Genomic DNA, 57,443 nt, shown 5'->3' on the forward strand with positions numbered 1-57,443 from the left:
ATTAATCCCTTAACTCGGGGACTGGCTTATTCCCTCGGTATGATTCTTTGTGCTTTTGGAGCAGTATGGGATCCTTCTATAGGAACATTATTTACTCACAGCGCCGCGGGTTTAACCCTTTTCTTTAATTGGATAGACAATGGAGCAAGTGCTGCAAAACAACAACTATTATCCTATATTGAAATCCAGCGTAGACAGTTATATCGCTGGGCCTTTGCTGATGTTAATGGAGCACTCTCTACCTCCTTAACTGATGAGCGCTATTTTTTAGATAAACCCAGTCGCTATGAGCTGGTGCCTCATCGCCAAGACAGCCATCATTGCTTGTTAAAAGCCCTACTGGAACAACCAGACCACATACCACCTCCCCCTTGTCTTGTGGCACCGCCTCATTATGACTTGTTTTCTTCACCGCCTTCTCTTGAGCACACTGAAGAGAAAATAGCTAGCTCCTCAATGAGCTATTTATAAGCCGTACACTGAGCGCCTTCATTTATTTGCGAGAAAAAACAATTAATCCTACAAAAAAAAGCTAATTCATAGTAAAAATATTTAATGTCCGCAGCAAACGCCAAAAAACTGGTGCTTTATTAAGCAATGTTGTGTATAATTAACAGAAATGGGGCAATTAGGAACACATATATGAGTACAAACCAATCTATCATCGATCGCGATTATCCCCTGGCAAACAATCCCGAAGCAGAACGCTGGTTAGACGACGCAATAAGCTCTCAACCTCTGTATTTTGCTGAACCCTCTGATAATGATTTGGATCCTAACTCCCCAATTAATTTAAGCCGTTTTGGTCTTCATGATGCAACGCAAGTGAAAGCCTTTTTATCGACATCCGCTGGAGAAACCGTAAAGGCCGAAATCAAAGCACACGTAGCCCTTGATGAAGCCATTGAAGAACAACAAATGTTCGAGCTTCGTGAGCATGAAAACTTGATGCACCGGGTCAAAGCTCATCTTCTACTGATGCTTATCGATCAAAAAAGTCATGCAGCAAGCCATCTTAGAGAGCTTATTGAAGAGCAGAATGCAAAATCCATTAATCAAAGTAAGCCAGAGACAAAGCAACCAGCTAAAGCGCCGAAAGAAGCAAAAGCAACGCCTGGATTACTACAAACTTTAAATAGCTATAATACAGCAATTAAAGAATGTGAAGAACAGCATAAATTAGTTTCTGAGGAAGAATCTAAATTAACTGAAGAGTTTGAAAACTTACATAAGCAAAAAATAATGCTAAATAGCAAGCATAACTTATTCACGAATCAAATGGCTGCTTTTGAGGAGCAAGTCGAAAGCTATGAAGCATTATCCGATGAAGAGCTCGACATCCAAATGGATGAGATTGAAGCGGAACTTCATCGCCAAGGCGATGTTATTTTAGATATCTTAGACAGTGGCGAACCAGGAAGTGAAGAGAAAGCGCGCGAACTTCTAGACCAACAAATTGCCCTCAACCTTGATTTAGCACAGCTAAAAGATATCCGCGCAAAACGCGATAAGACAAAGTCTTTTTATGACGAAAACGGCGAAGAAGTTTCCTCTGCTAAAGGTGCTGCATTTATTGTTAATAATGACAAAAAAGTAGTTAATAAAGATGGGCATTATTATCTGGTAAAGAAAGAAGACAATATCAATGAAATGACTAAAGAACAGCTTGCTCAAGCGTCTAGTGATTTCCAAAAAGCAGAACATGAGATTTCTACAGTAGGCAAAGCCGTAACCAAAACCTTAAAAATGGAAAAAGAATTTCATAATTTGGACCAACGCCTTAATGATGTAAGTGCCAAAACTCAAGAAAAACGCGACGAAAAAATGAATCTTGAGAATAAAATGGTACTTTTACAATCAGTAAAAGCTTCATTGGTACAACAAAATCCAGGTTTAGAACAAGGCAATACGCCAACACCTACACCAACACCTACACTTTCAGGTAAAGCCCAACCCGTAGCGATGCCTGCTCCGCCACAATCAGTACTTAAAATTTCTCACAAAATAATACCTTTCTTTGGTTTCTCATCGAAACGAGCGTTTGACGAAATAAATGATGACAAGACCTTAAATAAAAAAGAGAAAAAAGAAGTCACCGATTATTTTACTAAACTTTTAAAGAAATTAGGGGTAGGAAAAATCCTTTCGCTCGCGCCGTTACCCGATACAACCATGCAATCACTATTGCAACATATGGCATATTTTGGCGCGGTTCAATCCAAGCCCGGGGTAAGTGTGGAAAAAGGTCCTTTGGATTTGCAAATGGACGTGAAAATGTCTCCACCACAAGATGGACCTTTTGCAAAAGTTGGCCCTAAACCACCAACACCAAAACCTGGAAAAGCAGAACCGGAAGAGCCAGAAATGAAACCCTTTAACCCTTCACCCTTTAAAAGAACTTTATAATCAACATAGCTAGTTGCTCATAACTAATGGCACTTACTTAAGGGATTTTATAGGCTGGTGCTGAGTGCAACGAAGCCCAGCGCCGAGGCTCAATGCCACATCCATGCCGGGCTTCGCAATGCTCAGCACCAGCCTACACTTCATGCTTGGAGCTTAAGTAAGTGCCCTTAGTTGCTCATAACCTTCTCCTAAACCCGCGGCATGCTGCGGTTTAGGAGTGAGTAGTATTATAGTTCCTTATAGCGCGAAACATACTCAACACCGTAAAGATTAGGGGAATTCCCAGGCTTTACAGCCCAACCGACTCCGTTTATTATAAAAGTCTCGCTCATCATCAACAGGCAGAATTAAACATGATTTTAGATACATTATTGGGCAATCAATCCATAATCATCTCTCTAGATGTTGATAATTTTTTATTTGAGCGCTTAGAACAGATTGCTCAGGCTGGCTTTTCTCTGGTTGAAATTAATTCCACCGATACCCAACTCCTACAACAGGCAATAGCCAAATTCCCATCGATTAAAATTGGTGCCGCAGGAGTCACTGAGGTACAACACTTAGAATATTGCTATCATGCGGGAGCTCACTTTGCCACAAGTCCAGGATTTTTACCCGCAATTGCGCAAACTGCAACTGTTTATTCCATGAACTACCTCCCAGGAATTGCCACGGTTTCTGAAGCTATGGCTGCAATGAGCGTGGGCTATGTGCATGTACGTCCCTTCCCGGCTGATTTAGCTTTTTGTACCATGCTAAATAAATGCCTTCCCGGATTAAAATTATTTCCAGCCGAAATAGAATGGGAAGAGGCAGAGCATTTTTTGAATTTACCTGCGGTCGCAGCAGTTGGTATTAATAATCCGGATAGAAAACAGCTAGCAGCACTTGCAGCAAGCATTTTGGTTTAGTTTTGGAGCCTAGGCCGTGCTTCGCTCAGCGCCAGCCTACTTGAGCTCCTATTTTCGATTTATAAGCACATCTAATACAAAAAATGCAGCCCCTACGCAAATCGCACTGTCAGCAATATTAAAGGTCGCAAAATGGTGATGCTGGTAATACACATCGATAAAATCAACCACATAACCATAAAACGCGCGGTCAATTAAATTACCGACAGCGCCACCTAAAATAAGACTAATTCCAGCACATAAAAGGCGATCTTGACTGGGCGCACGAAGTAACCAAACAATTAGAACCACGCTCATGATTAAGCTAAAACCGGCAAAAAACCAGCGGTGCCAACCCCCGGCCCCATTTAAAAAACTAAAAGCCGCCCCCGTGTTGTACGCAAGAGTAAAATTGAGCATCGGAAAAACAGGCATTGGTTTATACGCAGTTAAAGAGGCTCCAGCCCAATATTTACTTGCCTGGTCACAAACAATAATTAAAATACTCAGCGCAAACCAATGCCATTTTTTCATATAAATTGCCTCATTTCGTCTTGGCCACTAATATTGCCAACACAACGTAAACACAGTTCTGGATGCTGTGCATCCTGCCCTACATCAGGTCGACGATGCCAACAACGTGCACATTTTTCATGAGCACTTGGCGCTACTAAAATAGATACACCGTATTCAGTAGCCGCTAATCCCGCTGGAGCAGCGCTCATAGGTTGTACCGTGGCACCGGAAGTAATAAGTAAGAAACGTAACTCTTCTCCTAAACGAGTCAATTTAGGTAAGGTAACATTATCCGCATATAAAGAAACTTCGGCAGCTAAAGCAGAGCCTATCTCTCCTTTTTGCCGTGTTTCTTCTAAGGCTTTATTCACTTCATCACGAATCACATGCAACTCTTCCCAATCCGCCATATTGACGCCTTCAATTGCAGGCCAAGCATCATACCAAAGCTCAGTGAAAATTGTCTCATTGGTATAGCCAGGAATAAACTTGGCAATCTCTTCTGCAGTAAATGACAGTATAGGAGCCAACCATAAAGTAAAGGCTCTAATGATGTGATACATCGCCGTTTGACAAGAACGTCGTGCCTTGCTTTGTTTTGCACAAGTATATTGACGGTCTTTAATTAAATCCAAATAAAAACTACCCATGTCCACAGCACAGAAATTATGAATTTTCTGATAAATAACATGGAATTGATAACTTTCATAAGCTGCAATAATTTCTTCCTGTAATAGCTGGCAACGTTTAATAGCCCACTTATCTAATTCTAAAAGATCTTTCGCATCAACACGATCGGTCATTGGAGCGAAATCAAACAAGTTTGCTAATAAAAAGCGCGCTGTATTACGAATTCTACGGTATGCGTCCGCATTACGTTTAATAATTTCATCAGAAATACTTACCTCATGCCGGTAATCTGTGGAGGCAACCCATAAACGTAGGATGTCCGCACCGTGCTGATTAACCATTTGATCTAAAGCTACATAATTCCCTTTGGATTTAGATAGCTTTCTACCCTCAGCATCCACAGTATAACCATGAGTTAGTACAGTTTTATAGGGAGCCACACCATACATAGCTACTGAAGTAGTTAATGATGAGTTAAACCAACCGCGATGTTGATCAGAACCCTCAAAATAAATATCCGCAGGAAAGGCCAACTCTTTATTTTGCTGTAACACACAATAATGGGTTACTCCTGAATCCAACCAAACGTCCATGGTGTCATTAATTTTATCGTAAAATGGCGCATCATCACCGAGTAATTCGGCTTTATCCATTTCAAACCAGGCATCGATTCCTGCTTCTTCAATGCGCACAGCAACCTGCTCAATAAATTCCAAAGTCTTAGGATGTAATTCACGAGTGCTACTATGTACAAATAAGGGCATTGGGGTCCCCCAAGCTCTTTGTCTTGAAATACACCAGTCAGGCCTGTTTTCAACCATGTTGCTAATACGCGCTTTACCCCAATCAGGAACCCAGTTAACGGTATCGATTTCTTTAATAATTGCCGGTCTTAACTGGTTTTTATCCATAGAAATAAACCATTGTGGCGTTGCTAAAAAGATCATCGGTGATTTATGGCGCCAGCAATGTGGGTAGCTATGTCGAATGGTTCCTTTGGCTAATAAAACCCCATTTTCAGCCAATACCTCTACAACGCGCTCATTGGCCTTCAATACATGCTGTCCTGCAAACAAGCCCACATCCTCAGCAAAACATCCATTCGCCTTAACCGGATTAATTAAAGGTAAATTATAGGCCTTACCAATTAAGTAATCATCAGGGCCATGAGCTGGTGCTGTATGTACGGCTCCAGTACCTGAGTCAGTCGTTACATGCTCACCTAAAACAATAGGAACAATACGACTATAAAAAGGATGTTGTAACTTTAAATGTTCAAAGGCTTTACCTTGCACTGAACTTTTAATAGTGTATCCACTAATTCCATACCGCTCCATTGCTGATTCAACAAGCTCTGTCGCCAGAACTAAGTAAAAACTGCCTGCATCAACTAAAGAATATTCAATCTCAGGATGCAGACATACTGCTTCGTTTGCAGGCAAAGTCCAAGGAGTGGTTGTCCAAATAGGCACGCTCAGCTTTTTGACATCAGCTTTTATATTAAAGTGATTAATAAATTCTTCAGGATTAATTGCAGTAAAGGCTACGTCAATGGATATGGAGGTTTTTTCCTCATAATCTACCTCAGCTTCTGCTAAAGCTGAACCACAATCGATACACCAATGCACCGGTTTAAACCCTTGTTGCAAATGGCCATTTTTAATCATTAAACCTAAAGCACGCACGATATTGGCTTCATAGCGAAAATCCATGGTGACATAAGGATTATACCAATCCCCTAATACGCCTAAGCGCTGGAACTCTGCGCGTTGAATATCAATTTGGCTACCGGCATATTCGCGGCATTTTGCACGGAACTCTCGAGCCGTAACTTTATCGCCTGCACGTCCTATTTTTTTCTCAACGTTCAGCTCAATAGGTAAACCATGGCAGTCCCAACCAGGAACAAAAGGGGCATCATAGCCGCTAAAGGATTTGGACTTAATAATAATGTCTTTAAGAATTTTATTTAAGGCATGACCGCAGTGCAAATGACCATTAGCATAAGGAGGGCCATCATGCAGAATAAATTTTTTACTGCCTGCACGCGCTTTACGAATTTGCTCGTAAACTTTCTTTTCCTGCCATTGAGCCAAGGCTTCCGGCTCCCGGGTTGCCAAGCTTGCCTTCATGGGAAATGAAGTATTAGGAAGGTTTAATGTATCTTTATATTCTGCCATAACTGACCACCACTTTACGAAATCGTTAGGTTTTTGACGAATGTTTTCGCCACCTTAATATCATCACGTATTTGCTCGATCAAAGCATCCACCGTAGTGAATTTAACCTCATCACGTAGCTTGTGCAAGAAAAATACTTGCACTAATTCCCCATAAATTGATTGTTCAAAATCAAATAAATGGACTTCCAAAACACACTTACTGCCATCGACTGTAGGCCGCCTTCCAATATTAGCAACCCCATATACTATTTGCTGAGATGCAAGACGCGCTTTTACCGCATAAACACCTTGTAAAGGAACAGATAAACGTCGCAGGCCAATATTTGCAGTAGGAATTCCCCACTGACGCCCGCGTTGTGCACCATGGACTACGCGCCCGCAAATACTGTAAGTTCTACCTAAGTATTTGGCTGCTGTTTCTAAATCTCCGATCTCTAATGCAGTTCTAATTTTTGTGGAGCTAATCCGGTCCTCATTAATACAAAAATCAGAATAAACTTGGACATTGCAGTCATATTCTAAACTTAGCTGTTGGAGCAAATTCACATCTCCCTCTCTGTTTTTTCCAAAGCGGAAGTCCTCGCCAACAAGAAGATGTTTTATGTTTAAAGTAGAAAATAAATAATTACGCGCAAACTCACTTGCCGTAGTTTGCGCAAATACATCATCAAACTTAATGCAATAAACATAGTCAACCTGACATTGACGCAGCACATCCAACTTCTCTCTTAAACCAGAAAGTCTTGCCGGAGCACGTTCCTTTTGGAAGTACTCTCGTGGTTGTGGCTCAAATAAAATTAAAACTAAGGGTAAATTCAAAGCATTAGCCTTGGCCCTTAACGTTTTAATTAAATTTTGGTGTCCTAAATGAACCCCATCAAAATTGCCAATGGTTGCAACCACACCCTTATCAAAAACAGAAAAATGGTGAACACCACGTAACAATCTCATTGAATCATTCAATCGGTAAACTAAAACGTCATAGTATACTTCTTTTCTTGCCTATTGGCACTTTATATGTGGCTTTTTTGTGGAAGTTACGCCTACTTAAAAGAGTCTAGCCTTGATGCATGGCCGTATAAGCAAGATTTTCCTTCACTTATGCAAAATAGTTAAAGGACCATTAATAATCTTCTTATATTGTGAATAGTACGGGCAAGCCTCTTATGGCCAAAATTTAGAATAATCCTAAGGGAAAGCCTATATATAGCTTTCCCTTATAGAGCAGGTACCTTCTATTTTTTCTCTGTAGTTTCAGAAACATTGGAGCGCACAATCAAAACGTCACATTGTGCATTGTGTAAAATTGAGTTTGCAGTGGAGCCTAATAATAAAGATAGGCCATGTTTTCCATGACTGCCGGTAACAATTAAATCTATATTACGTTCTTTTGCTACTCGTAATATTTCATTTTTTGTAGAACCAAATTCGATAAAACGATGTTGTTCATCAACCCCTAATTTATCGCCTAATTCATTGAGTTCTTTTTCTGCTTGTTCACGAATAGACAACTCCACTTCAGCAAAGCCTGCAAAACCAGGGTAAGCATAAGCAGGAATAGGTTCAACCACATGAACTAAAATCAAATCAGCCCCATTTTCATCAGCAATCTTTTTTGCCTTATGGGCTGCTAACACGCCAACCTCATCAAAGTCAGTCGCAAACAATACCCTCTTATACATCATTTTCTCCTTAAAATACTGATGTCTAACTTAAAGACTAGCAGATTTCTTATGAAATTGTAGCTTTACGCTAAATTAGCATAACCTGGTGAGAAAATTGGAATATCTTATAAAGCTTAGCTAGCATTAAATTATGCTCTTGAATTAAAAATAACGAGAAGAAACCAAGAGGAGAAAGGAATGTTCTTTAAATCTTTATTTATGGATAAATCCTCTACGCAAAAAAATAATTTTGATGCCAAGCTTGAGGAAGCAATTGAATTAATTAGAGCCAATAAATCGATCGTTGCAGCACGTGTTTTAGAAGTTCTCGATTCTCATAAGGTCACGATAAATTCTTTTTTTAATATGTCATACAAGCATTTTCAAGAAATACAAGAAGACTTATTAGAGGAGGAAAAAATTACAATTCCTTCTGATTACCCACCTTCTGACGAAACTGTAAAAATTATTGAAAAAACATATTCCGGAATTATTTACGAAGATAAGCATATCTATTTAAACTCTGAGCGCTCCGCGGAGGATATTGCCAGCACTCTGGTTCATGAAATTTGCCATTTTCTTAATAGCGATATTTTTAAACAAGAAAAGAGAAATAGTTTATCGCTGCTTTATCGATATAAAGATGAAGTACGCTCATTTACTGCAGAAAGAATCTTTGAGCGGGATGGCCATTGTGTACTGCGTAGTGATATTAAAAAAGTTCATGCTTATGTGACTGAAGCTTATCCTGAGTTTGTCGATCCTAATGAGGATATGCAGAAACTGGGGTATGTTTATTCCTGTTATGATATGCCAAGGAAGTAGTATTCAAAGCCGCCTCTTTTACGCGAACGTTGGTGCTCGTTGGGTTTTGACGTTTGCGCTATTATGCCAGGGGCCAACCCCCTACTGTTGGCTTAGCTAATGTAAATGAAGCATATTATTGGGCGAAAATACTTCGCTTCTTTTTCACTCAATCTAAATTTTTCTCTTTAAGCTTAATTTGCTCTTCCGCCTTAGCAATCGCCTTGCGGATCGACTGTGCCTCTTCTGACTGCTGTGGAGCTAATTTAAGTAAGCGTTGCCAATAAGCAATGGCATCTTCGTAAGCATGGCTTACGTATGCATTCATGGCCATCATTGCTAAAGCGTCTGGTTGATTGGGATTATTTTTTAATAAATCAGCAAATATTTCTGTAACCTGTTCGGTAAATTGTCGATTATTTAATACCCACAAACTGTGTGCGTAATTAACCGCGTATTGCTCATCCTTAGGGTCAAATTGATAAGCCTTGGCAAAAGCATCTGCTGCGTCTTGTTTTTCCTCTTGGCCAGCATATAAACGCCCTAAAAGATACCAACCCTTTGCACTTTTAGGAGTATCATCTAATTTAGCGCGTAACTTGGCGATTAACTCCTGAGGACTCTTAATCGATTTGAGCATGGCATCAGCTCTTTGCTGTTTTTCTTGGTATTGCAAATAATCCTGCCACTTAGCAAAGCCACCCCAATTAAAATAGCCAGTAAAGGCTAAAATAAAAATAATCGGGACGAGCAATAAACAGGCAAGCCAATGGCGCCTTAAAGGATAAATAATTACTGCACTTGCTAAAAGAGTTAGCGCAACAAGTAACGCTAATAACCACCATTCATTCATATTGCTGACTCACGCAGATTTTTTTTCTTGCTAAAGCAAGTTCGCCAAAAAATTAAAAAACCTAAAATTAAAAACAAAAGCGGACCAAACCACAATAAATAAGTAATTGCCTTAACTGGAGGCTTAAACAGAATAAAATCTCCATAACGTGCAGTAAGATAATCAGTAATTTCACTGTCGCTCTTACCATCTTTCACTAACTGATAAACCTGTCCCCTTAAATCCTTAGCAAGATCAGCATTCGAATCCGCTAAATCCTGGTTTTGGCATACCAGGCATCGTAAATCTTTTAACAAATGATTAAATTGCGCTTCTTTTTTTGCTGAATCTAAAGGATACATGCCATTTGCCCAAAGACATGTTGGAGCTAAAACTATCCAGAGTAAAATCCACTGCAAGCGTTTCATGCCGTCTGCTCCAATTTTTTGATTAAAGGTAGAACTTCCTTTTGCCACAACTCTTGATTCATAGCTCCAGCATGGCGATAGCGAATCACGCCTTTTTTATCGATGACAAAAGTTTCTGGTGCTCCATAAACACCTAAGTCAATTGCTGCACGCCCCTCTCTATCTTGCATTACTAATTTATAAGGATTCCCCCATTGGCTTAGCCATTGCAATGCATCTTCAGGTTTATCCTTATAATTTAATCCATAAATAGGGACCCCTTCACGCGCTAATTGCAACATAAAGACTTGTTCATCTGTACAGGCGGCACACCAACTGGCCCAAACATTTAACAAAACGACTTGATTACGGATTTGCTGGGAGCTAAAAGATGACTGCGGATGATGCAATTCCGGCAGAGTAAAATCAGGCATTAATTTACCTACTTGCACTGAGGGCAAATCACGTGGATTTAAAGAAAGCCCACGCCAAAGAAAAATACTCAATAGAACAAAAAGCACTATAGGAATTATTCGCCATCCTATTTTTCTCATGCAAGGGCTCCCGCTGTTTGTCTTTTTTGATAATAACGTCTGTCAGTCAGTGCAAAAAAACCACCGGCTAAAATCATAAATCCCCCAGCCCAAATCCAGCGGATAAAGGGTTTATAATAAAGACGGACCGACCAGGAATCCCCACTCAAAGGCTCCCCCAAAGCCACATAAATGTCGCGAAAAGGAGTCACATCAATTGCCGATTCAGTCATTGCCATTTGGCCAATGGTATAAAGTCTTTTTTCAGGATAAATCAGCTTAGTTTTATCATGGTGGCTGATTCTAAATTGCGCCTGGGTACCCTTATAATTAGGCCCATCTAAAGGTTTTTGATTTACAAACTCAATAGAGTAGCCAACCAGGTCAATTTTTTTACCGGGATGCATTTGCACATCATCTTGCACGCCATAAGCAGTGGAGACAGCAATACCTATTACAGATGCAGCAACACCAAAATGCGCCAATACCATGCCCCAATAAGCTTGACCAACTCGAGTAAAACCACCGCGCTCTTTAATGCGCTTAATCACCGCCTTGGTAGTACTTAAAATAATCCAAGTCGCTAAAACCAATCCCAGAAAAGCTGAGGCATCAAACTCATGGTGAGTTAGTAATAATAAAGCATAAGGTAATACTAGACTCAGTACCGCCACACTCCATAATTTCTTAAAAATACCCTTCCAATTATCTGAATGCCATTTTAGATGAATACCTAATCCCATTAATAACAACATGGGTATCATTAATGGGACAAATACCGCATTGAAATAAGGTGCTCCTACTGATAACTTACCTAAACCCAGCCCTTCCACGAGTAATGGATAAACGGTTCCCATAAGAACCGTGAGCATAATTACCACTAAAAATACATTATTTAAAAGTAACGCGCTCTCACGGGATAAAGGACTAGGATTATTCGTTGCATGCAACGTTTGCGCACGAAACAAAAACAATAATAGGGAGCCGCCAATAACCAATAATAAAAAGCCTAAAATGAATAAACCACGTTGTGGATCTACAGCAAAAGCATGCACTGAAGTGAGTACCCCTGAGCGCACTAAAAACGTACCAATTAAGCTTAAAGAAAAAGCAGCAATTGCTAAGAGCATGGTCCAAGCCTTAAATTGCTGACGCTGTTCGGTTACAGCTAAGGAGTGCAACAAAGCAGTTCCTACCAGCCAGGGCATAAACGAAGCATTTTCAACAGGATCCCAAAACCACCAGCCACCCCAACCTAATTCACGGTAAGCCCACCAGCTACCAAGAGTTATTCCAGCCGTCAAACAACACCAAGCCGCCAAAGTCCAGGGCCTTGTCCATTTAGACCAGCTACTTTCAACTTTTCCAGCCCATAAGGCTGCTATTGCAAAGGCAAAAGCCACAGAAAAGCCTACATAGCCCATATACAACATGGGCGGGTGGAATAAGAATCCAGGGTCTTGCAATAAAGGATTTAGATCACGACCTTGGGTATTTAATACTTGGAATTGGCGTAAAAAAGGATTTGAGGTCGTTAATAAAAAGAGGATAAAACCGATGCTTAGCCATCCTAGAACGACGAGTACGCGTGTGCGCATTTCTTTATCTAAGCCGGCACTAAAACATGCCACCATCAAGGTCCAAAAACTCAGAATCGCAACCCAGAGTAACATAGAGCCTTCATGGCCACCCCAAACCGCACATAACTTATAAAACCACGGTAAGGCGAGACTGGAATTACTCATTACATAAATAACGGAAAAGTCGTCCTTTAGAAAACAAATAGTAAGAAGAACGTAGGTTAACGCAATTAATAAAAACTGGGCAACTACATAAGTTTTTGCTGCATCCATCCATTCCGTGCGCTTTGCTTGCAATCCGATTAATGGAATTACGGCTAAAGCGATGGAGGCCATTAATGCCAGAATAAGAGAAAAAAGGCCTAACTCAGCAATCATGAATTCCCCTTCGGCGCTAATGCCGCTTTTACTTCAGGAGGCATGTACTTTTCATCATGTTTTGCCAATACCCGAGTTGCCTGAACATGTTGATTATCAATAAGTTGTCCTTCCACCACAACCCCTTGTCCTTCACGAAATAAATCAGGCAAAATACCGGTATGAACAATAGTCACCGTTTGTTGCAAATCAGTGACCCTAAATTCAACTCTTAAGCCTTCTTTAGCGCGCACCAACGAGCCTTTTTCAACCATACCGCCTACTCGAATCGCTTGTTTTGGTGGTGCTTTGCCCTCTGCAATTTGAGTCGGGGTATAAAATAAATTAATATTTTGTCTTAAAGCATATAAAACTAAGCCTGAAGCTATAGATAACACAATAAAAGCAGACAATAAAATTAAAAGCTTACGTTTACGAGCTGGATTCATAATTAGCGTTTAAACCATTGTTGTAGTTTTTGGTGCGTTTGTTTCTTTTTCCATTTCATCCCTAAAAGGTTCGCTACTAAGACGACAGAAACTAAACTATAAGCGGGCCAAACATAGATGGAGTAACCGCCCATCGTTAACCATTCAAAAAATTGACTCACTTAACCTCTCCTTCAAATTGAACCTTAACCCATGCTTGTCTTTTTTCCCTGAGTAACAGCTCTTGACGTGCTTTTTCCAAAATTATCCATAGGGCATATAAGAAAAATCCGATAATGCTCAACAAAAGTGGGTATAACATACTGGCATCTATCTTAGGCTTTGCAAATACGGATAAGGTAGACCCCTGGTGTAGCGTGTTCCACCAATAAACTGAGTAATGAATAATAGGCAAATCGATTAAACCAACTAAAGTTAAAATTGCAATAATACGATCTCCATCCTCTTTGTTTTTTACCGCTTGGTGCGTAGCTAAAATTGCGGCATACAATAGCAAAAGAATCAATTCAGAGGTTAAGCGCGCATCCCAAACCCACCAGGCACCCCACATGGGCTTACCCCAAATGCTGCCAGTAACCAATGCGAGGAAAGCCATACAGACTCCAAATTGTGCCACTTGGCTAATCAATAAACCGGCAATTTTAATGCGCCAGACTAAGAGTAAAACCGCCAGAAATCCCATCCATCCGTAGAGTGCCATAGACAAAAAAGCACTGGGAACATGAACATAAATTATACGAAATGCATCACCCTGTTGATAATCGGGAGGGGTAAAAGCAAGCCCCCAAACAATTCCTACGATTAAGATAAACAGCGCACTAAAAGATAGCCAGGGAAGCAAACGCCCAGTATATTCATAGAATGATTTTGGCGAAGCCAATTGGTATAATATTTTCCACATAGGAATAAAGGAAATCAAAAAAGACGGATTTTACCATGTAACCCAGCTTTCGCAAAGTAAGTGTTCAGCGAGTGATGCGATTAAGCGTTCCCAATATGTATCGTAAATCCTGCAGTAGACAATATGAAGCTACTCTGTATGACTAATTCGAATCACTCCAGAAATGGCATAAGGCAGAAAACCTACCGCAATCACCGACATAGCCAGCAACAGTGCTAAATAACCATTTACTGGTAAAGATTGCATGGCCACATGCAAGGTACCACTGCCAAAAATAAGCAAGGGTAAGGTTAAAGGCAATAATATCAATGCCATTAAGACACCGCGCTGATTACTTCCAGCACCAAAAGCGGCAACTAAAGCACATAAGAATAATAAAGCGGGGGTCCCACATAAAATGGTTAGGGCCAAAATCCATGTTTCCCAGGCTGTTAGAGAAAATAACAGTGCGACTAAAGGGCATAGAATTAATAAAGGCAGTAAAAGAAATAACCAATGAGCAATCACCTTAGCACAGACCATTAAAGGTAATGACTGCCCTGAAACCAACCATTGTTCAATCACTCCCTGCTCATAGTCTTGCTGAAATAAACGTTCTGCTGATAATAGCATGGATAAGAGTATCGCCATCCAGACTAATCCTGGAGCAATGGTCCTTAATAAAGCAGCTTCAGGCTTTAAGGTTAAGGGAAACATAAACAAAAAGATCAGTAAAAAAAGACAGGAATTAACCAAAAAACGAATCTGCCGTACCTGAATTAATAATTCACGTTTGCACTGTTTTCTAAATAAGGCAATCGCAAAACTCATAATCGATGTTCCTGATAGTCAACTGGGTCTAAAGGTAATTTTTGATGAGAGGTCAATAAAACAGCGCCGCCCTGCTTTCTATGCGCTTCAATTTTATTCATGATAATGTCTAAAGCGCGCTCATCTAAGGCCACCAATGGTTCATCCAATAGCCACAATTTGGCATTAGTCATCCACAAGCGTAATAAGCCTGCCTGTCGACGTTGTCCGGCCGATAATAAGGCACAGGGGTAATCTAAATGAGCCTCTAACTTGAAAATTGCTGCCAAGTCCTCAACCGGTTGCTGCTTATAGTGTAAATCGAATAAACAGTTTTCTCTTAAGGTCAAGCTCGGATTTATGCCGGCTTTATGCCCTACAAAACATATTTCACGTTGATATTGGGCTAAATCTTGATAAATATTTTTTTGGCTAAAATGTATCTCGCCTTCCAAGGGGCGATATAAACCAGCAATCAATTTAAGTAACGTGGTCTTTCCCGCACCATTTGCCCCCTGAAGATGGAGCAATCCTCCGACAGGTAAATGAAAAGCAACATTATTAAGTAAAGGCTGCTCTTGATAATCAAAGCTGAGATTAATTACATCAAGCATGGACATATGAGGCATTATTAGAAAGCATGCATGGTACTAAAACCAATGTCCGTTGACAATTCGCAGCAGTGAATCTCTAATAATAGATGAGGAGATGAAGAGAAAAGTTTCTAAATTTCAGGGTGATAGCTGTGACCTGCTTTTTTTAGAATTCCGTCTTTTTGCACTTGCGCATAGATACATTGACCGCCATAATCAGGCTTTATTTATTAGAAAAGGACTGTAATGGAATTCTTGAGTCAATATGGTTTATTCCTTTTAAAATCCATCACGGTGGTTATTGCCTTTTTGGTGGTGTTTGCCGGCTTTTTTGCTATGAGCAGAAAACCTAAAGGGAAGTTAGAAGTTACCTCGTTAAACGATCATTATGAACATTTACATTCATTGATGAGTAAGCAAATCCTGGGAAAAAAAATACCTAAAAAGAAAAATAAGAAGAAAAAGGAACCCAAGCGGCCCTCACTTTATGTTATTGACTTTCAAGGGGACATTAAAGCATCACAAGTGGAGCAGCTCCGCGATGAAATAACTGCCATTCTTTCAGTTGCGACTGCAGAGGATGAGGTTTTAGTTCGTTTGGATAGCCCAGGTGGAGTGGTCAATAGCTATGGTTTAGCAGCCTCCCAATTGCAACGTATTCGCGATAAGAAAATTCCGCTTACCGTAAGTATTGATAAAATTGCGGCCAGTGGCGGTTACTTAATGGCCTGTGTTGCTAATCACATTATTGCCGCGCCTTTTGCAATTATTGGCTCTATTGGCGTTGTGGCACAAATCCCCAATTTCCATCGCTGGCTTAAAAATCATGATGTGGATGTAGAGCTGTTAACTGCTGGAGAATATAAGCGTACCTTAACCATGTTTGGGGAAAATACGGAAAAAGGCCGCAAGAAATTTCAAGAAGATCTGGAAAAAATACATGCTGCATTTAGAAAATATGTTGCCAGTAATCGCGAACAATTAGATATGGATGAAATTGCTACGGGAGAGCATTGGCTTGCTACTGACGCTTTAGAATTAAAGCTTGTCGATAAACTGGCAACTAGTGACGACTACCTTATCGATAAATTATCCAGCTACAAAGTATTCAAATTGGCGATCCCTCCCAAGACGTCTTTGGCAAATAAATTACTTAAACCCGCCATGAGATTTATGCATCCTTGGGCATAATTTGCGCCTCAAAATCCCCGTATTACGACCTTGTCTAATACGGGCTACATTTTTATGAAATTATGGGCTCATCAGCAAATTTGTATTTAATAGTATATACTTAAAACATATATTACCTAAACCTATGTTACCTAATGGAGTGACAAGCGATGAGTGAGCCAAAATCAAAAATGCCGGATCTCAAAGAGCTGGCTTCAATGACAAGCAAATTATTCGGGGATATAAAAACGAGTGTTACCCAAATTATCCACGATTATAAAGAACAGCGAGCCCAAACAGAAGCAAGCGAAGAAGTTAAACCTGCAGAGCCTAAACCTAAAGCTGCAGATGAATTAAAATCTGAAGAAGAAGAAAAAAAATAGCTATATTAATAAAAACAATGCAGCAACTGTCTTGAAATGGAATTCAAGGCAGTTGCTGCAAGTTAGGCTTTCACTACTTATCGATAACAAACAATTAGCTTAAACGCGTCACACTGATTACCAAAACACAATTCCTGGCTACCTATGGTTTTAGTGGCACTAACTTGCGTTTCTTTAACAAAATGTTTTGCCTGCATATATCCCATTCGTCGACAAAATGAATGAGCAGCATGTAATCCACACCCTTTTTTCTTGTCATAACACCAATCTACGCGATAATGATCAAAACGCGGCACCACATAGCGTTTTTCTCGGTAGTGATAGGGTTTAGGTGGTGTATGGGAAAAATGAGTTACACAACCTATGGTCATAAATCCATTACAACGCCAGCCCTTGCATTGTGCCCTACTGGATATAAAATTAGTTAAGCCAATGTTATAGGCAATGACACTTTGGTTTGCATATTCATAACCCATCATCTGACAGTAGCGATTAGCTACAGCTTTACCACACTCTTTTCCATCAACAGTGCAATAATCTAAACGCTCCCCTTGGTAGGTAGGATGCCAGAAACTGCGAAAAGCTTTATTTTGTGCTTCTGCACCCGCATGCGATAGGAAGGAATTAAATAATAAAACAGAAAATATTAGGTACCGGAAATTGCTCATTAAAACAGCCCATTAGCGATTATGGGCACATGTTAGCTTATGCGGCTATATGGTACAAGGGGAGAATGTAAAATGAGAGGACTGATAGTGTTTCTGCAAATTGACCAAATTCGGAGGTAGAAAGTTAAACCGGATTAGCACTATCAAAAAATACATGCTCCAAATCAAAAGAAGAACTTAAATACTCACCCAAAGCCTGAATCCCGTAACGTTCTGTAGCATGATGGCCACAAGCATAATAATTAATGCCTAATTCTTGCGCTTCATAATAAGTTCGTTCAGAGACTTCTCCACTTAAGTAAGCATCAACACCTAAACGATTGGCCTCTGCAATATAATCTTGAGCCCCTCCACTACACCAAGCAATGCGCTGGATCTTACGGTTATGGCCTTCGATCATTAAAGGCTGACGTCCTAATTTTTCAGCTAAAAACTCACCAAGCTCATTATTAGTCATTGCCTTTGTTAATTGACCAGACCAAAGCAGATTATCAATATCGTCAATGCGGTGCATTTGTATTGAGTTTACTTCAAACAACTTGGCTAAACAGGCGTTATTACCCAACTCAAGGTGGCAATCAAGAGGCAAATGATAAGCGAGAAGGTTAATCTCATGGCTTAATAATTTTTGTAGCCGTTGACGTTTCATGCCCGTGATAACAGGTGATTCGCCCCGCCAAAAATAACCATGGTGGACTAATAAAGCATCTGCATTCCAGGCAATTGCCTGAGAAATCACGTCCTCAGAAGCAGTTACTGCTGTGCAGATGCGTTTAATTTGTTCTTTACCCTCAACCTGCATGCCATTAGGCGCATAATCCTTAAAACGATTACAGCTTAATAATTGCTGCAGGTGTGAGATTAATTCTTTTTGGGTAATCACCGATCAGAAACTCGCTTAATGTCCGCGCCTAATAAAGAGAGCTTTTCTTCAATACGTTCATAGCCTCTATCTACATGATAAATGCGCTCAACCGTGGTTTCACCCTCAGCAACAAGCCCTGCTAGAATCAGACTTGCAGAAGCACGTAAATCCGTTGCCATTACTGGTGCCCCCGTTAATTTTTCAACACCATTAATGATTGCGGTATTACCATTTAACTGGATTTGCGCACCCATACGTTGCAGTTCTTGAACATGCATAAAGCGATTCTCGAAAATTGTCTCCACAATCGTTGAAGAACCCTCAGCTACCGAGTTCATTGCCATAAACTGCGCTTGCATGTCTGTGGCAAAAGCAGGATAAGGTGCTGTAGAAATATTCACTGCCTGAGGACGCAAGTTATTCATGTTGAGACTTACCCAATCTTCACCAATTGTTAACTCAGCGCCTGCTTCTTCAAACTTACATAATTGGGATAATAAAGTATCAGGACGTACACGTTTTACAGTAACGTGACCTCGAGTTAAAGCGGCCGCAGCTAAATAGGTACCTGCCTCGATTCGATCAGACATTACGGAGTAAGTGCCGCCTGAAAGTGCTTCGACTCCTTCAATTTCAATGATCGAAGTTCCAGCACCGGAAATTTTTGCACCCATTTGAATTAGAAAGTTAGCTAAATCAACTACTTCTGGTTCACGAGCTGCATTTTTAATAACCGTAGTACCTTCAGCCAGAGCAGCAGCCATAAGAATGTTTTCAGTACCAGTTACCGTCACTGTATCAAACATAATGCGCTTACCTTGTAAACGCCCACGCTTACACCGTGCATTGATGTATCCATTTTTAACGGTAATATCCGCACCCATGGATTTTAATGCTTTTAAATGTAAATCGACTGGTCGAGTACCAATAGCACATCCGCCTGGTAAGGACACATCAGCTTTACCAAAACGTGCCAGCATGGGGCCTAATACTAAAATAGAGGCACGCATGGTTTTAACTAAATCGTAGGGAGCAACAAATTCATTCACCTGACCCGAATCAACCTGAACATTCATTTTTTCATCAACAATCAAATGAGCACCCAATTGACCCAATAATTCCATCATGGTGGTAATGTCTTTAAGATGAGGAACATTTGAAATCGTCACATGGTCACTGGCAAGTAAGCTGGCTGCCATAATCGGTAAAGCCGCATTTTTGGCACCGGAAATAACCACTTCACCATGTAATGCTTTACCACCATTAATTAATAGTTTATCCATGTTGTCTCCCCCATTCTTCTTGTGTCCACGTATCCATGCTAATCGCATGAAGTTTGCCAGTGGTAATTAATTCTTTTAACTGCGCGTATACCCATTGCTGCCGGGCAACTTTTGATTTATTTAAAAATACATCACTGACTACAGTTACCTTATATTGATAGCCGTCCCCGTCCACTTTAACGAAAAATACCTCGTTAGTAGATCTAAGTTTTTGTTCTATTTCTTCATTACTTACCATTAAAATTAGCTCACAAATTGGAATAAATACAGTTTTCTACCGATTAAATCTGCAGGGCCGTAAATTAGTAGAGCCTGGTTGTAAAGCAACCAGGCTCTACTGGCTGGATCCACGACTAGTCGTGGTATTCGGTGGTGATGGCTTTTCCCATATCGACTCAACAAGGAGTAGGCCTAAACGACTTCCAAAATATCTTTTACACCACAAAAGTCCGCTAAAGATTCAGTCTCAGCAGACATACCGATAATCTCGAAAGTCTTATTATTTTTTTTGCATAACTTTCTGGCTTCGATAAGCAATGCCATCCCTGCACTATCACAATGAGTCACCTCACCTAGATCAAGAACTAAGTGATTACTCGTATTATCCATTAAAGTCTTATAAAGTTGAGCTCGTACCTCAACAACTGATTTGAAGCTAAGCTCAAGGGGCTTAAAATGAACTGTTTTCACCTTAAGATGCTCTTTTTAATTGTTTTTGCTGCATTTGCTTGATCACTTCATCCATACTGGAGTTTTGCAGTACTTGAGCAAATTGCGATCTAAAGCTCTGCAATAAACTAACGCCTTCAACGCTAATGTCATAAATTTTCCATTGGCCATTTTTATCAACCAAGCTATAGGTTAAAGGAATATTTTGGCCTTCACTACGCACAATCACGCTATTAACACGCAGAAAACGTGCATTAACAGCCCCTCTGAGCGGTAAGAACTGCACCGATTCATCAGAATATTGAGCCAACGGGCTGGAATAAGTACGAATAACCAGGCGTGTAAACTCTTTTGAGAATTGATCTCGCTGTGCCGCAGTAGCTTTCATCCAAGCCTGTCTCCCTAAAACAGAACGAGACATTCCCGCGACATCAACAATAGGCAATAAATGCTTTTCTACCGCAGTGTAAATAATACCAGGATTACTTTTTAATTTTGTTTTATTTTCTTTTAAGGTCGCAATAATTTCATTTGCAGTTTGTTCCAGCATGGGCACAGGCGAATTTTGCGCCATAATTACCGGAGATAAAATTACGCCAACAACAAATAAAATATTTTTTAATATTCTCATGTCCATACCTTAATTTTATTGGAATTACTTTTTATTAATATTAAACAACAGTTGACCGATTAGATTTTCAAGAATTACTGCTTCTTGAGTCTTAGCGATCACATCCCCGTTACGTAAATAAGGATGATCGCGATTTGCATCATCATCAAAACCGGGAACGATACTAATATAATTGGAACCAAGCAAGCCTTGCGTTAAAATTCGTGCTGAAGAATCTTCGTAAGGTATCTTTTTATCGCTTTGCAAGCGCATCGTGACCTTAGCGTTAAGCTCACCTGGTTGTAATTCAATACGAGTTACCTCACCAATCTTAACTCCGGCAACCGTAACCGGTGCACGCACTTTTAAGCCACCGATGTCGGTAAAATCTGCCGTAACATTGTAACTTTTATGAGACATAAAATCAGAAATATTACTGACCTTCATTGCCATGACCAGCAGGGCCAACAAACCAAGCAACATAAATAGGCCAACACTCACATCTACATAACGTTGCTTACTCATTTACCAATCTCCAATCATCATTGCAGTCAACAAAAAATCCAGACCTAACACAGCAAGCGACGAATAAACAACCGTTTTAGTTGTCGCCTGACTAATACCTTCTGCTGTAGGCACGCACTCAAACCCCTGAAATACCGCAATCCAAGTTACAACAAAAGCAAACACCAAACTCTTAATGATACCACTGAGCACATCAATACGAAAATTTACTGCCGCCTGCATATTGGACCAAAAGCTTCCAGAGTCTACCCCTAACCAATGCACCCCAATAAAGTAGCCACCAAAAATTGCTACTGCTGAAAAAATTAATGCCAAAACGGGTAACGTAATAAAACCCGCCATAAAGCGAGGATAAATAACTCGTCCTAGAGGATCGACCCCCATCATATCCATGCTGGACAATTGCTCTGTTGCCTTCATCAAGCCAATCTCTGCAGTCAGTGCAGAGCCAGCCCGGCCGGCAAATAATAAAGCACTAATTACGGGCCCAAGCTCACGAGAAATACTTAACGCCAACAATTGACCTAATTGGGTTGCTGCACCAAATTTTTGCAACGTATTGTACCCTTGCAAGCCCACAACCATACCAATGAACAAGGCAGAAACCACAATAATCAAGCAAGATAAGACGCCTACAAAATGAATTTGGTAGCGCAACAAGGGCCATAATTTGCTGATGTTAGGTTTGCGAAATAACATCAAAAATAAAAACAAGCCGGAGCTACCTAAATTTTGTAAAATGCGCGTGCTGCGATTTCCCAAACGCACTATCATATCAAGCATCTAATAGCTCCTCTGTATAAGGGCGGGCCGGGTAATGGAATGGGACTACGCCATCAGCTTCTCCATGCATAAACTGCTTGACTTGCGGCTCTGAGGAGCGGATTAATTCCTCAGGAGTACCCTCCCCTATTATTTTTCCCCCGGCAATCAGATAAATATAATCTGCGATAGAACAGGTTTCTTCAACATCATGAGAAACAATAATGGTTGTCGTATTTAATAATTGGTTTAAACGTTTAATTAAGCGAACTAAAACACCTAATGAAATGGGATCCTGGCCTGTAAATGGCTCATCGTACATCATAAGCTCAGGGTCCAAAGCAATTGTACGAGCTAAGGCCACTCGACGTGCCATACCACCGGATAATTGTGCAGGCATTAGCTCTGCTGCACCGCGCAAGCCAACAGCTTGCAGCTTCATTAACACGATGTCTCGTACCATAGATTCGTTAAGTTGCGTATGTTCTCTTAAAGGAAATGCGACATTTTCAAATACGTTTAGATGAGTAAATAAAGCGGAACTTTGAAATAGCAAGCCCATATCTCGACGAGCATCATAGAGCGCTTTACGTGGTAATTCGTGGATGTTTTGGCCATTAACATGAATAGTCCCACTGTTAGGCGTTAATTGAGCGCCAATTAATTGCAGTAAGGTTGTTTTCCCAGAACCACTTGGCCCCATGATGGCCGTAATTTTACCTCGTTTCACGGTCATGTTAATGCCATTGAAGATGCGGCGACTCTCTCGAGTAAAGATCAGATTATTAATTTCAACCCAATTTTCAGGCATGCTTTCAAGTTCCAGTTTTGGCCAAAAATACAAGTATATACTGGTTCCTGGAAAAATGAGTCTCTTAAATTTAAAAAAAATTAAGGACTTAACAAGATATAATCATAATGATAAAATAAAATACAATTATTATGGGGCATTATAGCATCTTAGCCTTAGCTAGCTGTCCTTTTATCTCGTTCAAGCATAGCACGTTCAGATAATAGATGTGCTTTCGTACTTAAATTAAAGAGCGCCTCGCTTCTCTTACTGGTATGAGCTATCGGTTTTGCAACGACGAGCCATTATGTTAGAATGAAAACTAAACAAAAAGGAAACAAATAGTAGCCTATGAATTTTTGCACACTTGGACTTGCTGTCATCGAAACTGAGGCGCAAGCTGTCTTTGAACTAACCCAACGCATTGATGAACGATTTGCCAAGGCTTGTGAATTATTGCTTGCCTGTAGAGGGCGAATTGTTGTTACCGGAATGGGTAAATCAGGACATATTGCTAATAAAATTGCCGCAACATTAGCAAGCACCGGCAGCCCTTCGTTTTTTATGCACCCTGGGGAGGCAAGTCATGGCGATTTGGGGATGATCACTCGCCAGGACACGGTGATTGCTATTTCTAATTCCGGTAATACGACTGAACTGGTTACCCTACTCCCCTTATTAAAACGCATGGAAGTACCCTTAATTACCTTAACGGGTAATAGCGAATCGACTCTGGCGCGCACTGCTGATGTTAATTTGGATGTGAGCATCAAACAGGAAGCCTGTCCTTTAGGGCTTGCACCAACTACAAGCACTACCGTTGCTCTAGTCATGGGAGATGCCCTAGCGATTTCCTTACTACAAGCCCGTGGGTTTAGTGAAGAAGATTTTGCTTTATCACATCCCGGAGGCTCTTTAGGCAAACGTCTATTATTGCGCATTGATGATATTGCTCATCAAGGCGAGGAGCTGCCATTAATTAGCGAAAATGCTACAGTCAGCGAAGCACTAATTGAGGTAACTAATAAAAAACTTGGAATGACTTGTGTTACAGATTCCAAAGGGTATCTAGTTGGTGTCTATACCGATGGCGACATTCGTCGCACCTTAACCCGGCAATGTGATATAAATACTACGCCTCTTAAAGATGTAATGACGCGAAACGCACGTACTATTCGCCAAGGGATGCTTGCCGCAGAAGCCTTGGCTGTAATGCAAAAGCATAGTATTACGTCATTAATTGTAGCGGATGAGCATAACCGCCCTGTCGCGGTAGTCCATCTTCATGATTTGCTCAAAGCAGGTGTTTTTTAAATGAACAAATTAATTGAAAAAGCACAAAAAATTAAATGCCTTATTTGCGATATGGATGGCGTGCTCACCGATGGACTCTTATATATTGATAATCATTTTAATGAGCTTAAGACCTTTCACATTCATGATGGCGTGGGCTTAAAATTACTTATGACTGTAGGCATCGAAGTTGCAGTGATTACGGGCTCGCGTAATGCGGTTGTTGACCATCGCATGCAACAATTAGGCATCAAGCATTACTATAAAGATCAGTTAAATAAACAAGAAACCTATGAGCAATTGAAAAAAACATTAAATCTTGAAGACGAACAATTTGCCTATATTGGCGATGATCTTCCCGATATACCACTGATACAAAAAGTCGGTTTAGGGGTTACTGTTGCAAATGCCGTGCCGGCTGTTAAAGAAATTGCCGTTTGGCAGACTGAACTTCCAGGGGGTCGCGGGGCTGTTCGTGAATTATGTGACCTCATTCTCAACGCGCAAAATAAAATGGACTTAGCGAAAGAAGGTTATTTAAAATAATGAATGCCGCAAAACAAGTAATTTGGCTTTTTCTTCTGCTCGTCACCTTAGCCGGCTCAGGCTGGTATTACAGTCATTCTTCAAGCATCATGCGCTTGGATAGTGAAACTTTAGCCAATTCTGTAGACACAACTATTTCTAAAGTAAAAGTACGTCAATTTGATGAAAAAGGCGCTTTAACTACTCTTTTGGCCACACCTAAGATGCGCCACATCCAAAAAGGTGATATGTATTTTTTTCAAAAACCACATATTTTAGTAAGCCAAGAACAACAACCGCCTTGGGATATACGCTCAAAACATGCTAAGTCTTTTGCAGGTGGTGAGCGAATTGTTTTTATTGGTGATGTAGTGGTCCATCAAACTCAAGGAGATAATGTTCAGGCAAGTACCTTAAAAACTGAAGAGGTCACTTATTATCCTAAAGAGAAAAAAGCATCTACCGATTTGCTTGTAACCTACGAACAACCAGGTAATATTATTCAGTCTCAAGGAATGAACGCCTACCTAGACGAAAAAAGGGTAGAATTACTTCACCAAGCACGAGGAAGCTATGTTCCAGCAAATGGCTAAAGGTATTCTATACAGCGCTGTATTCATTTTAACATGTCCATGCTATGCCCTGCCTACCGATAGAGAACAGGTAATGCATGTGCAGGCAGACTCAGCAGATTTGAATCAACAAAATCATAAAGGTATTTATATTGGCAATGTGGAACTAATACAAGGCACAACCAATTTGCAAGCCGCGAAGGCCATTACTAAGGGTAACGAGAAAAACCAACTTGTTTTAGCAATCGCTAAAGGGGATGATGGGAAGCAAGCACATTACTGGACAACAACCGATCCGAAGAAGCCCCCTATGCATGCCTATGCCGATATTATACGTTATTATCCCTTAACTCATATTATTGAACTCATTGGAAATGCGCGCGTAGAACAAGGAAAAGATTCATTTTCAGCAGCTAAAATCCGTTATGACACCGTCAAACAGCACGTTCTGTCCAATGGGGATAAAAACCAAAGAATAACTATAATTTATCATCCTGAAAAGAAATCTCTATGAATTTATTAGAAGCGCGAAACCTAAAAAAATCATTTAAATCGCGAACCGTGGTCAATGGGGTAAGCATCCATATCAAAAAAGGTGAGTGTGTCGGCTTATTAGGTCCTAACGGCGCAGGTAAAACCACCTGCTTTTACATGATTGTCGGCTTACAATCCTGTGATGAAGGACAAATCATCATCGACAACCAAGACATTACTTCGCATGCCATGCACCAACGTGCCCGCTTGGGTATTAGCTATTTGCCGCAAGAAGCATCGGTATTTCGTAAGCTTACGGTCGCTGAAAATATTATGGCTATTTTAGAGCTTAGACCGGATTTAAATGAGCAGGCTCGGGAAGAAAAACTGGACCTGCTACTGCAAGAATTTCATATTACTCACATTAGTAATAGCATGGGTATGGCGTTATCTGGAGGCGAGCGTAGACGTGTAGAAATTGCGCGTGCATTGGCAATTGAACCCTCGTTCATTCTTCTTGATGAACCCTTTGCTGGTGTAGACCCGATTTCAGTAATTGATATTAAAAAAATTATTCAACATTTATGCAATAAAGGTATTGGCGTTTTAATTACTGATCATAATGTTCGGGAAACTCTAGATATTTGCGAGCGGGCTTATATTGTAAGCCAAGGGAAAATACTGTGTGAAGGAACCCCTGAAAAAATTCTAGCCAATCAACAAGTTAGAGCAGTTTATTTAGGTGAAGATTTTACTTTGTAGAAGAGAGTCATGCTACTGATTATCGATAATTATGATTCATTTACTTATAATCTGGTGCAGTATTTTCAATGTTTAAACCAGGAAGTACTGGTTTCGACGCATGATCAAATAAGCCTTCAACAAATACGCGACTTAGCCCCTGATTACCTGGTCATCTCTCCTGGCCCTAAAGGCCCTGATGATGCGGGTATTTCTCTGGCAGCCATCCATGAGTTCCACCAAGAAATTCCTATTTTAGGTATTTGCTTAGGCCATCAATGTATTGCACAAGCATTTGGTGGGCAAATTATTTCTGCTCCAGAAATCATGCATGGTAAAACTTCACTCATTCAGCATCATCAACGAGGCTTGTTTCATAATATTCCTATAGGTTTTCAAGCAACGCGTTATCATTCTCTTGCTGTTGAAGCATCCAGCTTGCCTGATTGTTTTTCTATAGATGCCTGGGTGGATGACACAATTATGGCAATTTCACATCGTCAACATCCTGTTTTTGGGCTACAATTTCATCCCGAGGCAATTTTAAGTCAGTATGGTCAGCAATTATTAGGGAATTTCTTAAGCTATGAAACCCAATCTTCTATTTGAACAGTTAATCGCAAAACAGGATCTAAACGCACAACAAATGCATGATGTAATTCATGCTTGTATGTCTGGCCAATATAATGACCTGCAAATCGCTACCTTTTTAGCATTAATGCGCACTAAAGGAGAAACTGCCAGTGAGCTCACTGCCGCAGCGAAAGTAATGCAAGAATTAGCGCATAAAATTGAATTAGGAACTAATTTAATTGATATTGTGGGTACTGGCGGCGATGGTAAAAATACATTTAACGTCTCTACTGCCTGCAGTTTTGTGGTTGCTGCCGCAGGTATTTCGGTGGCTAAACATGGCAATCGCTCAGTTTCCAGCCGTAGTGGTAGCGCTGATTTGCTGGAGCAAGCCGGTTTTGCGCTCAACCTTTCTGACCAGCATATGCAAATCTGCATGCATGAATGTAATCTTGCATTTTTATTTGCTCCAAGTTACCACCCAGCCATGCAACACGCTCGCACAGCACGCCAGCAATTAGGTATTCGTACCTTATTTAATCTACTAGGGCCATTAATCAATCCAGCTCGGGTAAAAAGACAGGTGGTTGGTGTTTTTTCAACAAGCTGGCAAAAACCTTTAGCTACGGTACTTGCAAATTTGGGAAGTGAGCGTGCCCTAGTGGTTAGCTCTGAAGATGGTTTGGATGAAATTAGTATTGCCGCCCCTACTCAGGTAGTAGAATATCATCAAAATTCTTTTCATGAATGGTCTATTATCCCTGCTGATTATAGCATGCATCATACTTCATTAGATGAAATTATTGTCGATTCGCCAAGCCAGAGCCTAAGCATTATTCAATCTATTTTTGCGGGTGCAAAAGGTGCTGCTCGTGATATGGTATTGCTAAACTCTGCCGCAGCAATCTATTGTGCCAAAGAAGAGTTTTCATTTACCCAAGCACTAGAACAAGCCCAGGAAGCCTTGGACAGCGGTAGAGCCGCCCAACGTTTCCAACAGCTTTGCCAATTAACTCAAATTTTAAATAAAGAATCCCATCATGAATAGTGTTTTAGAACGCATTGCCGAGCATAAACTAAATGAAGTTGCTCAAGCTAAAAAAGTACATCCACTAAGCTCATTAGAACAATCTCAATGGGCACGCCGTGATTTTGTTGCTGCCTTAACCGCCAATACTACCGCTGCTATTATTGCAGAGATTAAACGAGCCTCCCCAAGTAAGGGCTTGATTAGAGAAGACTTTGACGTGGCACAAATCGCTGCAACTTACGCACAACACGGTGCACGCTGTTTGTCGGTGCTTACTGATATTGAATTTTTCCAAGGCCATCCAGATTATTTAGCCCTCGCTAAATCACATTGTAATTTACCAATATTACGCAAGGATTTTATCCTTGATGAATACCAAGTCTATGAAAGCCAATCTCTAGGTGCTGACTGTATTTTATTGATTGTTGCTTTGCTGGATGATGCGCAGCTTGCTGACTACTGCCAGTTAGCGCAGGAATTAAATATGGCCGTGCTGGTGGAAAGCCATACACGTGAAGAGTTGGAGCGTGCCTTGCATTTGCCCACACCACTTATGGGGATCAATAATCGCAGTCTGCATACGTTTAAAACGGATATCCAATTAAGCATAGAGTTAAAGGGCGTAGTTCCCCAAGATAGAATAGTGATAACCGAAAGTGGTATTAATACTCATGCGGATGTAGCGTTAATGCAAGCAAATGGAATTAATACCTTTTTAATTGGCGAGAGTTTAATGCGAGCCAAAGATATTGGTTTAGCTTTGCACCATTTGATTACTGGGGAATAAACGCAAGATAAGTCGTAGGTTGGACTGCTAAGCTCAGCACACAGGCTTTTGCCACTCCTAATGCTGGGCTTAGCAGCTCAGCCTACATATCATTACCTCTTTAATCCACAGAAGGCTCCGGCTTCTCAACGGGTTCTGGCTCGGGAAGATTAGGATCTCCTGGCTCTATAGGTTCTGGGTTTGATGGGTATTCATCAGGAGAGTCAGGAATCTCATTAGGCTCGGGTATTTCGCCGCTGTTTTTCAAAATAGTCTCCTTATTATTTGCACTCCATAGCTAAAGTATAGCAAAATCGGGTTTTACCTAAACAAGGCGTTTTATTCATGAAAGTAGCTGTAATTACTGGGGCTGCCAATGGTATAGGCTTAGCATTAGCTTTAGTACACTTAAAACAAGGCGATGCTGTAGTTATGGTTGATAAAGACGGCAATAAACTCAATCAGGAAGCAGAACTTCTCCAAGCTAAGTTCCCAGGAAAAATTCTTGCCATTACTTGTGATGTGACTCAGGCCGATGAAGTAAAAACCCTAGCACAACAAACAGAATGCGAATTAGGTCGCATCGATTGGCTTTATAATAATGCAGGTATCATTGGCCAATTGGCTCCAGTCTGGGATTTAAATCCACAACAGGTTAAACAGGTCATGGATGTGAATTTGCATGGGATGATTCATGTAATTCAGGCCTTTACACCCTTCTTATTCCAACAAAAGTTTAGGTCACACATTATTAATATGGCCAGCTTATACGCATTATGTGCAGGCTCACAAACAGCCCCCTACTCCATGTCCAAGCATGCGGTTTTGGCTTTGTCTGAATCATTATATTTCGATTTAAACCGCCTAGAAAAACCAGTTGATATTTCCGTCATATTTCCTTCATTTACGGATACAGGGTTACTTGCTAATCCTTCAGAGGGACATTCCAGTTTGCATGGCGCGTTGCAATCTTTATTAGCTCATTCACGACCGGCAATGGACATAGCACAACATATTGTGCAGGAAGTAGCGCAAAAGAAATTTTATGTTTTCCCTGATAGGGAGGTAAAAGGATATTATGAAGAACGTACTCAAGCGATTCTAAATCAAGAAAATCCTCATGCGACCAATGTGGAAAAATTAATGAGAGCTTTAATCAAGCGCCAGGAATCACGTAGAGTATCTTAGGCAGTATTGAAAAAGGAGAAAGCACGTCCTCCTGAGGAGTTCACGACGAAGGACGACGCGCCCCTCAAAAGTTTTAAGTAAGTGCCATTAGTTGCTTGCATTATCCTAACATTTCTAGCAGCTCACGGCGAAACATATGGTAGTCTACCTCTAAGGCATGACGCATATGTGACTTAAATCGGTAATGAGGCTTATTCATTTCTTGATCAATTTTTTGATGTAATTGCTCAGGACGTTTCAAGGTCCCCATAATGATCCGCGCAACAATTTTTGATTGATGATCTGCTAGGGGCCAGATACAGCCTTGTGGTTGGCATAGGCCAATAAAATAAAGGTTATCTAAATCAGCATGCATCATTTTGCGATACAAAGGCACCTTTGTGGAACCACTAAAATCAATTAATTTTTTATCAAAAAAAGGAAAGCTTATTTTATAGCCTGTGGCAAAAATTACCGTATCAAACTCAAGTTGCTCACCATTAGTAAAATGAACCTTCTTACCTTCGAAATGAGTAATACCAGGCTGCGGACGTACCTTTCCATGACGAATAAAATATAATAATTCAGAATTAATTGTGGGATGAATTTCCAAAGGCCCGCAATCAGGATTCAATAATTTATACTTGGCATAGCGTCCTTGTAATATGCGAATCACAAGCTTAAAGAGCTTCTGGCGCATTCCTGCGGGCATCCATCGAGTTTTTGCGACAGCGTCATCCGTAGGTTTACCAAAAACAAATTTTGGAAAAATATTGTAACCACGTCGCATGCTAATATAAGTTTCCGGAGATACCCGTGATATTTCTACCGCAACATCACAAGCAGAATTTCCACCGCCAACAACCAAAACACGTTTCCCAGCAAAGACAGAAGCTTTCTTATATTGATGCGAATGAATGAGCTCACCATCAAAATGCCCTGGGTATTCAGGCATGAACGGATCCCAATGGTGCCCATTCGCGACTAACAGATAATCGAAAATATCTTCATGGGTTCCTAGCTCATTTTGGTAGGTTACTTGCCATTGTTTTTGGCTATTTTGTTCGACCTTTAATACAGTCGTATTGAACTGAATGTATTTCTCTAAATCAAAGTGACTTGCATAATTTTGAAAATAAGCCAAAACCTGTCTATGCGAAGGATAATCAGGATAGGATGCAGGCATTGGGAAGTCTTCAAATTGGGACCAACGCTTTGAACTAATAATGTGTGTCGTTTCATACACACTGGAATGATCATTATGTTCGTCATAAACCCAGTTACCACCTATCTGATTATTTTTTTCAAAGACAGTGATCTGGGTAACACCTTGTTCTTGTAAGTTTTTAATTGCGGCAAGCCCACTAGGGCCTGCGCCAATGACACAGACACGCGGCTGACAAATACCCTTAGGCTTTTGCTCTATTTGCATTACTTGTTACCTTTTTAACTTCTTCCATTATCATTGCTTGTACCACGGGATGCTTATCAATTGTGAAATGATTAACATTTACCCCTTTGATTTTTGTAACATCAATATTATCAATTTGAGTTTTAGCAGGATCAACAGCTCGAAGTTTTAAACCACTAAACATAGGTACATAGCCCGCTTTGTAAAAGTTCATTGCATGCTTCACATTAGGAGGCACAACGGTTTGAGACACTGCGTCAACTGTAACGAGCAGATCAACAGGAACTCCTGCTTTATTTAAATTACGCGCCACCTTGATTTGTTCATTCGCCCCTAACGAATGTCCAACAAGTATAATTGGCTTGGGGTTTTTATGTTTGTAGTAATTACTGATAAGAGTACGGGAGACCGCACCAGCGTTATACCACATACCGCTTGGAGCAGGAATATGATAAGTCGCCTCTACAGAGTCGCTTAGCTCTTGCATACCAGTACTAAAAACCCCTAATCCTCCAAGCATGGTATGAACTTCGCCACGGTACGCGTTTTTGGTATGCGCTACTTTTTTTGCCGTAACATTAGTTTGTACTGGATGCTTTTTCTTAGTCGGATGATACTTAGCCCCGGACAAATCAACACAGCTTGCCACCGAGAATGCGGCAAACAGGCAAAAAGATGCTTTGAAGAAATTAGTTTTGCTACTGTTCATTTTTTATTTTTATTTAGGTTTTAGCGAATCCATTGATGATAACGTATATGCCGGCGAAAGCCAATATTAGGAGGGTATTAACCCGCATCTGTAGGGGCTTAGACATTAAACGAGTAATTCTATTTGGGAAGCAAATAATAGTTTGTTAAGATATGCGTTCTCTCTTTGATTGTGAACAATTTTTTATGGAAACACAGGTTTCAGTACTTACTGTCAGTCAGCTCAATAGACAGGTAAAAAGCTACCTTGAAAATGAGCTGGGAATTGTTCATGTGGAAGGGGAAATTTCCAATTTAAGTAAGCCTGCATCAGGGCATTTTTACTTTACACTAAAAGACAGTGGCGCTCAGATCCGTTGTGTATTTTTTAAAAATCGCCACATTAACTCCGTCGCCACTAAACTCTGTGATGGTCAGCATCTGGTTGCCAGTGGTCGCTTAAGCCTTTATGAGGCCCGAGGAGATTATCAATTAATCGTTGACCAAATCACAGAAGCAGGTCTTGGAGCTCTGTATCAGCGTTTCGAAGAATTAAAAAATAAACTCGCCAATGAGGGACTTTTTCATCCTGATAAGAAAAAAGCACTTCCCAAAATGCCGCAAACTATTGGCGTGATTACCTCAACCACCGGTGCTGCAATCCGTGATATTTTATCAACTTTAGCTCGCCGCTATCCATTGGCACATGTATTTATTTATCCAAGTGAGGTTCAAGGTGCTGGGGCAGCGCAGCAATTGATCAAAGCCATCCAACGAGCCAATGTGGAAAAACGCTGTGATGTACTCATTCTTGCGCGCGGTGGTGGAAGCATTGAAGATCTATGGGCTTTTAATGATGAGCAATTAGCGCGACAAATTGCCCAAAGCAGTATTCCTCTGATATCGGGAGTAGGACATGAAACCGATTTTACCATTGCTGATTTTGTTGCCGATTATCGCGCAGAAACCCCCACTGCAGCGGCCACTGCGGTAACCCCTGACGCTCTTGAGCTGTTACGATCACTAAATCAATCAATGTTGCGTTTACAAGAAGCTATCCATCGCCACATGCACAAAAACCAAGTTAAGCTGCGGCATTTAATGGATAAAATTTCTTCTCCACAAAAGGCAATCTCAAGCCACTGGCAAACCACGGATTATTTAGAGCGGCAATTAATTTCTAGCATCAATCAAATCGTCAGACATAAGACTCATCAGTTGCATTTATGCACTCATCAATTAAATACACATAACCCGAAGACACAAATTCAACACGCCCAAAATCAATTACAACAAAAAACGCAACAGCTAACCCAGCAGATGCAAAATAAACTGAACCAGCTTAAGCTTCGCATGCGCAGCTTAATGTCTACCTTGCACGCAGTGAGTCCCTTAGCTACACTGGATAGAGGCTATGCAATTGCTACACTAAAAGATAAGGTACTTTTTTCCCCCGAGCAAACTCAGGTTGGCGATATCATTGAAGTACGTTTAGCCCAGGGCAACCTTTCCTGTGAAATAAAAAATATTAGAGGATTACAGCAAGACCATGCTTGATGAATTAATTGATAGCCTTAATTTAATTATTAATCAAACGAAAATGAATAGCTCCATATTAGCTACTATCGTAATTATTTTATGGATCATTTTTTTCTTTTCGCGCGTTGATCGCCGCCTATTACTACTTGGCATTCAGCCAAGACATCTTGCCGGCCTGCCCGGGATAATTTTTTCTCCCTTTTTGCATCTTAACGTTAATCATTTATTTTTTAACTGCATCCCCCTAATTGTATTAAGTAATTTTATTTTAATTAATGGTCTTTATTATTATCTAACTGTCACTGTGATCATTACTTTACTTACAGGAATAGGAGTATGGTGTTTTGCAAAACCCGGTCTGCATGTTGGTGCCAGCGGCGTTATAACGGGCTATTGGGGCTTTTTGGTTCTTAATCTATATCAAACCGGTACTCTAACTACCATTATTTTAGGCTTACTCAGTGTTTATTACTTTGCGGGTATTTTCTTTGGTATTTTCCCTGGGAAGAAAGGGGTATCTTGGGAGTCACACTTTTTTGGTCTATTAGCAGGTTTGGCTACGAGTTATTTATTTACCAATTACCCTAATTACGTACAGATGTTGATGCCCATATCTAGTTGACCTAGGGACGCCATTGGCATGAACAGCCAGCTTATGGTAACACTTAAATATGCCTTATCACACTTGGCCCTTCCTCACACACCTCTATTTCCCTATTTTCCTTCGCGCTGAATAAAACAATGCGCGAATGATATTTCTCTACTGTACGTCGATGGGCAATACTCACTAAAGTTGCTCCGGTTAATTCCTTTAACACGCGATAAAGATGTTCTTCGCTCTGCTCATCGAGAGCGGACGTTGCTTCGTCTAAAAAAATCCAATCGGGTTTTTTGAGTATGGCACGCGCAAAAGCAATTCGTTGTTTTTGTCCTCCTGATAATTCCCCATCCCAGATGCACTTTTCATTTAGCCTAGGAATATAATCCTGCATGCCTCCCACCTTGTTCAGAACCATAAGATATTGCTCCTCACAATAAGTTTCTACTGGATCAGGATAAGCTAAAACTGCTTTTAATGTGTCATACGTTAACGTGGGTGTTTGCGGTAAAAAATACAATCGCTTTCTTGATGGAAGTAAAATGACTCCAGTGCCATAACCCCAAGTACCAGAAATCGTTTTAAAAAATGTGCTCTTACCTAGGCCCGATTTTCCTTTGATTAAGACATCCTCCTCTGGCTTTAACTTTAAGTTAAGATTGCACATGATGTGTGCCGTACTGGTGGCATGAGGATGTCGAATATTTAAATGCTTCACTTTAATGGTGTCTTTCCGGTGTTCATTTCTAATAATTAATTTAGGATGTGCATTTAAGCCGTCTTTTTCTAAAGAAGCTTGTAATTCAGTAATTCGTTCGATGCTCGTTTTGTATTTTGCAAGTTCATCGTAAGCCCATACAAACCAGCTAAGTGATGAATTGACTTGGTTAAAAGCCATGCCTACCTGTATCAACTGTCCTATCTCGATAAGTCCTGCAAAATACAAAGGAGCTGCAATAAGTGTTGGTAAAAGTTCCGCTAATTGAGAATAGAAATGTTGAAAAGCATCCAATTTTAAACCAATGTCCAATTTTTGATTGGCACGCAAGTTGATTTCATGAATTTTATTTTTTAAAGATCTTCTGTAGTACTGCTCGGCATGTTCTTCGGCAATATTCTCAGCTTCCTTTTGCACCTCAGTGATATTCTGGCGTAAATCAGCTTCCGCTTTTTCCGCATTATGATTGGTTTCGGCCATTGATTTAGCGATGGAGTTAGCAATAAGCGTGGCAGCTATTGACGTTCCTAAGGCTGTCCAGAATAAATAACCCGGAATAACAATAGGTAGACCTAAAACAGTCACGGATAAAGAACCACCAACTATCCATAAAGTACCGGCAAACATCCCCAAACTAAGTACTGATTTTAAAAAGTCCCCTACCAGTTCAATGGTTAACTTCACAAAAATTTTTACATCTTCTTGGATGCGTTGCGCAATATTATCAACTTGGGAAGGAAAGCGTTTCAAATCCAGATAATTATTTTCATTAGTAAACAACTTATTAATTAATTTTTCTGTAAGCCAGGTGCGCCAATAAATAGACAATCGCCCCATAAAATAATCTTTTAAAATGTGGACCCCGACATACATTCCTACCATTAACGCAAATTGCCCGATGGATAAAAGAAAAGGAAGCAGCACCTTTGCGGTTAATGCCTCCCAAAAGGCCGCTGACAACCAAGCCATGGCAGCCGTCAAACCAACCAGTGAAATAGTGCACAAACCAATAGCCAATAAATACAACCAGGCTCGCAATTTTTCATCCGAATTAATAAAATAATCTTTAATCAAACTCCAAGTGGTGTCCCATAAATGTTGGGAACCCATTGAATTAAGTAATTTATTGGACATGTGCACGTTCAGGAGTTTTTGAGGGGTATATCCATGTTAGTTTCATTTTAAAAAAATGCAACTATTGCTCAAAATACACTAAATTTGCCCATTTAAAGGGATGATTTTCCTGATAAAACCAGGCTACACTTGCTCTAAAGTCTATGTTATTCTAAGAAGAATAAATCATCAGAGAAATCAAGATGCTATCATTGAAACGATTATTTCTCGTAGGCACATTAAGTCTACTGGTTACTCCCGTATTTGCGAAACAAAACCCTAGTGCTTGTTGTAGTGGCATGGGAGGAATTAGTTATTGTGACTCATCCGCTGGACGTATGGTCTGCAATAATGGCTTTTACTCTACCTGCTTTTGTACGCCACATGCGGTAATGGATCTTCAATTGATACGTGGTTGCTGTCTATGGAAAGGTGGTGTGGTCAATTCACTCACAGCCCCTAATGGTCTAGTCGTTTGCAATGACGGTTCTGTTTCTGAAGAATGTTCCCTACAAACGCCCGCGGATAGAATTGCGGCCTGGTAGCTTTAAGATTTCCCAGGAGCTGTATATGATCAACAATATCCAATCAGCACTTAGCGAATTAAGGCAAATAAAGCCATTAGTTCTGTGTTTGACCAATTATGTCACCATGGACTTTATGGCTAATGCGCTTTTAGCCTTGGGTGCAGCACCATTAATGTCTGAATCTCCTGAAGAAATCGACGAACTGGTTAGCCTAAGTCATGCCCTTTACATTAATATCGGCACGCTAAATGATGCCTTCGTAAAGCATGCCCTTTTAGCCGCTAAAATTGCCAACTTTTTAAATAAGCCAATAATTCTCGATCCCGTAGGCGCAGGCGCCAGTACCCTTCGAACCTCTGCAGCATTAGAAATTCTGCCCTTAGCTCAAGTTATCAAAGGAAATGCCAGTGAAATCATTTCTTTGACTGGAGCAAATAGTTTAACAAAAGGCGTTGAGTCAGCTGATCCAGTATTTAAAGCCATTGATAGTGCTCGTGCCCTAGCGCGGACTTATAATAAAGTTGTCGTTATTAGTGGTCCTGAAGACTTTATTACCGATGGAAAACGTGAACAAATGCTCGCTTTTGGCTCTGAACTAATGCCCCTGGTAACCGGCATGGGATGTACTATGGCAGCAGTGCTTAGTGCTTTTGTCGCATCAGATCCTGATACCTTTCAAGCTGTAATTCATGGTACAGCGTACTTTGGCTTATGCGGTCAGCAAACCCATCAACAGACCCAGGCTCCAGGCTCATTTAAACAGTTTTTTATTGATAATTTGTATCAGCCGGAATGGAATTTTTTTAATAAAGCGCTTAAGGGCTAACATGCAGTATAAAGCATTATCTATAGCAGGTTTTGATGGTTCTGGTGGTGCAGGCATTCAAGCAGATTTAAAAACATTTTCTGCCTTTGGCTGTTATGGAATGACGGTACTTACGGCCTTGCCAGTACAAAATACCTGTGGCGTAAGAAATTGCTATGAAATTCCTCTGCAAGCAATTGAGGAACAACTTCATGCAATTTTTGATGATATTAAACCCAATGCCATTAAAGTTGGTATGTTGTTCAATAGTGATATTATCCAATTGGTAGCCGCTTTCCTTAAACAACATGCTCAGGGTATTCCCATAGTCGTCGATCCCGTAACTGTTGCTAAAAGTGGGGATCCGCTTTTATTGCCTGATGCAGTTGATACACTAATTTCTGAGCTTATGCCCCTGGCCACGCTAATTACGCCAAATTTACCGGAGGCTTATACATTTACCCAAGTAAACGCTCAATCCGCGGAAGAAATGATTTGTGTAGGAAAAAAATTATTAGCATTGGGGCCACAACATGTGCTACTTAAAGGAGGTCATTTAACCTCCTCCGCTTCGAATGATTTATTGTTAAGCAACGATAATGAATATCATTGGTTTGAAGGTTCGCGAATCAATTCTAAAAATACCCATGGCACCGGATGTACCCTTTCGGCAGCTATTACCGCATGCTTAGCACAAGGAATTCCCTTACAAAAGGCATGTGGCATAGCCAAAAACTACCTGTTTCAGGCGATAAAAGCCGCTAAAGATAATAGCGCTGGCCAAGGCCATGGGCCAGTGCATCATTTCCACCATTTATGGCCGATTTCATTAGTTGATTTTTAGGCTTTAATTTCTGAGAACTATAAAAGATCCTTTGCAAGCAACTAAGGGCACTTACTTAGAGGCCCTCGCTTGCGAAAGAAGTTCGAACAAAACCCCATAGCGAACATGTAAGCGTTCACGCTGTATGGATTCTATTAAAATTAAATAAAAAATGCTGTCATTGCGAACAAAGTGAAGCAACCCAGTATTGAGTCTTAACGAAGCATCGTTCTGTGTTGCTTCGCCATGACCCGCAATGACGAAATTTACATATCTCGTCTCGTGAACGCTTACACGAACGCAGGAGAGGGTTCTTCTCCTGCATTTAACCAAACTTTGGTATCGTTTAAACTGCTAATTCGGCAGAATGAGGTGAGGTATATACTTTTTCTTTTACAGAAGCTTTAGCCTCTTCTTTCTTCGCTAATAACTCAGCAAATCCCATAGCACAAACTACAACTAGAATACTTCCTACTGGTGAATAACAAAAGATACTATCTGAAAAAGAACCGAAGCATACTGCAATCAGCGGGCCAAGCATGATGAGCCGTGCTGTTTTACTTAACTTAAAGGCCAGAACAATTAAAGAGCCTATGAATGTTAGGTAGAACATGAGCCCTACAACGCCACCCTCAACTAAAACCAACCAATATTGACTATGCGGCTCATTAAGTTTCTCTTCCCAACCTGAAACGGGCTTATCGCGGTGGAAACTATATTTAAAGTAACCTGTGCCAATACCAAAAACTGGATGTTCCTCAAATAAAGAGCGTGCATATTTGTGAAATTGCATTCTAAAACCTAGCGAAGTGTTTTCTTCATGCTTTTTCAAAAACTTAATATCACTAATAAGTATACTCGTACGTAATTGCATTAATGGGCTTGCCAAATAAACCAATCCAATAGATGCGGCGAGTAAGCACACGCCTAAAGCAGCTTTCTTTAAAGAAAACTTTTGTACAATTAAAAAGACCATTAAGAAAGAATAGATAAAATAACCAGTTCTTCCCGTATTGAGGAAAAATATTTGGTAGCTTCCCACCGCTATCATTAACCAACAATATATACGTTGCCATTTATTGATTTTAGGTTCTAAAGCGATAATCGCTGCAAAATAAACCGCTAAAGCAACCATAAATCCTGTAGCGATATGGTTATGGAATACTTCGCCTGTATCTTCTGGATTATTAAGGACGAAGATACTTTTATGCTTTAGGTAGGAAATGACACAGGTTATTAGCATTGAGGCAAAATAAGCATTAAAAGCCCAACGTCTGGTTTTAGGATTGATAAAGCCTACAGCCAATATGGGTAAATAAAGCGCTTTGGAATACTTATCTACTACGGTATAACGTAAGTGATATGGTGCTTCAGACCATAAGCACCCAATAACCACGTAAGCAAACAAGGCTATACCTGCCCAGCCCCATAAACTATTGTAAGCCCCCAGTATTTGATTTCTATAGTATGGCGTCAAGAGCAATGCAGCCAGCCCAAGCCCCGCCATAATGGATTTTAAACTGGAACTGATAGGCACAAATAAAACAAATAAAACAATAAAAATAGGCGCTATTAAAATGCTTTTTTCTTCCGAAAAGAATTGTTTCACACTAAGTCCTCATTAGCTGTGGTCAGGTTAGGTAATTGCTCGATGTTACTATCCTGGTATAGTTGCTTAATACCTCGATAGAAGGTACCTTGAGCATTAAACACCGCAAACAAAAAACCAATTCTACCATCCAAAAAACCCCGTTGTAATACATAGCACCTAAAAAACATCCATGAAGTACTAGCTAAGGTTTTAGCGAAACTTGCCTTTCTTTGTTTTACTATGTAGGTTTTTGCACTATAGGAAGAATATCTGTTCATTTTGTAAAGCACATGGCTCACATCTTTAAATGAGTGGTGCATAATGCAATTTTTAAGCTTTCCAATCCGCGCCCCTTCCGGAAGAATAATTTTTTCATGGACAATGTCCGGACTAAAATGTGCGCCTTTACGTTTATATAAACGCGCATGTCGTTTGGGACTGGAAGAGTATTTTAAGGGTTGGTCGTAGAAGTACATTTGAATTGCGACACGGTATGCATCCGCTTCATCTAATACCATTGCCTGCATTATTTCCTGCTTCAACTTCTCGCTTACTGCCTCATCGGCATCAAGATTCAAGACCCAATCACCAGTGGCTTTTTCTAAAGCCCTCTGCTTTTGGGCCCCGTAACCAGGCCAGTCTGTTGAATAAACATGCTCTGTATATTCTTTAGCGATTGCAACGGTATTATCCGTGCTTCCTGAGTCCAGAACAATTATTTCATCAGCAAACTGTACTGATTCCAGGCATCTCCTAATATTTCGTTCTTCATTTTTAGCAATTACAGTTACAGTCAACGCCATTTAAACTACGCCCTCTCTATGATCATGACTATCAAAGTGTAACTTACCATCTTTAACTTTTAATGTCACATGGCCGCCATGCATTAATTTACCAAACAATAGCTCATCAGCAAGTGGTTTCTTCACATTTTCTTGAATCAACCGAGCCATAGGTCTTGCCCCCATTACCTTGTCATATCCATGCTCAATTAGCCATTCGCGTGCTGCTTTGTCTACATCAAAGGTAACCCCTTTATGACTTAGCTGCTCATCTAATTCCATAATAAATTTATCAACAACTAAACCTATGGTCACAGAATCTAATGGCGCGAAGTTAATAATGGCGTCCAGTCTGTTTCTAAATTCAGGACTAAATTGCTTTTTAATTACTTCCAGTCCATCGTTACTGTTATCTTGAGTTGCGAATCCGATGGAATTACGCACTAACTCGCTGGCGCCTGCATTAGACGTCATGACTAGAATTACATGTCTAAAATCGGCTTGACGACCATTGGTATCAGTTAAAGTTCCATGATCCATAATTTGTAGTAACAAATTAAAGACATCAGGGTGCGCTTTTTCTATTTCATCAAGCAGTAAAACTGCATGAGGATTTTTAGTTACTGCTTCAGTTAACAAGCCACCTTGATCATAACCCACATATCCTGGAGGCGCTCCGATTAAGCGGGAGACGGTGTGCTTTTCCATGTATTCAGACATATCAAAACGTAACAACTCAATGCCTAAAACATTTGCCAATTGGCGTGTAACCTCAGTTTTACCTACACCTGTTGGGCCAGCAAATAAGAAGCATCCCACTGGTTTTTGCGGCTCTCTAAGGCCTGAGCGTCCTAATTTAATTGCTGAAGATAAAGCAGTAATTGCCTGATCTTGTCCGTACACTAAGAGTTTTAAATCACGCTCTAAATTACGTAAGGTATCTTTATCACGTGCAGATACTTTCTTAATTGGGATACGTGCAATTTTCGCAACCACACTCTCAATTTCGGTGACGCTAATAATTTTTTTACGTTTACTCGCTGTGAGTAAGTTTTGATAAGCTCCTGCTTCATCCACAACGTCAATTGCTTTATCAGGCAAGAAACGATCGTTAATGTATTTAGCTGATAGCTCTGCCGCAGCTTTAAGCGCAGGAATCGTGAATTTTACGCCATGATGCTCTTCCAAGCGACCTTTTAAGCCTTTTAAAATTTCAAAAGTTTCATCAATTGAAGGCTCAGGAATATCTATTTTCTGGAAGCGGCGAGCCAAAGCACGGTCTTTTTCAAAAATACCACGATATTCTTGGTAAGTTGTTGAACCAATGCATTTTAATTCACCATTTGCCAATAAAGGCTTAATTAGATTAGACGCATCCATCACGCCACCTGAGGCAGCCCCTGCGCCAATAATCGTATGAATTTCATCGATGAATAAAACTGCACCCTCTTGTTGGCTTAATTGTTTAAGTACGGCTTTCAAACGTTTCTCAAAGTCCCCACGGTATTTAGTACCTGCGAGCAATGCTCCCAGATCCAGTGAGTACACAATGCAATCACGAATAGCATCAGGTATTTCACCATCGACTATGCGACGAGCCAGACCTTCAGCAATAGCGGTTTTACCGACACCAGCCTCTCCAACCAGTAATGGGTTGTTTTTTCTGCGACGACAAAGCACTTGTATTGTACGTTGAACTTCTTCATGACGTCCGATGAGGGGGTCAATCTTACCTTGTTTTGCACGTTTGTTAAGGTTCGTGCAATAGCTCTCTAGAGGAGACTCAGTACCTTCTGCAGCGCCCATATCTTCATCCATTGATGAATTCATGCTCTCATGCATATCATTATTTTGGTACTTAGATACGCCATGAGAAATGTAGTTAATCACATCAAGACGTGTAATATTTTCACGGCGCAAGAAATATACCGCTTGACTTTCTTGTTCACTAAAAATAGCAGCGAGGACATTTGCGCCAGTTACCTCGGTTTTACCTGCTGACTGTACATGGAATACTGCACGTTGCAATACGCGCTGGAACCCTAATGTTGGTTGTGTTTCTCGATCTAATTCATCGTCGGGAATTCTGGGAGTGGTTTCATCAATGAATTCAATTAAGTCACGTCGTAATGCATCAATATTGGCATCACAAGCCTGTAACACATTTCCAGCAGCTGGATTATCAAGCAATGACAACAATAAGTGCTCAACGGTCATAAATTCATGACGTTTCTCTTTTGCTTCCTTGAAGGCGAGATTCAAGGTAAATTCAAGTTCTTTATTTAACATTGTCGTTGCTCCTCTTCAGCCCACAACAAATTATTCCGGTTCCATGCTAGATAGCAATGGGTGCTGATTCATTCTGGCATATTCATTTACCAGAGCGACTTTTGTTTCTGCGATGTCTCGTGTGAATACACCACACACGCCCTTTCCTTGGATGTGAACCTGTAACATCACCTGAACTGCAGTTTCCTCGTTTAGATGAAAAAAATGTTTCAGTACATCAACAACAAAATCCATCGGCGTATAATCATCGTTGAGCAACACTACTTTGTACTTTCTTGGCAGTTTATTTTCTGTCCTTAACTCTGGCTCAGCAACCTTATGCCTTACAATTTCCTCGATATTTTGCCCGCTCATAACATACAACCTCTTACTATTTTTATAGACTCCCCACAGGCATTTGGCCAGTAAAAACAGCTAATTTTAATGAAAAAATTGGCCTTTGGGATAATCAAAAACATATTGGTTAGATAGCTTCCATGAAAATGGACAACCTTTGTCCTATTCGCTTGTACTAGCTCAGGCCTATATTTTGTATCGCGGTAACAATCAGTTAATAACGTTACCTATAAAGAAATGCGTGCCATCCTGAGCAGTTTATGACGAAGGATTTCCTGATTGCGGCATTAAACTCAGCATAATTCAAAGCCTCATTTAGGTATCCCTCATTGAGACTAAAAACCCGTATTAGTTTAAGCTAATACGGGTCACATTATTTAATAATGTAATCACATGTGCTGAATGATTGCATCCGCAAATCCAGAACTACTTACTAAAGTAGCTCCTTCCATTGTGCGTTGGAAATCATAAGTCACAGTTTTCGCTTCAATTGCCCCTTCGGTGCCCTTGATAATTAAATCTGCAGCCTCATTCCATCCCATATGACGTAACATCATTTCAGCAGAAAGAATAATTGAACCTGGATTCACTTTATCTTGGCCTGCGTATTTAGGTGCAGTTCCATGAGTTGCTTCAAATACTGCGATTTGGTTACTTAAGTTAGCGCCTGGAGCAATACCGATACCACCAACCTGAGCGGCTAAAGCATCAGAAATATAATCGCCATTTAAATTCAAGGTAGCAATAACGCTGTACTCTTCTGGTCTTAAAAGAATTTGTTGCAAGAAAGCATCAGCAATTACATCATTGATAATAATTTGATTGCCGGTCTTAGGATTTGTGAATTCCATCCAGGGACCGCCTTGATATTCTTTAGCACCAAAAACATCACGAGCCACTTGGTAGCCCCAATCTTTAAAGGCACCCTCAGTAAACTTCATGATGTTACCTTTGTGCACAAAAGTAACCACTTTACGATCATTATCTATAGCATATTGAATGGCTGCCTTCACTAAGCGGGTTGTACCCTCTTTAGAAACTGGCTTAACACCAATACCGCAATGTTCTGGAAAACGGATTTTCTTAACACCCATTTCTTTTCTTAAAAACTCAATTACTTTCTTAGCTTCTGGGGTATCAGCTTGCCACTCAATACCCGCATAAATATCTTCTGAGTTTTCCCGGAAAATAACCATATCGGTTTTCCAAGGCTCTTTTACAGGGCTTGGTACGCCATCAAAGTAGCGAATAGGACGCATGCACGTGTACAGGTCCAACTGTTGGCGAATTGCCACATTTAATGAACGAATTCCCCCACCAACTGGAGTAGTTAAAGGTCCTTTAATAGAAACAACGTATTTTCTTAAGGCGTCTAAGGTTTCTTCGGGTAACCATTGATCAGCGCCATAAACTTTAGTTGCTTTTTCACCGGCATAAACTTCCATCCAGGAAATTTTTCTTTGAGAGCCGTAGGCTTTTTCTACCGCAGCGTCAACAACTTTAATCATGGGAGGCGTTACGTCTACGCCAATACCATCACCTTCGATAAAAGGGATAATTGGATGGTTCGGCACATTAAGAGACTGATCCGCGTTAATCGTAATCATTTCACCTTGTGCAGGCACTTTGATTTTATCATACGTCATTGACAACTCCGTAAATTTTTAGAGGTAATAATGATAGCACGCGAGAACTTGGAATCCCAAGTCCATTTATGTGAAATTAGTAGGGATAACACTAAAAAATGTATCCCTCTTTCATTAATTCTTAGTATTAGTGTTTGAAGTTTATGCGTGCTGCAACATTTTAATCTGCTCTATTAATTGATCATAGCCTGCTTCTACATTTATGTAGTCATTTTTGGCTAAATAAATAGATAGTGAGCCATCATCTGTTGCTGTAGATTTTTGTAACACCCCATTATAACCCTTACTCTTTAGACGTAAGAAATCACTGATTTTGGTTACCAGATAAAAATTGCGGTAGTAATTTCGCGGCAACATATGAATTGCTTGCGCATCATGTTGCAGTGAATTTCCTGGGAGATAATCTTTAAGTGAGTACGATGCATTATTATGTACTGCTACAACCTTACCTTTAGGTAATAATTGTTTTATTTTATTTGCTAATTTCTTTACTTCTCGATGCGCTTCTGGGCTGTATTGGCTAAGAGTTGTTAATGTTTTCCTGATGCCATTATCAGTAAAAATGCGATTAGGATCAAACTCATAGCGTTTATTATGTAAATTAAAGACTATGTTACGTCCACCCGAATGAACTAAAGTAATCAGACTTCCGCCCTCTTTCTTAACCACTGCTTCAGCTGCTTTTAATGCTGTTTGCTCATTGTGGTGGACATGAATGAAGGTTTTGCCTCGGCCAACGGTATGCTTAATCTCAACCTTTTCATCACCAACCATCACAATATGATTCATCGCATAGGTAAATTGAGAGAAAAATAATGAAACGAGTAAAAAATATCGCATAGATCAGTTCACGTTAATATAAAAACTGGCGGCCATTGTATAATAATTGCCCTAAAAATACAAATCGCGCGAGGATTAACTTCACAAAGCAGAGCAATCCCTCTACCATTAAGGCCTTTCAACTTTGGTCGATTTTATGCCTGAACTTATTTTATTCAACAAACCTTATGGGGTTGTCTGTCAATTTACTGGCGAAGAACACGATCATACTTTAGCAGAGTTCATTGATATTCCTAATGTGTATGCTGCGGGAAGATTAGATAAAAACAGTGAAGGCTTGTTATTGTTAACTAATGACGGTGCGTTACAACATCGATTAACGCATCCTAAGTTTAATAAAAGGAAATATTATTGGGTGCAGGTTGAGGGAGTTCCTAGTGAGGAGCAATTGCAACCTCTAAGAAAAGGCTTGGCCCTTAAAGATGTGCGCTTTTTACCTGCGGAGGTCCGATTAATCGAAGAGCCACCTCTTTGGCCTCGCAATCCCCCTATTCGGTTTAGAAAAAGTGTTCCTACCTGTTGGCTGGAAATTGTTTTATGTGAAGGAAAAAATCATCAGGTGCGGCGAATGACTGCCGCTATTGGCTTTCCTACGTTGAGGTTAGTACGACATCGGATTTGGGATTGGGAGCTTGGTGGGTTAAATCCAGGTGAGTATAGGGTTGTTCGGGTGTAGTTTTGATTGCCACTTAGCTACATTTAACGATAGACAAAACGTGGCAAGAGCGTATCTTCACCTAATAAACGAATCCAGGGCCACAAAAACATACCTACAAATGCACTGGCTACAGGCATGAATAAGCTATATTTAAAACCAAGCAGCGCCGTAATCAGTGCGATAATTGCTTGATACAGCATACAGAAAAAACCTATTAAAAAGATTTGCTGCATCATGGAGAAAAATTGGAACCGTCTGGATTTACTTGATGCAAGCCACGTTACTAATAATAAAGCAAACGAATGTTCACCAATCACTGTCGCCAATAAAACATCCAGCATTAACCCTACAAACAATAAAGTAGCCTGATTAAAATTTCCTGGTAGAAAATATTCAATATACAGCACCAGCAATAAAACCCAAGGCGGTCTAAAATCGGTAACCAATTCCGGCATAGGCAATATTGATAAAATCAATGCAATAATAAACCCTACGGCTAAGCGTAAACGAAGATTTTTCATTACATAGTCTCCTTGGCATTTAAACGCTCATTAATTTGAGCGGTTAACTGCTCTTGTCCGTTGTCTGGCCATATCAACAAGACCAAGCGATTACGGTTAAGAAGGGCCACTGGTCTTACTTTAACTTTTACAAAGTCCTCACCAGGCAGGCTATTAACTTCTTCTACAAGTCCAACGGGATAGCCTTCAGGATATCGTCTATCTAAACCTGAGGTAACTAATACATCACCGGGATGAATGGATGAAGTTTTCGGTAAGTTAATTAAAAAGAGGGTTTCAATATCATTAGTACCAACCAGAATGGCACGCTCCCCTGTTCGATTATTTCTCACTGGAACGGCACTTTTAGAGTCAGAAATTAATAATACGGTACTGGTTAAAGGGCCAACATCAATGATCTGTCCCATCACCCCTTTAGCATCTAATATGGGTTGACCAACATAAACGCCATCACGCTTGCCCTTGTTTAATACGACAATTTGCCGCGAATTGCTGGTATCAACAGCCAGAATTTGCGCAGCCATCGCACGCATATCCGCTTGAGAAGAAGTGCGTAATAATTCTTTAAGTTGAGAGTTTTCTTTTTGTGTAACTAATAACTTTTGTAATTCAGCCTCTAACATTGCTTGCTGATAGCGCAATCTCATATTTTCATCAATTAAGGCTTTTTTTGCACCCACTAACGACTGGATCCAGCCAAATACACGTACGGGGTAATCAACGGCATATTGCAAAGGGGCTACAATTAAAGAAAAACCACTACGAACACTATTTAAGTAACAATAGTGGTAGTCAGAAAACATTAAAAAAACAGAAATAAGCAAAGCAAGCACGAATCCTATTGGATTGTGCCCGCCTCGGCTAAATAATCTGTTTCGATTATTATTCTGTTGAGAGGAAATCACCGCCACGTAAGTCCATGGTTTCTAAAGCTTTACCGCCACCACGCGCAACGCAAGTTAGCGGATCTTCAGCGATTAATACGGGTAGACCAGTTTCTTCCATCAACAAGAGATCAATATTTTTCAATAAAGCTCCGCCTCCGGTTAAGATCATACCACGCTCCGCGATATCAGCAGCTAATTCAGGTGGAGCCAATTCTAAAGCAGCTCTTACAGCACCTACGATTCCTGATAAAGGCTCTTGTAAGGCTTCTAAGATTTCCGCGCTGGTTAAAACAAAACTACGAGGCACACCTTCTGCAAGATTTCTTCCACGTACTTCGATTTCAAACAAATCACGGCTTGGGAATGCAGAGCCAATCTCATGCTTAATGCGCTCAGCGGTCGTTTCACCAATAAGTGTACCGTAATTACGACGCACGTAAGATACGATTGCATCATCAAATTTATCTCCACCAATACGTACTGATTGATGGTAAACGATACCACTTAAAGAAATGATCGCAACTTCAGTAGTACCACCACCGATATCGACAACCATCGAACCACTAGCATCTTCTACTGGCATTCCCGAACCTAAGGCAGCAGCCATTGGTTCTTCAATCAAAAATACTTCACGAGCACCAGCACCCATGGCAGATTCACGAATTGCACGACGCTCAACTTGGGTAGAACCACAAGGAACGCAAACCAGCACACGTGGGCTTGGACGCAAAAATTTATTTTCATGAACTTTATGAATAAAATGCTGTAGCATTTTTTCAGTAACGAAAAAGTCAGCAATGACCCCATCCTTCATCGGTCTAATCGCGTTAATGTTGCCAGGAGTTCTTCCAAGCATACGTTTGGCTTCTAGACCTACTGCCGCTACGCGCTTTTGACCTGACTCATTTCGCAACGCAACAACTGAGGGCTCGTTAAGGACAATTCCTTTATCCCTTACATAAATCAATGTGTTAGCGGTTCCCAAGTCAATCGATAAATCATTGGAGAACACGCCCCTTAATTTCCTGAACATAAGCAGCACTATCCCATTCTTTTTTTTGCGCTACTTTATACTAATTTTGCGTAAAGATCGACTGTTCTGGAGCAACAATTTCAAATAAAAAAGTAAATTTTTTGTCCAATCCAATTTTCAGCGTTTTGTTTTTCTGCCGCATCAACTACTTAAATAGCTTACTGTTTAAGTTTTAATCATCACCACTTAACATGTAAGCTGGGCTGTTAAGCCCAGCAACCAAGACATAGAGCGAAGTTCTAATTAATTATAAATATTTCTTTCAATTTTTCTTTATTTGCCGTTACAAAACGCTGGCCTATACCTTTAACTTCCGCAAGCTCTTCAATCGATTTAAAACCTTGGTGGCTAGTACGATAGGCAATAATTGCCTCGGCTCGTTTCTTGCCAATACCTTTAAATGAACCAATTAAAGCAGATACATCAACTTTATTGAGATCAATCTTTTTAGAAGCAAGAGGGGTTTGTTGTTCAGGTTTGGCAATCTTTGCCGTATTCGCATGAGCGGAAAGGTTTACTGCTAATAATGATAACGCAGCAGCAAATATTTGTGCTTTCATAAATTTCTCCTAATTGTTGGACTAAATGACCCGTTCCAGGGTCGATGGCAGTATCCCAAGAATTAAGGGAACTGTCTAGAATTTTTTAAGATGATTTTTAGAAGATTTTATGTAGGCAGATGGTCTAAAGAGCATTAAAAGTCACTCACGATGGCGTGCCCGGCAAAAGCTTTATCGCACGCCATTAGAGTTATGCAATCGACTGATACAAAACATAAGCCACACATGCAGTGAGCTTTTCCACCATGTCTAAATGTAAAAACTCATTGGGGCCGTGAGCATTAGAATGTGGACCTAATACTCCAGTAATCATAAACTGGGCTTCAGGAAACTTTTCGCCTAGCATGCCCATGAAAGGAATTGTTCCCCCCTCCCCCATGTACGCAGCAGGCTTGCCATAATAGGTTTGAGAAGCTTCATCCGCTGCTTTAGCTAGCCAGGAAGCAAGTTTAGGCGCATTCCATCCTTGTGAACCATCACCTACTGAGAAATGAACTTTGGCATTATAAGGAGGCCTTTGTGTTAATGTTTCCTGAATTGCTGCGGCTGCAATCTTAGGATTTACTAAAGGAGGCAGGCGCATGGATAGTTTCAATGCGGTTAATGGCCGCATCACATTACCGGCATTGGCTATGGGAGGAAAGCCATCAGCCCCAGTTACTGTTAATGCTGGACGCCAAGTACGGTTTAAGATCAGTTCTTTTGTATCTTGAACTATAGGTTCCACCTCATCATGCCAAGGAAACTCGTCATAAACATGATTACCTAAAGCCTCTGCACAATGATGTGCTTGGGTGACACGTTCTTCAGGAATATCACAATGTAATTGCGGTAACTTAATTACCCCCGTGACCTCATCTTCCAGACGATTAATTAATTGCCGAGCAACTCTGAAACTATCGGCAACGATACCACTGGCGCTACCGGAGTGAACTCCTTCACTAATGAGCTCCACAGACAGCTCTCCTACTACATTCCCCCGTAAAGAAGTAGTCATCCATAATTGTTCATAGTTACCTGCCCCGGAATCAAGACAAATCACTAACTTAGGTTTGCCAATGCGCTCTTTTAATAATTCGATATAATAAGGCAAATCATAACTTCCACTTTCTTCACAGGCTTCAATAATCAATACACAGCGAGGAAAAGGAAGACCTTGCTCCTCCAAGGCACGAATGGCAGTTAAAGAGGCATAAGCCGAATAGCCATCATCAGCAGCCCCACGGCCATATAAACGGCCATCTTTAAGCACTGGCTTCCAAGGATGTAAGTCGTCATGCCATCCCGACATTTCTGGTTGTTTATCTAAATGACCGTACATTAGTACAGTTTCGTTAATTTGCCCGGGTATTTCCATGAAAATTAATGGAGTACGCCCTTCTAAGCGCATTACCTCTAATTGCATCCCTTGAGGAGCATGTGCTTTACACCAATCCGCAATATGATCTACCGCCTGGTCCATCAATCCATGTTCTTTCCATTTCGCGTCAAAATGGGGAGATTTATTTGGAATTTTTATGTAATCACATAAGCTGGGAATAATTTCTTCCTGCCATTGCTGACGAATAAAGTCATACAGCGCTTGGGGATTGAACATGTATTTGCTCCTCAATAATAACCACAATCTGTTCCGTAGCAGATTTAATTTTTAACGCCTTAATTTTATTAAGGATTTCATCCTTATTTTTTTCCAGATCACACAAAGCCTGTACTAAAGACGCTGCATTTAAGGAATTGTCATCAATAACAAAACTAATTCCTAATCCTTGAAAATACTTGGCATTTTGGATTTGATCCCCACGACTAACCTGCGCCGATAAAGGAATTAAAATATGCGGCTTACCTAAGGCCAATAATTCATAAAGCGAATTTGCTCCTGCTCTGGAAACAACCACTGATGCAGCAGCAAATAAATCGGCTAACTCTTCATTTGCATATTCAAATTGTTTATAACCCGCAACATCCATTAGGGACGCATCCATTTTGCCCTTACCGCAAAGATGAATAACTTGGTAATCCTGGGTTAACTGCGGTAAAGCCTCACGAATACTGCGGTTGATTGAGCCTGCACCCAAGCTCCCTCCTATAGCTAAAAGGCAGGGCTTTTCCATATTGAATCCGCATAATGCCAATCCTGCAGCGCTATTCCCTGAAAATAATTGCTCACGAATTGGGGTTCCGGTAACTTCTATTTTTTCTTGGCTTTTAAAATGTTTTTTACCCGCATCGAAGGTAAGGCAAATTTTATTAACAAAAGGAAAACATAAGCGATTTGCAAGCCCTGGACTCATATCTGACTCATGAGCAACAACTGGAATACGGTTTAACCAGGCGCCGACTACCACGGGAAAGGCAACAAAACCACCTTTGGAGAATACCACGTCCGGCTTCAATCTAGCGAGTAATAAAAAGGCTTGAAAAATTCCTAAAATGATTTTAAATGGATCCAATAAGTTCTTTACGCTTAAGTAGCGGCGCAATTTACCACTTTTCACTGAATAAAAAGGAATATCAAGCGGCTTAATCATTTCCTGTTCAATGCCCTCAGCAGACCCCACATAAGCGATATCCCAGCCTTTATGGCGAAACTCTTGAATCAGCGCAATATTCGGCGCCACATGGCCTGCAGTTCCACCCCCGGTAAAAACGATACTTGGCATCATAATATTTCCCTAATCAATAAGCTTAAATCAATCGCTTGGATGGATTTAGTAATTGCTCCAACAGAAATGAAATCCACTCCTGACGCTGCTATTTTAGCAATATTTTCAAGAGTAATTCCTCCAGAGGCCTCTAATGTGCATTGGCTAGATTGATTAATACGTACTGCCTCACTAAGCATTTCCAGACTAAAATTGTCTAATAATATGCGGTCAGGTCTTGCAGCCAGAGCCTCTCGTAATTCATCTAAATTTTCAACTTCGGTTTCTACTAGGATATTATTTTGTGTCTCTCTTGCCAAGGCAATTGCTTTAGCTACAGAGCCACATGCCTTAATATGATTCTCCTTAATCAAAAAGGCATCATAAAGTCCCATACGATGGTTAACTCCCCCACCACAGACCACCGCATATTTTTGTGCCACGCGTAACCCAGGTAAGGTTTTGCGTGTATCCAATAAACGTGTTTTAGTCCCTTTGAGTTGCTCCACATAACGGTATGTTTGTGTGGCAGTCGCAGATAAGGTTTGTAAAAAGTTCAACGCGGTACGCTCTGCGGTTAACATGCTGCGTGCTGGTCCTGAAATACGGCATAAGGTCATTGGCTTGTCTAACCACGTACCTTCAGCTACCTGCCAATCAAGCTTAATGTGCTTATCAACCTGGTTAAATACTTCGTTAACCCAAGGCTGTCCGCAAATTAGCATGGGCTCTCGCGAAATAATTTCAGCCTCGGCCATTAAGTGTTCTGGTAATAAGGCCGCTGTAACATCCCCTGCTCCTACATCTTCTTGCAATGCATGAGTTACATCGATCTGTACTTGCGATAAGTGTTTGTTCATTTACTGTGCCTTCTTTTCCTGCATTAAAAAGCGTGCTTTTAATAATGGAGGAGCAATAAAAGTAGTGATCATAACCATTAATACAATCGCTGAGAATAAATCATCAGAAATTACTCCTAAGGTTCGTCCAATAGCAGCAAAAACCAATCCTACCTCACCTCGGGGTAACATCCCAATACCGATAAGTAGCCGATCATCCTTGGCACTAGCCCCATAACCACTCACCAGTTTTCCAATCACTGCTGCGAAAATTAAGCCTAAGGCTAAAATAATTACGTTCCAATGAAAAAAGCTCTCCAATTTAACCTGAATACCAATCAAGATGAAAAAAACAGGGGCTAATATGGTTTCCAAGGGCGATAATAAATGATAAATAGTACGCTGTACCTTCTCTTTTTGGTTTACTTCAAGCGGCTTAAAATAATCATCATGGAGTATAACCCCAGCCGTAAAAGCACCAATAATCGTTGCTAATTGGATAAATGAAGCAAACCAAGAAAGCAGCATAATAAATAAAAATGAAATAAAAAGTTTAGCTTCCCAAGGCTCTAAAAAGCGAAAAAAATGTATTGCCCATCGCAAAATGTAAGGTCCTAACAGGATGGCGCTAATAAAAAAGGTTAGGGAGGCAATAATAATTCGGACCACTACCATAAAATCTACAGCCCCATTAATTACGACTGAACTGACTACTGCTAAAATAATTAAACCCAATACGTCATCCAGCATAGCCGCTCCCAGAATGGTACGCGCTTCTCGGGTACGTAATTTTTTCATTTCTGCCAGTACGCGCGCAGTAATTCCGATGCTGGTGGCGCTTAAGGTGGCACCAATAAATAAATCAGCCTGAAAAGAAGCCTGCGGCATTAATAATGAAGCAACGCCAAATCCAAGAATCATTGGCACAATGACACCAATTAAAGCGACAAGTATTGAATCACGGCCGGTATGTTTTAATTCTTCAAGAGAGCTTTCCAGGCCCACCATAAATAAAAGAAAAATTACCCCATAACGTGAAAAAATATCTACAACATAGGCAATCTTAAGATAATCGGCGCCACGAGGACTACTTAAGGCAGCAATAACTTGTTGGGCCTGTTCTGAGTTAGAAATAATTTCGGTTACGGCAGTATTTAAGGGAATGCCTTTTAAAAGCTCGCGCACAATATCAAAAGTCGCCGCTCCCTCACGTAATAAAATAATTAATTGAAAGCCATAATAATAAAATAAATTGCCAACCAGCACCCCCATAAGTAGCTCACCAAGCACACTTGGCTGGTTTAAACGTCTTGCGATATAACGCCCTAAAATGGCAAAGAAAAAGATGGTGGTAACGCCTAGCAATACAAAAGTTATAGGATCAGCTTCTTCTGCGACTGGAGATGCGAATGCTACAACTGGGCTTAATCCGGCTAAAAGTAACCACCATTTACTATGCTGCATTAAACTGAACCCTCTCTGAAAAATTTCGACATGATGTTAATTGATGTTGCTTATGTTGGGGCTTGGAATTGTGATCGTCAAGCATAGAGAACGTGCTTACTCCCCTCTCTGCCATAAAGAAAATTTTGCAATGGCTTGCAGGTTGGGCCCCTAGCCTAACCTGCAACCTATAATCTTAACTATTTCTGTTTGGCTAAAAACAAACAAGTTTCCAAGACAGAATCAGGATTTAATGAAACACTTTCAATCCCTTCATTCATCAACCATTGAGCAAAATCCTGATGATCCGAAGGCCCTTGACCACAGATTCCAATATACTTACCTTCTGCTTTACAGGTTGAAATTGCTAAATGCAATAAAGCTTTTACTGCATCATTGCGCTCATCAAACTGAGAGGCGATCAAACCTGAATCGCGATCTAGACCTAAAGTTAACTGCGTCAAATCGTTAGAGCCAATTGAAAAACCATCAAAGTGTACTAAAAACTCTTTAGCTAACAAGGCATTGGAAGGTAGCTCACACATCATGATCACTCTTAGACCATGCTTGCCACGCTCTAGACCGTTTTGTTTTAATACTTCAATAACATTCGCAGCTTCAGACACCGTACGTACAAAAGGAATCATTACCTCAACATTGGTTAAGCCCATTTCTTCACGCACACGGCGCACCGCTTTACATTCTAAAGCGAAACACTCGGCAAATTCAGGAGAAACATAACGTGAGGCTCCTCTAAAACCTAACATCGGATTTTCTTCATGCGGTTCATATAATGAACCACCTACAAGATTTGCATATTCATTCGATTTAAAATCAGACAAGCGAACAATTACGGGCTTAGGGTAAAAAGCAGATGCGATTGTTGCTATTCCCTCTTTTAAACGCTCAATATAATACTCGACTGGCGAATCATACGCTGCTGTTTTTTCGCTAATAAATTTTTTCAATTCATTATCTTGTAAACGGTCGAAATCCAATAAAGCGCGTGGGTGGATTCCAATAGTATTCGAAATTAAAAATTCTAACCGCGCCAAACCGACTCCTGAGTTAGGAATCGATTGGAAGGTAAATGCGCGCTCCGGATTACCCACATTCAGCATAACCTTCATAGGTAGTTCGGGCATAGTTTCTACATCAAGCTGAATTTGCTCAAACGGCAGCAAGCCCTCATAAACAAAACCGGTATCCCCTTCAGCACAACTCACAGTTACTTCATCACCATCGCGGATTGTTTTAGTTGCATCACCACAGCCTACAACGGCAGGAATACCCAACTCGCGAGCAATAATTGCAGCATGGCACGTTCTACCGCCGCGATTTGTAACAATTGCCGAGGCGCGCTTCATTACTGGCTCCCAATCAGGATCAGTCATATCGGAAACAAGTACATCCCCTGGTTGTACTCGGTCCATTTCACTCACATCACGAATAATACGTGCTTTACCTTGACCAATACGCTGCCCAATACTGCGTCCTTCGGCTAATACCTCACCCTGTTTTTGCAAAGTATAGCGCTCGAGTATTTGCTTATTATCTCGGCTTTTAACTGTTTCTGGACGCGCTTGCAAAATATATAGTTTGCCATTGGTGCCATCTTTAGCCCATTCAATATCCATCGGGCGGCCGTAATGCTTCTCAATAATCATGGCCTGACGCGCCAGGCTTTCTATTTCAGCAGGCGTCAAGGAAAAGAGTAAACGTTCTGCAGCATCAACATCAACAGTTTTCACACGACGATTTTGGCTTGGGTCATCACAATAAACCATTTTCACTGCTTTGCTACCAAGATTTCTACGAATAATAGCCGGTCTTCCTGCTTGCAGCCCAGGCTTATGCACATAAAACTCATCAGGATTGACCGCCCCCTGCACTACCATTTCACCGAGGCCATAAGAAGAGGTAATAAATACGACCTGATCAAAACCTGATTCTGTATCCATGGTAAACATCACACCACTTACTGCTAAGTCACTGCGTACCATTTGCTGAATGCCTGCGGATAAAGCAACATCATGATGTTCAAACTGATGGTGAGTTCGATAGGCTATGGCTCTATCGTTAAATAAAGAAGCGAAAACAAGCTTGATAGACTCTAAAATGGCATCAACACCTTTGACATTTAAAAAGGTTTCTTGTTGGCCAGCAAATGATGCATCAGGTAAATCTTCTGCTGTCGCTGAAGAACGCACGGCAACACTAAAGTCTTCATGACCAATCGTTTGCGCCATCTTTTGATAAGCAGTACGCACTTCCTGCTCAAACTCAGGGGTAAATGGTGCTTTAATCACCATTTCTCTAATTTCTTTACCAACAGTAGCTAACTGATGAACATCATCGGTGTTAAGCGTGGATAGTTTTTCATAAATTTTCTTATCCAAGCCACCTTGGGATAAAAACTCTTTAAATGAATCCGCTGTTGTTGCAAAGCCTCCAGGAACAGCAACACCTGCTGAAGATAAATGACTGATCATTTCACCAAGTGACGCATTTTTGCCGCCCACCTGCTCCAAATCACGCATGCCAAGCTGTGCTAAATCAATAATATGTGTTTTGACCGCCATAACTACCTCATATCCATAAAGTAAACGTCATTCTACTGAAATTATGATGCTATTGGAATGCACCCCGTAACCAGCGTCTAATCAGATAAGCGCTGCTTACCGCGTACTCACTTTTAAAAAACTTTTATATAATATGGCAATAAGAACCCCAACACTTACTGCAACGACTAAATC

The 57,443-nt window shown here is 40.5% G+C and carries 62 protein-coding genes and 1 pseudogene (2 of these 63 cut by a window edge); 21 read left to right on the top strand and 42 right to left on the bottom strand.

Going from position 1 to position 57,443, the window contains the following annotated elements; genetic code table 11:
• The 3 genes from BN3124_RS15160 to BN3124_RS15170 form a co-directional block, all read left to right on the top strand.
• On the top strand, positions 1-471 hold the 3' end of the coding sequence (locus BN3124_RS15160; RefSeq protein WP_058535601.1) for a hypothetical protein. 2,646 nt of this gene lie to the left of the window's left edge; only the last 471 of its 3,117 coding nucleotides appear in the window; the start codon falls outside the window, past its left edge; it ends in the stop codon at positions 469-471.
• A gap of 171 nt (positions 472-642) precedes the next feature.
• Positions 643-2,406, top strand: a complete 1,764-nt coding sequence (locus BN3124_RS15165; RefSeq protein ID WP_058535602.1) for a hypothetical protein — start codon at positions 643-645, stop codon at positions 2,404-2,406.
• 353 nt (positions 2,407-2,759) lie between these two features.
• Positions 2,760-3,317, top strand: coding sequence for a beta/alpha barrel domain-containing protein (locus BN3124_RS15170; RefSeq protein ID WP_058535603.1), 558 nt, complete (start codon positions 2,760-2,762; stop codon positions 3,315-3,317).
• 48 nt (positions 3,318-3,365) lie between these two features.
• On the opposite strand, the gene lspA is transcribed toward BN3124_RS15170, so the two are convergent.
• The 4 genes from lspA to BN3124_RS15190 all read right to left on the bottom strand — a co-directional run bounded on the left by lspA (position 3,366) and on the right by BN3124_RS15190 (position 8,306).
• Entirely contained in the window at positions 3,366-3,830 is a 465-nt protein-coding gene (gene lspA, locus BN3124_RS15175) for a signal peptidase II (protein ID WP_058535604.1), read from the bottom strand.
• Positions 3,827-6,622: an isoleucine--tRNA ligase gene (gene ileS / locus BN3124_RS15180; protein WP_058535605.1), complete on the bottom strand. Its 2,796-nt coding sequence runs from the start codon at positions 6,620-6,622 to the stop codon at positions 3,827-3,829. Before ileS ends, lspA begins: the two co-directional genes overlap by 4 nt.
• Positions 6,623-6,636: 14 nt before the next feature.
• Positions 6,637-7,575 (bottom strand): bifunctional riboflavin kinase/FAD synthetase, encoded by a 939-nt coding sequence (gene ribF, locus BN3124_RS15185; RefSeq protein ID WP_058535606.1) that lies wholly within the window; start codon positions 7,573-7,575, stop codon positions 6,637-6,639.
• Between the two features lie 284 nt (positions 7,576-7,859).
• The gene (locus tag BN3124_RS15190; protein WP_058535607.1) at positions 7,860-8,306 is read right to left on the bottom strand and encodes a universal stress protein; all 447 of its coding nucleotides are present in this window, start codon (positions 8,304-8,306) and stop codon (positions 7,860-7,862) included.
• Between the two features lie 180 nt (positions 8,307-8,486).
• On the opposite strand from BN3124_RS15190, the gene BN3124_RS15195 reads away from it, so the two are divergent.
• The gene (locus BN3124_RS15195) at positions 8,487-9,113 is read left to right on the top strand and encodes a hypothetical protein (protein ID WP_058535608.1); all 627 of its coding nucleotides are present in this window, start codon (positions 8,487-8,489) and stop codon (positions 9,111-9,113) included.
• A 148-nt stretch (positions 9,114-9,261) separates the two neighbouring features.
• Here the strand turns inward: BN3124_RS15195 and BN3124_RS15200 are convergent, their stop codons facing one another.
• From BN3124_RS15200 to ccmA, 9 genes are all read right to left on the bottom strand, one after another.
• On the bottom strand, positions 9,262-9,945 hold the full coding sequence (locus BN3124_RS15200) for a tetratricopeptide repeat protein (RefSeq protein WP_058535609.1): 684 nt from the start codon (positions 9,943-9,945) through the stop codon (positions 9,262-9,264).
• Positions 9,942-10,352 carry a cytochrome c-type biogenesis protein gene (locus BN3124_RS15205; RefSeq protein ID WP_058535610.1) on the bottom strand — a complete coding sequence of 137 codons (411 nt, stop codon included), beginning with the start codon at positions 10,350-10,352 and terminating at the stop codon, positions 9,942-9,944. The genes BN3124_RS15200 and BN3124_RS15205 overlap by 4 nt, the downstream gene beginning before the upstream one ends.
• Positions 10,349-10,885 (bottom strand): DsbE family thiol:disulfide interchange protein, encoded by a 537-nt coding sequence (locus tag BN3124_RS15210; protein ID WP_058535611.1) that lies wholly within the window; start codon positions 10,883-10,885, stop codon positions 10,349-10,351. The genes BN3124_RS15205 and BN3124_RS15210 overlap by 4 nt, the downstream gene beginning before the upstream one ends.
• The gene (locus BN3124_RS15215; protein ID WP_058535612.1) at positions 10,882-12,822 is read right to left on the bottom strand and encodes a heme lyase CcmF/NrfE family subunit; all 1,941 of its coding nucleotides are present in this window, start codon (positions 12,820-12,822) and stop codon (positions 10,882-10,884) included. Before BN3124_RS15215 ends, BN3124_RS15210 begins: the two co-directional genes overlap by 4 nt.
• Positions 12,819-13,250, bottom strand: a complete 432-nt coding sequence (ccmE, locus tag BN3124_RS15220) for a cytochrome c maturation protein CcmE (protein WP_058535613.1) — start codon at positions 13,248-13,250, stop codon at positions 12,819-12,821. The genes BN3124_RS15215 and ccmE overlap by 4 nt, the downstream gene beginning before the upstream one ends.
• Positions 13,251-13,252: 2 nt before the next feature.
• Entirely contained in the window at positions 13,253-13,411 is a 159-nt protein-coding gene (ccmD, locus tag BN3124_RS15225; RefSeq protein ID WP_058535614.1) for a heme exporter protein CcmD, read from the bottom strand.
• Positions 13,408-14,151, bottom strand: coding sequence for a heme ABC transporter permease CcmC (gene ccmC / locus BN3124_RS15230; protein WP_058535615.1), 744 nt, complete (start codon positions 14,149-14,151; stop codon positions 13,408-13,410). Before ccmC ends, ccmD begins: the two co-directional genes overlap by 4 nt.
• 129 nt (positions 14,152-14,280) lie before the next feature.
• Complete coding sequence (gene ccmB, locus BN3124_RS15235; RefSeq protein ID WP_058535616.1) at positions 14,281-14,961, bottom strand: heme exporter protein CcmB; 681 nt, start codon at positions 14,959-14,961, stop codon at positions 14,281-14,283.
• Positions 14,958-15,554: a heme ABC exporter ATP-binding protein CcmA gene (ccmA, locus tag BN3124_RS15240; protein WP_058535920.1), complete on the bottom strand. Its 597-nt coding sequence runs from the start codon at positions 15,552-15,554 to the stop codon at positions 14,958-14,960. The genes ccmB and ccmA overlap by 4 nt, the downstream gene beginning before the upstream one ends.
• Before the next feature lie 225 nt (positions 15,555-15,779).
• On the opposite strand from ccmA, the gene sohB reads away from it, so the two are divergent.
• Complete coding sequence (sohB, locus tag BN3124_RS15245) at positions 15,780-16,724, top strand: protease SohB (RefSeq protein ID WP_058535617.1); 945 nt, start codon at positions 15,780-15,782, stop codon at positions 16,722-16,724.
• Positions 16,725-16,873: 149 nt separating this feature from the next.
• Complete coding sequence (locus tag BN3124_RS15250; RefSeq protein WP_058535618.1) at positions 16,874-17,086, top strand: hypothetical protein; 213 nt, start codon at positions 16,874-16,876, stop codon at positions 17,084-17,086.
• Positions 17,087-17,163: 77 nt separating this feature from the next.
• Here the strand turns inward: BN3124_RS15250 and BN3124_RS15255 are convergent, their stop codons facing one another.
• From BN3124_RS15255 to BN3124_RS15295, 9 genes are all read right to left on the bottom strand, one after another.
• Positions 17,164-17,754: a hypothetical protein gene (locus BN3124_RS15255; protein WP_058535619.1), complete on the bottom strand. Its 591-nt coding sequence runs from the start codon at positions 17,752-17,754 to the stop codon at positions 17,164-17,166.
• 124 nt (positions 17,755-17,878) lie between these two features.
• Positions 17,879-18,637, bottom strand: a complete 759-nt coding sequence (locus BN3124_RS15260; protein WP_078061577.1) for a Nif3-like dinuclear metal center hexameric protein — start codon at positions 18,635-18,637, stop codon at positions 17,879-17,881.
• A complete protein-coding gene (gene murA / locus BN3124_RS15265; protein ID WP_058535620.1) occupies positions 18,634-19,902 on the bottom strand; it encodes a UDP-N-acetylglucosamine 1-carboxyvinyltransferase in 1,269 nt (422 codons plus the stop codon). The genes BN3124_RS15260 and murA overlap by 4 nt, the downstream gene beginning before the upstream one ends.
• Positions 19,895-20,140, bottom strand: a complete 246-nt coding sequence (locus tag BN3124_RS15270) for a BolA family protein (protein ID WP_058535621.1) — start codon at positions 20,138-20,140, stop codon at positions 19,895-19,897. Before BN3124_RS15270 ends, murA begins: the two co-directional genes overlap by 8 nt.
• Positions 20,141-20,313: 173 nt before the next feature.
• Entirely contained in the window at positions 20,314-20,592 is a 279-nt protein-coding gene (locus BN3124_RS15275; protein WP_058535622.1) for an STAS domain-containing protein, read from the bottom strand.
• A gap of 1 nt (position 20,593) precedes the next feature.
• The gene (locus BN3124_RS15280; protein WP_058535623.1) at positions 20,594-21,202 is read right to left on the bottom strand and encodes an MlaC/ttg2D family ABC transporter substrate-binding protein; all 609 of its coding nucleotides are present in this window, start codon (positions 21,200-21,202) and stop codon (positions 20,594-20,596) included.
• Positions 21,203-21,226: 24 nt separating this feature from the next.
• Positions 21,227-21,706, bottom strand: a complete 480-nt coding sequence (mlaD, locus tag BN3124_RS15285; RefSeq protein ID WP_058535624.1) for an outer membrane lipid asymmetry maintenance protein MlaD — start codon at positions 21,704-21,706, stop codon at positions 21,227-21,229.
• On the bottom strand, positions 21,707-22,489 hold the full coding sequence (mlaE, locus tag BN3124_RS15290) for a lipid asymmetry maintenance ABC transporter permease subunit MlaE (protein WP_058535625.1): 783 nt from the start codon (positions 22,487-22,489) through the stop codon (positions 21,707-21,709).
• Positions 22,482-23,279, bottom strand: a complete 798-nt coding sequence (locus BN3124_RS15295) for an ABC transporter ATP-binding protein (RefSeq protein WP_058535626.1) — start codon at positions 23,277-23,279, stop codon at positions 22,482-22,484. Before BN3124_RS15295 ends, mlaE begins: the two co-directional genes overlap by 8 nt.
• Before the next feature lie 330 nt (positions 23,280-23,609).
• On the opposite strand from BN3124_RS15295, the gene BN3124_RS15300 reads away from it, so the two are divergent.
• Genes BN3124_RS15300 through trpC form a run of 8 tightly spaced genes read left to right on the top strand, consistent with a single transcriptional unit; the run spans position 23,610 to position 29,253 of the window.
• The gene (locus tag BN3124_RS15300) at positions 23,610-24,572 is read left to right on the top strand and encodes a KpsF/GutQ family sugar-phosphate isomerase (protein WP_058535627.1); all 963 of its coding nucleotides are present in this window, start codon (positions 23,610-23,612) and stop codon (positions 24,570-24,572) included.
• The gene (kdsC, locus tag BN3124_RS15305; protein WP_058535628.1) at positions 24,573-25,097 is read left to right on the top strand and encodes a 3-deoxy-manno-octulosonate-8-phosphatase KdsC; all 525 of its coding nucleotides are present in this window, start codon (positions 24,573-24,575) and stop codon (positions 25,095-25,097) included.
• Positions 25,097-25,669 carry an LPS export ABC transporter periplasmic protein LptC gene (gene lptC / locus BN3124_RS15310; RefSeq protein ID WP_058535629.1) on the top strand — a complete coding sequence of 191 codons (573 nt, stop codon included), beginning with the start codon at positions 25,097-25,099 and terminating at the stop codon, positions 25,667-25,669. Before kdsC ends, lptC begins: the two co-directional genes overlap by 1 nt.
• A complete protein-coding gene (gene lptA, locus BN3124_RS15315) occupies positions 25,650-26,162 on the top strand; it encodes a lipopolysaccharide transport periplasmic protein LptA (RefSeq protein WP_058535630.1) in 513 nt (170 codons plus the stop codon). The genes lptC and lptA overlap by 20 nt, the downstream gene beginning before the upstream one ends.
• Positions 26,159-26,884: an LPS export ABC transporter ATP-binding protein gene (gene lptB, locus BN3124_RS15320; protein WP_058535631.1), complete on the top strand. Its 726-nt coding sequence runs from the start codon at positions 26,159-26,161 to the stop codon at positions 26,882-26,884. Before lptA ends, lptB begins: the two co-directional genes overlap by 4 nt.
• A 9-nt stretch (positions 26,885-26,893) precedes the next feature.
• Positions 26,894-27,472 (top strand): anthranilate synthase component II, encoded by a 579-nt coding sequence (locus tag BN3124_RS15325; RefSeq protein WP_058535632.1) that lies wholly within the window; start codon positions 26,894-26,896, stop codon positions 27,470-27,472.
• Positions 27,450-28,484 carry an anthranilate phosphoribosyltransferase gene (gene trpD, locus BN3124_RS15330; RefSeq protein WP_058535633.1) on the top strand — a complete coding sequence of 345 codons (1,035 nt, stop codon included), beginning with the start codon at positions 27,450-27,452 and terminating at the stop codon, positions 28,482-28,484. The genes BN3124_RS15325 and trpD overlap by 23 nt, the downstream gene beginning before the upstream one ends.
• Positions 28,477-29,253, top strand: a complete 777-nt coding sequence (gene trpC / locus BN3124_RS15335) for an indole-3-glycerol phosphate synthase TrpC (RefSeq protein WP_058535634.1) — start codon at positions 28,477-28,479, stop codon at positions 29,251-29,253. The genes trpD and trpC overlap by 8 nt, the downstream gene beginning before the upstream one ends.
• A gap of 100 nt (positions 29,254-29,353) precedes the next feature.
• Here trpC and BN3124_RS17230 read toward each other — a convergent pair whose 3' ends face one another.
• Positions 29,354-29,500, bottom strand: coding sequence for a hypothetical protein (locus BN3124_RS17230; protein WP_196398933.1), 147 nt, complete (start codon positions 29,498-29,500; stop codon positions 29,354-29,356).
• Positions 29,501-29,577: 77 nt separating this feature from the next.
• Between BN3124_RS17230 and BN3124_RS15340 the strand changes: the two genes are divergently transcribed.
• Entirely contained in the window at positions 29,578-30,420 is an 843-nt protein-coding gene (locus BN3124_RS15340; RefSeq protein ID WP_058535635.1) for an SDR family NAD(P)-dependent oxidoreductase, read from the top strand.
• A gap of 100 nt (positions 30,421-30,520) precedes the next feature.
• On the opposite strand, the gene BN3124_RS15345 is transcribed toward BN3124_RS15340, so the two are convergent.
• Positions 30,521-31,831 (bottom strand): flavin-containing monooxygenase, encoded by a 1,311-nt coding sequence (locus BN3124_RS15345; RefSeq protein ID WP_058535636.1) that lies wholly within the window; start codon positions 31,829-31,831, stop codon positions 30,521-30,523.
• A complete protein-coding gene (locus BN3124_RS15350) occupies positions 31,809-32,519 on the bottom strand; it encodes a hypothetical protein (RefSeq protein WP_058535637.1) in 711 nt (236 codons plus the stop codon). Before BN3124_RS15350 ends, BN3124_RS15345 begins: the two co-directional genes overlap by 23 nt.
• 185 nt (positions 32,520-32,704) lie before the next feature.
• Here BN3124_RS15350 and xseA point away from each other — a divergent pair, with 185 nt between their 5' ends.
• Positions 32,705-34,054 (top strand): exodeoxyribonuclease VII large subunit, encoded by a 1,350-nt coding sequence (xseA, locus tag BN3124_RS15355; protein ID WP_058535922.1) that lies wholly within the window; start codon positions 32,705-32,707, stop codon positions 34,052-34,054.
• Positions 34,047-34,658, top strand: a complete 612-nt coding sequence (locus BN3124_RS15360; RefSeq protein ID WP_058535638.1) for a rhomboid family intramembrane serine protease — start codon at positions 34,047-34,049, stop codon at positions 34,656-34,658. Before xseA ends, BN3124_RS15360 begins: the two co-directional genes overlap by 8 nt.
• Before the next feature lie 43 nt (positions 34,659-34,701).
• On the opposite strand, the gene BN3124_RS15365 is transcribed toward BN3124_RS15360, so the two are convergent.
• Positions 34,702-36,486: an ABC transporter ATP-binding protein/permease gene (locus BN3124_RS15365; RefSeq protein ID WP_058535639.1), complete on the bottom strand. Its 1,785-nt coding sequence runs from the start codon at positions 36,484-36,486 to the stop codon at positions 34,702-34,704.
• A gap of 182 nt (positions 36,487-36,668) precedes the next feature.
• Here BN3124_RS15365 and BN3124_RS16900 point away from each other — a divergent pair, with 182 nt between their 5' ends.
• Genes BN3124_RS16900 through thiD form a run of 3 tightly spaced genes read left to right on the top strand, consistent with a single transcriptional unit; the run spans position 36,669 to position 38,641 of the window.
• Positions 36,669-37,010: a neurogenic locus notch gene (locus BN3124_RS16900; protein ID WP_078061578.1), complete on the top strand. Its 342-nt coding sequence runs from the start codon at positions 36,669-36,671 to the stop codon at positions 37,008-37,010.
• Positions 37,011-37,035: 25 nt separating this feature from the next.
• Positions 37,036-37,818, top strand: a complete 783-nt coding sequence (thiM, locus tag BN3124_RS15370; protein ID WP_058535640.1) for a hydroxyethylthiazole kinase — start codon at positions 37,036-37,038, stop codon at positions 37,816-37,818.
• A 1-nt stretch (position 37,819) separates the two neighbouring features.
• Positions 37,820-38,641 (top strand): bifunctional hydroxymethylpyrimidine kinase/phosphomethylpyrimidine kinase, encoded by an 822-nt coding sequence (thiD, locus tag BN3124_RS15375; protein ID WP_058535641.1) that lies wholly within the window; start codon positions 37,820-37,822, stop codon positions 38,639-38,641.
• 325 nt (positions 38,642-38,966) lie between these two features.
• Here thiD and BN3124_RS15380 read toward each other — a convergent pair whose 3' ends face one another.
• The 6 genes from BN3124_RS15380 to BN3124_RS15405 all read right to left on the bottom strand — a co-directional run bounded on the left by BN3124_RS15380 (position 38,967) and on the right by BN3124_RS15405 (position 46,104).
• Positions 38,967-40,229 (bottom strand): O-antigen ligase family protein, encoded by a 1,263-nt coding sequence (locus BN3124_RS15380; RefSeq protein WP_058535642.1) that lies wholly within the window; start codon positions 40,227-40,229, stop codon positions 38,967-38,969.
• The gene (locus tag BN3124_RS15385) at positions 40,226-41,014 is read right to left on the bottom strand and encodes a glycosyltransferase family 2 protein (protein WP_058535643.1); all 789 of its coding nucleotides are present in this window, start codon (positions 41,012-41,014) and stop codon (positions 40,226-40,228) included. The genes BN3124_RS15380 and BN3124_RS15385 overlap by 4 nt, the downstream gene beginning before the upstream one ends.
• Entirely contained in the window at positions 41,015-43,282 is a 2,268-nt protein-coding gene (gene clpA, locus BN3124_RS15390; protein WP_058535644.1) for an ATP-dependent Clp protease ATP-binding subunit ClpA, read from the bottom strand.
• Between the two features lie 30 nt (positions 43,283-43,312).
• A complete protein-coding gene (clpS, locus tag BN3124_RS15395) occupies positions 43,313-43,636 on the bottom strand; it encodes an ATP-dependent Clp protease adapter ClpS (protein WP_058535645.1) in 324 nt (107 codons plus the stop codon).
• 371 nt (positions 43,637-44,007) lie between these two features.
• Entirely contained in the window at positions 44,008-45,264 is a 1,257-nt protein-coding gene (icd, locus tag BN3124_RS15400) for an NADP-dependent isocitrate dehydrogenase (RefSeq protein ID WP_058535646.1), read from the bottom strand.
• Positions 45,265-45,405: 141 nt separating this feature from the next.
• A complete protein-coding gene (locus BN3124_RS15405) occupies positions 45,406-46,104 on the bottom strand; it encodes an SAM-dependent methyltransferase (RefSeq protein ID WP_196398934.1) in 699 nt (232 codons plus the stop codon).
• A gap of 136 nt (positions 46,105-46,240) precedes the next feature.
• On the opposite strand from BN3124_RS15405, the gene BN3124_RS15410 reads away from it, so the two are divergent.
• A complete protein-coding gene (locus BN3124_RS15410; RefSeq protein WP_058535647.1) occupies positions 46,241-46,780 on the top strand; it encodes a pseudouridine synthase in 540 nt (179 codons plus the stop codon).
• A 23-nt stretch (positions 46,781-46,803) separates the two neighbouring features.
• On the opposite strand, the gene mreD is transcribed toward BN3124_RS15410, so the two are convergent.
• From mreD to BN3124_RS15460, 10 genes and pseudogenes are all read right to left on the bottom strand, one after another.
• Positions 46,804-47,283, bottom strand: coding sequence for a rod shape-determining protein MreD (gene mreD / locus BN3124_RS15415; protein ID WP_058535648.1), 480 nt, complete (start codon positions 47,281-47,283; stop codon positions 46,804-46,806).
• Positions 47,283-48,188, bottom strand: a complete 906-nt coding sequence (gene mreC, locus BN3124_RS15420) for a rod shape-determining protein MreC (RefSeq protein ID WP_058535649.1) — start codon at positions 48,186-48,188, stop codon at positions 47,283-47,285. Before mreC ends, mreD begins: the two co-directional genes overlap by 1 nt.
• Positions 48,166-49,203 (bottom strand): rod shape-determining protein, encoded by a 1,038-nt coding sequence (locus tag BN3124_RS15425; RefSeq protein WP_058535650.1) that lies wholly within the window; start codon positions 49,201-49,203, stop codon positions 48,166-48,168. Before BN3124_RS15425 ends, mreC begins: the two co-directional genes overlap by 23 nt.
• 239 nt (positions 49,204-49,442) lie before the next feature.
• Positions 49,443-49,763 carry a ComEA family DNA-binding protein gene (locus BN3124_RS15430; RefSeq protein WP_058535651.1) on the bottom strand — a complete coding sequence of 107 codons (321 nt, stop codon included), beginning with the start codon at positions 49,761-49,763 and terminating at the stop codon, positions 49,443-49,445.
• Between the two features lie 190 nt (positions 49,764-49,953).
• On the bottom strand, positions 49,954-51,360 hold the full coding sequence (locus tag BN3124_RS15435; protein WP_058535652.1) for a M20 family metallopeptidase: 1,407 nt from the start codon (positions 51,358-51,360) through the stop codon (positions 49,954-49,956).
• Positions 51,335-52,426 carry an undecaprenyldiphospho-muramoylpentapeptide beta-N-acetylglucosaminyltransferase gene (locus BN3124_RS15440; RefSeq protein ID WP_058535653.1) on the bottom strand — a complete coding sequence of 364 codons (1,092 nt, stop codon included), beginning with the start codon at positions 52,424-52,426 and terminating at the stop codon, positions 51,335-51,337. Before BN3124_RS15440 ends, BN3124_RS15435 begins: the two co-directional genes overlap by 26 nt.
• Positions 52,423-53,265 (bottom strand): carboxylating nicotinate-nucleotide diphosphorylase, encoded by an 843-nt coding sequence (nadC, locus tag BN3124_RS15445; RefSeq protein ID WP_058535654.1) that lies wholly within the window; start codon positions 53,263-53,265, stop codon positions 52,423-52,425. Before nadC ends, BN3124_RS15440 begins: the two co-directional genes overlap by 4 nt.
• Positions 53,266-54,708, bottom strand: a complete 1,443-nt coding sequence (locus BN3124_RS15450) for a cation:proton antiporter (protein WP_058535655.1) — start codon at positions 54,706-54,708, stop codon at positions 53,266-53,268.
• Positions 54,709-54,887: 179 nt separating this feature from the next.
• Entirely contained in the window at positions 54,888-57,269 is a 2,382-nt protein-coding gene (gene ppsA / locus BN3124_RS15455; RefSeq protein ID WP_058535656.1) for a phosphoenolpyruvate synthase, read from the bottom strand.
• Between the two features lie 126 nt (positions 57,270-57,395).
• Positions 57,396-57,443 (bottom strand): annotated as a pseudogene (locus BN3124_RS15460) (SulP family inorganic anion transporter) (its annotated part continues 1,173 nt past the right edge of the window); the annotation flags it as partial.

This window comes from Legionella saoudiensis (assembly GCF_001465875.1).
GTDB lineage: Bacteria > Pseudomonadota > Gammaproteobacteria > Legionellales > Legionellaceae > Legionella > Legionella saoudiensis.

Excerpts from the sequence above, each read along its gene's own strand:
- BN3124_RS15165 (WP_058535602.1), top strand. The coding sequence starts at position 643 with ATGAGTACAAACCAATCTATCATCGATCGCGATTATCCCCTGGCAAAC.
- BN3124_RS15170 (WP_058535603.1), top strand. The coding sequence starts at position 2,760 with ATGATTTTAGATACATTATTGGGCAATCAATCCATAATCATCTCTCTA.
- lspA (WP_058535604.1), bottom strand. The coding sequence starts at position 3,830 with ATGAAAAAATGGCATTGGTTTGCGCTGAGTATTTTAATTATTGTTTGT.
- ileS (WP_058535605.1), bottom strand. The coding sequence starts at position 6,622 with ATGGCAGAATATAAAGATACATTAAACCTTCCTAATACTTCATTTCCC.
- ribF (WP_058535606.1), bottom strand. The coding sequence starts at position 7,575 with ATGAGATTGTTACGTGGTGTTCACCATTTTTCTGTTTTTGATAAGGGT.
- BN3124_RS15190 (WP_058535607.1), bottom strand. The coding sequence starts at position 8,306 with ATGTATAAGAGGGTATTGTTTGCGACTGACTTTGATGAGGTTGGCGTG.
- BN3124_RS15195 (WP_058535608.1), top strand. The coding sequence starts at position 8,487 with ATGTTCTTTAAATCTTTATTTATGGATAAATCCTCTACGCAAAAAAAT.
- BN3124_RS15200 (WP_058535609.1), bottom strand. The coding sequence starts at position 9,945 with ATGAATGAATGGTGGTTATTAGCGTTACTTGTTGCGCTAACTCTTTTA.
- BN3124_RS15205 (WP_058535610.1), bottom strand. The coding sequence starts at position 10,352 with ATGAAACGCTTGCAGTGGATTTTACTCTGGATAGTTTTAGCTCCAACA.
- BN3124_RS15210 (WP_058535611.1), bottom strand. The coding sequence starts at position 10,885 with ATGAGAAAAATAGGATGGCGAATAATTCCTATAGTGCTTTTTGTTCTA.
- BN3124_RS15215 (WP_058535612.1), bottom strand. The coding sequence starts at position 12,822 with ATGATTGCTGAGTTAGGCCTTTTTTCTCTTATTCTGGCATTAATGGCC.
- ccmE (WP_058535613.1), bottom strand. The coding sequence starts at position 13,250 with ATGAATCCAGCTCGTAAACGTAAGCTTTTAATTTTATTGTCTGCTTTT.
- ccmC (WP_058535615.1), bottom strand. The coding sequence starts at position 14,151 with ATGTGGAAAATATTATACCAATTGGCTTCGCCAAAATCATTCTATGAA.
- ccmB (WP_058535616.1), bottom strand. The coding sequence starts at position 14,961 with ATGAGTTTTGCGATTGCCTTATTTAGAAAACAGTGCAAACGTGAATTA.
- ccmA (WP_058535920.1), bottom strand. The coding sequence starts at position 15,554 with ATGCTTGATGTAATTAATCTCAGCTTTGATTATCAAGAGCAGCCTTTA.
- sohB (WP_058535617.1), top strand. The coding sequence starts at position 15,780 with ATGGAATTCTTGAGTCAATATGGTTTATTCCTTTTAAAATCCATCACG.
- BN3124_RS15250 (WP_058535618.1), top strand. The coding sequence starts at position 16,874 with ATGAGTGAGCCAAAATCAAAAATGCCGGATCTCAAAGAGCTGGCTTCA.
- BN3124_RS15255 (WP_058535619.1), bottom strand. The coding sequence starts at position 17,754 with ATGAGCAATTTCCGGTACCTAATATTTTCTGTTTTATTATTTAATTCC.
- murA (WP_058535620.1), bottom strand. The coding sequence starts at position 19,902 with ATGGATAAACTATTAATTAATGGTGGTAAAGCATTACATGGTGAAGTG.
- BN3124_RS15270 (WP_058535621.1), bottom strand. The coding sequence starts at position 20,140 with ATGGTAAGTAATGAAGAAATAGAACAAAAACTTAGATCTACTAACGAG.
- BN3124_RS15280 (WP_058535623.1), bottom strand. The coding sequence starts at position 21,202 with ATGAGAATATTAAAAAATATTTTATTTGTTGTTGGCGTAATTTTATCT.
- mlaD (WP_058535624.1), bottom strand. The coding sequence starts at position 21,706 with ATGAGTAAGCAACGTTATGTAGATGTGAGTGTTGGCCTATTTATGTTG.
- mlaE (WP_058535625.1), bottom strand. The coding sequence starts at position 22,489 with ATGCTTGATATGATAGTGCGTTTGGGAAATCGCAGCACGCGCATTTTA.
- BN3124_RS15295 (WP_058535626.1), bottom strand. The coding sequence starts at position 23,279 with ATGCCTGAAAATTGGGTTGAAATTAATAATCTGATCTTTACTCGAGAG.
- BN3124_RS15300 (WP_058535627.1), top strand. The coding sequence starts at position 23,610 with ATGAATTTTTGCACACTTGGACTTGCTGTCATCGAAACTGAGGCGCAA.
- kdsC (WP_058535628.1), top strand. The coding sequence starts at position 24,573 with ATGAACAAATTAATTGAAAAAGCACAAAAAATTAAATGCCTTATTTGC.
- lptC (WP_058535629.1), top strand. The coding sequence starts at position 25,097 with ATGAATGCCGCAAAACAAGTAATTTGGCTTTTTCTTCTGCTCGTCACC.
- lptA (WP_058535630.1), top strand. The coding sequence starts at position 25,650 with ATGTTCCAGCAAATGGCTAAAGGTATTCTATACAGCGCTGTATTCATT.
- lptB (WP_058535631.1), top strand. The coding sequence starts at position 26,159 with ATGAATTTATTAGAAGCGCGAAACCTAAAAAAATCATTTAAATCGCGA.
- BN3124_RS15325 (WP_058535632.1), top strand. The coding sequence starts at position 26,894 with ATGCTACTGATTATCGATAATTATGATTCATTTACTTATAATCTGGTG.
- trpD (WP_058535633.1), top strand. The coding sequence starts at position 27,450 with ATGAAACCCAATCTTCTATTTGAACAGTTAATCGCAAAACAGGATCTA.
- trpC (WP_058535634.1), top strand. The coding sequence starts at position 28,477 with ATGAATAGTGTTTTAGAACGCATTGCCGAGCATAAACTAAATGAAGTT.
- BN3124_RS15340 (WP_058535635.1), top strand. The coding sequence starts at position 29,578 with ATGAAAGTAGCTGTAATTACTGGGGCTGCCAATGGTATAGGCTTAGCA.
- BN3124_RS15345 (WP_058535636.1), bottom strand. The coding sequence starts at position 31,831 with ATGCAAATAGAGCAAAAGCCTAAGGGTATTTGTCAGCCGCGTGTCTGT.
- BN3124_RS15350 (WP_058535637.1), bottom strand. The coding sequence starts at position 32,519 with ATGAACAGTAGCAAAACTAATTTCTTCAAAGCATCTTTTTGCCTGTTT.
- xseA (WP_058535922.1), top strand. The coding sequence starts at position 32,705 with ATGGAAACACAGGTTTCAGTACTTACTGTCAGTCAGCTCAATAGACAG.
- BN3124_RS15360 (WP_058535638.1), top strand. The coding sequence starts at position 34,047 with ATGCTTGATGAATTAATTGATAGCCTTAATTTAATTATTAATCAAACG.
- BN3124_RS15365 (WP_058535639.1), bottom strand. The coding sequence starts at position 36,486 with ATGTCCAATAAATTACTTAATTCAATGGGTTCCCAACATTTATGGGAC.
- BN3124_RS16900 (WP_078061578.1), top strand. The coding sequence starts at position 36,669 with ATGCTATCATTGAAACGATTATTTCTCGTAGGCACATTAAGTCTACTG.
- thiM (WP_058535640.1), top strand. The coding sequence starts at position 37,036 with ATGATCAACAATATCCAATCAGCACTTAGCGAATTAAGGCAAATAAAG.
- thiD (WP_058535641.1), top strand. The coding sequence starts at position 37,820 with ATGCAGTATAAAGCATTATCTATAGCAGGTTTTGATGGTTCTGGTGGT.
- BN3124_RS15385 (WP_058535643.1), bottom strand. The coding sequence starts at position 41,014 with ATGGCGTTGACTGTAACTGTAATTGCTAAAAATGAAGAACGAAATATT.
- clpA (WP_058535644.1), bottom strand. The coding sequence starts at position 43,282 with ATGTTAAATAAAGAACTTGAATTTACCTTGAATCTCGCCTTCAAGGAA.
- clpS (WP_058535645.1), bottom strand. The coding sequence starts at position 43,636 with ATGAGCGGGCAAAATATCGAGGAAATTGTAAGGCATAAGGTTGCTGAG.
- icd (WP_058535646.1), bottom strand. The coding sequence starts at position 45,264 with ATGACGTATGATAAAATCAAAGTGCCTGCACAAGGTGAAATGATTACG.
- BN3124_RS15405 (WP_196398934.1), bottom strand. The coding sequence starts at position 46,104 with ATGCGATATTTTTTACTCGTTTCATTATTTTTCTCTCAATTTACCTAT.
- BN3124_RS15410 (WP_058535647.1), top strand. The coding sequence starts at position 46,241 with ATGCCTGAACTTATTTTATTCAACAAACCTTATGGGGTTGTCTGTCAA.
- mreD (WP_058535648.1), bottom strand. The coding sequence starts at position 47,283 with ATGAAAAATCTTCGTTTACGCTTAGCCGTAGGGTTTATTATTGCATTG.
- BN3124_RS15425 (WP_058535650.1), bottom strand. The coding sequence starts at position 49,203 with ATGTTCAGGAAATTAAGGGGCGTGTTCTCCAATGATTTATCGATTGAC.
- BN3124_RS15430 (WP_058535651.1), bottom strand. The coding sequence starts at position 49,763 with ATGAAAGCACAAATATTTGCTGCTGCGTTATCATTATTAGCAGTAAAC.
- BN3124_RS15435 (WP_058535652.1), bottom strand. The coding sequence starts at position 51,360 with ATGTTCAATCCCCAAGCGCTGTATGACTTTATTCGTCAGCAATGGCAG.
- BN3124_RS15440 (WP_058535653.1), bottom strand. The coding sequence starts at position 52,426 with ATGATGCCAAGTATCGTTTTTACCGGGGGTGGAACTGCAGGCCATGTG.
- nadC (WP_058535654.1), bottom strand. The coding sequence starts at position 53,265 with ATGAACAAACACTTATCGCAAGTACAGATCGATGTAACTCATGCATTG.
- BN3124_RS15450 (WP_058535655.1), bottom strand. The coding sequence starts at position 54,708 with ATGCAGCATAGTAAATGGTGGTTACTTTTAGCCGGATTAAGCCCAGTT.
- ppsA (WP_058535656.1), bottom strand. The coding sequence starts at position 57,269 with ATGGCGGTCAAAACACATATTATTGATTTAGCACAGCTTGGCATGCGT.